Here is a 57,671-nt window from a genome sequence, read left to right as displayed (position 1 = left end):
AACTCAGCCCAGAGTTCAGGCGTTCTGTTTAAATCAACATAGTGAATTTGAATATCCTGACGTGTCGTAATATGTAAACGACCACGAGAATACTCATCAGACACTTCCGAAATTCTTCGTAATTGATTACTTTTAACTTTTCCGTAAGGCAATTTAATACGGATCATTTGCACACCTTCTTGACGCTGTCCGTAAACACCTCTTGCTAAACGAAGACTTCTAAATTTTTCTTCATCTATTTTACCGTTATGAAAAAGCTCAATTTTATTAGCTAATTCTATAATGTCATTTTCGACAATCGGATTTTCTATTTCTGTTCTAAAACTTTGCATGAGCCCCACCCGACCTCCCCAAAAGGAAGGAGCTTTTTACGAGTCCTTTTTAGTTAAACTTTTCTTTTTCTTAATGATATTATTTTCGACCTTCCCCTTTCGGAGGCTAGGAGGCTTTTACTGGATAAAACCAGCTCCAACCGTATTATTCGTTTGCGGATCGATTAAAATAAATGATCCATTTGTTCTGTGATTTTTAAATTGGTCGTAAAAAATTGGCTTATTTAATTTGAAAGTTATCGAAGCAATATCGTTAACTCCTAACCCAAATACTTCTGTATCTATTCCTGAATAATCTGGATGTATTTTATGATGAATTGTATCTACTTTTGCTAACACTTTATTGATACCATGCTGCACTATATATTTAGAACCAGCTGTTAATTGGTTTGAATCCATCCAACAAACATTAGCAGTAAATTGTTTATCTATAGTTGGTAAATCGCCATCTTTCACGATCATATCTCCTCTACTCACATTGATATCATTTTCTAAAGTGATAGTTACTGATGAACGTCTTGAAGCCGTTTCATACTTTTCATCATAGAAATAGATATCTTTTATTTTAGATTTTGTTTGCGATGGTAATACCACAATATCATCTCCAACAGTCAAATTCCCACCATATACTTTCCCTGCGTAACCTCTAAAATCGTGAAAATCTTCAGTTTTTGGACGTACTACATATTGTACTGGAAATCTTGGAGTTCCGATATTAAAAATATCAGCTTTATCTATTTCCTCTAAATGTTCTAATAAAGTCTGACCTTCATACCAAGACATCTTATCCGTTTTATTTACAACGTTATCTCCTTTTAAAGCACTCACAGGAATAAAGGTTATTTTTTGACCCTGATAATCTCTTTTGCTCATCAGGTCTTCAAAATCTGCTTTAATTTTATTGTAGATTTCTTCTGAATAATCAACCAAATCCATTTTATTAATGGCTACAACGACATCTTTAATTCTCAATAAATTATTAATAAAAAAGTGGCGATTCGTTTGCTCGATCACCCCTTTTCTAGCATCAATTAAAATAATAGATGCTTGAGATGTTGAAGCCCCGGTTACCATATTACGCGTGTATTCCACATGACCAGGTGTATCTGCTATAATGTAACTCTTCTTAGCTGTTGAAAAGTAAATATGAGCCACATCTATGGTAATCCCTTGCTCTCTCTCTGCCACCAAACCATCTGTTGCTAAAGAAAAATCTAAATAATCGTAGCCTCTTTGTTTACTTGTTTTCTCAATAGCCTCTAACTTATCTGTAGTTAATGATTTTGTATCATATAGAATACGTCCTATTAAGGTACTTTTCCCATCATCTACACTTCCTGCTGTTGCAATTTTTAATACTTCCATAGCCTCTCCCCAACCCTCTCCGAAGGAGAGGGCGTTTGTTCGGGTTATATTTTAAAATTTGTTTTTATTCTTTTATTCTTTTACACCTACAAGGTTTTTAAGGTCTTGCAGGATTATACTAGCAAACTTGCTAGTCCCCCTTTTGGGGGTTAGGGGGCTAAAAATACCCCTGTTGTTTACGTTTTTCCATGGCTGCCTCAGAGCGTTTATCATCTATACGCGCACCACGTTCTGAAATAGTACTTTCTCTAATTTCTTTTACTACTTTAGAAATAGATACGGCGTCAGACAATACAGCCGCTGTACAACTCATATCTCCTACGGTTCTAAAACGCACCAATTCTTCTACAACTTCTTCACTATCATCTCTATAAACAACACCATCTTCTGCAGACCAGATCAAACCATCTCTTAAAAATACTTTACGTTTATGTGCAAAATATATGGATGGTATTTCGATGTCCTCTCTTTCTATATAAGACCAAACATCTAATTCTGTCCAGTTTGATATTGGGAATACACGCACATTTTGTCCATGCTCAATATTTCCATTCAACATATCGAATAACTCCGGACGTTGGTTTTTCTCATCCCATTGCCCAAAATCGTCACGTACAGAAAAAATACGTTCTTTAGCTCTTGCTTTTTCTTCATCACGACGCGCACCACCAATACATGCATCAAACTTAAATTCTTCTATAGCATCTAAAAGCGTTGTTGTTTGAAGTTGATTTCTGCTTGAATATCTACCTGTTTCCTCCTTTACTTTTCCTTGATCGATAGAATCTTGTACATGTCGAACAATGAGTTCTAACCCTAATTCTTTAACCAATCGATCTCTAAATTCTATAGTTTCAGGAAAGTTATGCCCTGTATCAATATGCATTAAAGGAAATGGGATTTTAGCTGGGTAAAACGCCTTTACTGCCAATCTCACTAAAGTGATAGAATCTTTTCCTCCTGAAAATAACAACACCGGTTTTTCAAATTGTGCTGCTACTTCTCTCATAATATATATCGCTTCATTTTCTAACGAGTTGATATGTGATGTGTCTTTGTTCATAATCTCTTTTATATTGTTGTTGGTTGTTCGTTTTTGGTTGTTGGTTTTTAAAACGCCCGCTAACAACTTTTACTTTTTTAATTCTAATAACAAATATTTACTTACTGCCAACTGTTTACTATTTTAAGCATGTAAACCACACTCTCTATTCTCTAATGCTTTTGTTGGGTCGAAATATTTAAACTCGTTTGTTAAATTATTGTCTTCTAAATAGCTGTCTAATTTTTCATCAGACCAATAATAAAATGGGCTTACTTTTAAGACACCATCTTTACTCAAACTAAAAATCCCAATACTATTTCTAAATGCTGTTTGTCCTTGGCGTAGGTTTGTAAACCAAACGTTAGGTTTATGTTCATCCATGGCTCTTCTAAAAGGCTCTAATTTTACTTGTTCTGTAAACAAAGCGTGTTCCGGAGCATCTATACTTGGAATTCCCATAACAACATCACGATGTGATGATGTTTGCTTTGGCACATATAAAAAGACATTTAAATCTAAATCTTTAATTACCTGCTCTGCATGTTTGTATGTTTGAGGTGTATTATATCCTGTATCGCACCAAACCACCGGTACTTTTACTTCAACCGAACTTACCGCATGTAAAATAGCTGCTTCATAAGGTCTGAAATTAGTGGTTACTACCGTTTTATTATTAAGCTCAAAAGCTTTTTTAATAATTTCTATTGGTGATGCATCTTTAAATGCCTCATTCAATTCTTGTATTTGATTTTCTGTAAACATCTTCTTTCTAATTATTTTCCCCATTTAATCTTATTCCAAACTCTCTCATGGAAAAAGTATAACACCATTTTAGTTAAAAAATCTACAGACGCTATAAGCGAGGCTACTGTTATTTCTTGAGTTAACACATAAGAAACAATTAATGTATCTAGAGTCCCTATAACCCTCCAACTTAAAGCTTTAGCTATACTTCTGATAGGTTTCTCACCAGTACTATCAACTTTATAAGTAGATTTTTCTTTATTTTTTAATAACATCTGTGCTATCATTTGTCACTGTATTATATTAATCCTATCGATTTAATAGGAATTACAAAAATAGAACTTTTTCTTAAGTGACAAAAATTATTAACTATTTATTTGGAATAATGGAATATTTTAAGGTTAATAAACCAAATTTTAAGAGAAAATCGATTTATTTTATGAAGTTTTCATCACTTTAAGATCCAGACAGATCTTCTAAGGTATTATTCCTTAGTACTTTTAAGGTATTATCACGTACTTGAATCATAAGTTTATGAACACTACACTCATGCTCATCCGGACAGTCATCACATTTCTCATAAAAATTCAAACTCACACAAGGCACCATGGCAATGGGACCTTCTAAAACACGCATAACATCAGACATTTTAATTTGAGCTGGTTCTTTTATAAGATAATACCCTCCGTGTTTTCCTTTTTTTGAACCTAAAAAACCCGATTTTCTAAGCGTAAGCATAATACTTTCCAAAAATTTCTGTGGAATATTTTCACTCTTTGAAATCTCACTTATTTGCACAGGATTATCCCCTTCGCTTTTGGCTATATAGGTTAGTGCTTTTAAGCCGTATTTAGTCTTTTTGGATAGCATGCTGCTAATATACTCAATTTAAGGTTTGTTACAAATGTTACATAATGGCATTCGTCATTCTTTTAGTTTTTAAAATCAATTTTTTTATTAATATCTGCGAAGCTCTTTTTGGTTAAAGTACTTCTAAATTATAATTAAAAGCAATGAATTCTTCTTGATTTTTCTATTTCCTAAAACCTATCGAACGGCACGAACGGCTATAATTCGTCCATATTTCGTTGCTTTTTTATGCTTAGTGATACTATCCTTTCAAAAGGATCTCATCTGAACAAATTTTATCTCATTTTCGGTTAAAAACAAAAAATCAGGGTGAGTTCAATCTAAAAAAAGCTAAAAGGTGTCATTCTGAGATTAGAGGCAAAAAAATTACCATGTATATATGACGTAATGCCTGGTCGAGATCTTTTTGAAAACCTCTTGATATGGCACTAATAAATAATAGCGCTAGTGGGGACACGGAAATAGAACAAGATCTCAAATAAAAACCCGCAAGTAATGATTGAGATTCACATAAAAACATTTATTCATTTGAAGCATTATTTTTTAAAATAATGCTTTTCACTTCGTTTAAATAGCTTCTCCCAATGGTATATCTTATACCTTCTATCTCAAGACTATTACCTTCAACAGTTTCTACTTTTTCAATCGGAATGGTATAAGAACGATGTATTCTTATAAATCTGTCAGAAGGCAACTCATCAGTAAAACTCCCTAAAGTTTGGTGTACAATATACCTATTTGTATGTGTCGTTATTTTTATATAATCTTTTAAACTTTCTACAGATAAGATTTCATCTAAATAAACTTTTGCCATTTTCTTTTTATCTACTTTAACAAAGATAAAAGCCCTATCATTATGCGCAACAGCTACACCCTTAGTCTGATTATGTGCTTTAAACGCTTTGTTTATGGCCATAATAAACCTATGAAAAGGGATCGGCTTGACTAAATAATCCAAAACTTCCAATTCATAACTTTCTACCGCAAACTCTTCATGAGCAGTCGTTATAATAGTCAGCGGTTTCTTATCTAAACTTTTTAAAAGATTCAAACCGTCTAATAAAGGCATATTAATATCTAAAAAAAGCAAGTCGATAGTATGATCCCTTATATAATTAATACTTTCTACGGCATTGCTAAAAGTGTTCAGCAACTCCAACCCTGTGGTTTCCTCTATATAACTTTTAATAACATTGATCGCCAATGGTTCATCATCTACAATAACACATTTCAAACTCATCATACTTTAATTTTAAGATTCACAACGTATTCTTTACCATCATTATTGATATCAAGGTAATATTCACCTTCATTATAACCTAATTCTAATCTTTTTTTAACATTCCCAATACCAATTCCCCCCGTCGTCGTTTTTACAATATTATTATTTTTTTCAGTCGGAATAGGATTTGAAATTCTAAAGTGAAGAAAATCTTCAATAACATTAAAATCTATATTTATATTTACCTCTCCAACATTTTTATTAGCTCCATGTTTAAAAGAGTTTTCTATAAAAGATAACAAGAGCATTGGGGCTATTTCTTTACCTCCTATTTCTCCAGAAATATTTATATTTATTTTTAACTGATCCCCGTATCGAATACGTTCCAAATCCAGATAACTTTGAAGACACATTATTTCTTTAGTTAAGCTCTGCCTTCTTTGTTTTGTTTCATACAAAAGATACCTCATTAATTCCGATAATTTAAGAATGATTTTTGGGGCTTTATCAGATTTCTCAATCGTTAGTGCATAAATATTATTTAAAGTATTAAAGAAAAAATGTGGTGAAATCTGGGTTCTTAATAATCGTAACTCCGTTTCTAGTTGCCGTTTTTCCATATCCAGAAGCCTTTTATGCTCTCTAATCCAATCAAATGTTACTTTTATAGCTGTTACAAAAGTTACAACATACAACTCTCCTAACATCATTTCAATAACATAATTTAAAGTCAATGTAGAAGTTGTTCCAGGACCTTCCGGCCACACATTACTACTAACTAAAAAGTATGTTAAATTGAATTTTAATATGACCATAAAAAACAAAGCAGCAACTAGGGCTATACCATAGATAAAGTATCTACGTGTATAAATAAACTTAGGCATTAAGTAGTAAACGTTAAAATAACATAATGTCATATGAATAGAAAACCCTAAAATCGTTGTTTTAAAAGCATATTCATAGTCATTAAAATAACTCCCCCATCTAAATGTGGTAAACAAAAAATAGACCAACCAAAATATAACATGATGCTTAAACGTAATATTAAAATTATTGCTATCATTTATATTAATAATATCCTTAATTTTTTGAAACATAATACTATTCGGTTTTTAGGGCGTTTAGCTTTCTACACTTGTTATTGGTCTAAAAATATTTGCGCAATAAATAAAATTATAAATATTTAATATCATTAATGAATGCACTAAAAAATTATTAAGTAGATAGGTAGTTTTTAAAAGTGTATTGACGACAAATATAAGTAGAACAAATATAGAAAAAAAGTACGCTATCATCTCTTGTTTTTTCTTTTTACAGATCACACAGAACTTGTAATCAATTACTTGTATTACATGTAGCTGTTTATGTTTTGAATAGTAGTAGAAAGTAAACATATTGAATGTTTTTAAATCAGATGACATATAAGTTCTTAAACATTTTTATAAAATCACAAAACCATGGGGTTTTAGATACCGATTATTAAAAAAACTCAAAAAACGGGTCCAAATTTTGTTCCAAACAAATCATATAAAAATGGATCTATTTAATTCCCTTATAGGAATTTTTGGTAAATGGTCTTTGTTTTATTTCCAATATATTTAATCATCAAAGAATACAATAGTTTGTATATTGTTATTGGAATTATGGTGATAACATCGTTTATTTTAAAACGAATCTGGTATAATAAATTAAACTCCAAAAGCAAAAATATTAATATAATAAAAGCTATAACAAATAATGAAACTAAAACTACCCTGGCAAGAGAGACCACAAAAGTGTCATGAAGTCGTATGGAGATATAATGAAAATCCAATAATTAAGAGAGACGCCATACCTACATCAAATAGTGTTTTTAATAGTGCCGTAGTACCTTTTAAAGATGGCTATGCAGGTGTTTTTAGGTGTGACAATAAAGCCGTGCAAATGAATATTTTTGCAGGTTTTAGCAAAGATGGAATCAATTGGGACATAGACCATCAACCTATCGACTTTAAAGCAGGCGACATAGACAAAGTTCAAGGAGATTATAAATACGACCCAAGAGTTGTTTTTATAGAAGATCGTTATTGGATTACTTGGTGCGAAGGACATAACGGTCCTACAATTGGAGTCGGTTACACATTCGATTTTATAGATTTTTTTCAGTGTGAAAATGCTTTTCTCCCTTTTAATAGAAATGGGGTATTGTTTCCAGAAAAGATTAATGGAAAGTATGCGATGATGAGTAGACCAAGCGATAATGGTCATACACCATTTGGTGATATCTATTTAAGCTATAGTCCAGATATGAAATATTGGGGAGAACATCGACATATGATGTCTCCAACACCTTTTAAGGACAGTGCCTGGCAGTGCACAAAAATAGGTGCAGGGTCGGTTCCTTTTTTAACAGATGAAGGCTGGCTTATGTTTTACCATGGCGTTATTACTACATGCAGTGGTTTTAGATATGCTATGGGATCAGCTATTTTAGATAAAGAAAACCCAAATATTGTAAAATATAGAACCCAGCCTTATCTCTTAACGCCTTCAAAATTATATGAACAAGTCGGAGATGTACCTAATGTTATTTTTCCATGTGCCACATTACAAGATTTAGAAGCAGATAAAGTTGCAATCTATTATGGTGCAGCAGACACTGTGGTTGGTTTAGCTTTTGGTTACATAAGTGAGATTATTGAATTTACAAAACAAAATTCTTTATAGCTTATGTATAAATTAAATGCGACATATTTTTGGGTTAAAACTATAAACTTTCTTTTCGTATTTATAATTTCTATTTTAGCCAATGATGAAATAAACGCCCAAAGTAAAACACAAGAAAATATTCTCAATATATATATAAACAATCATACAAAAGAAAATATAAAGGTTAAACCTGCTACTTATGTTGATAGTGCATTGAACAATCCCAATGACATAGATAAAAAATGGCGTACAGAAATAGCCATTCCATTAGCCCCTTTCAAAACATCTTTTTCTCAAAAAAAAGCTCTCAAAGATGATTTTTGGCCTATGAATTTTTCTAGGGTTCATTGGGAATTTCAATTAGAAAAAGGAAAATATCAACGTAAAACGAATTATGTTCGGTATTCTTAAAAACGCATATATAAAGTGGCTTCTATATAAGCTCTACAACCTATTAAAAAATAAAAACGGTGTATGAAAAATCTATGCGTTTATCTTTTTATTATTGTTTCTCTATTCGCTTGTAAAAAAGAAGCACAGCGCACAGCTAACACAAAAATGTTAGTCGATTTTGTAAACCCCTTTATTGGTACCGATGGTCCGGGAAACACATATCCTGGAGCTACAGTACCTTTCGGAATGGTACAATTGAGTCCTGATATAGGAATTCCCGGTTGGGATAGAATAGCGGGCTATTTTTACCAAGATTCAATCATTACAGGGTTTTCTCATACACATCTCACAGGAACGGGAGCAGGCGATTTATACGATATCTTGGTCATGCCAATCAATAGTAGATCCAATAAAAGGATACAAGCCAATAATTTTAAACCATTTTCATCTTTTTCACATAACCAGGAAAAAGCATCTCCAGGTTATTATACTGTAGATTTATTAGATTATGGTATAAAAGCCGAGCTAACAGCAACAGATAGAGTTGGAATACATCGTTATACATTTCCAAAAGATGAAAATACAGAAATACATGTCGACTTAGGTTACTCTTTAAATTGGGATAAACCAACCCATACTTACATTGAAAAAGTAAATGACTCTACCATTCAAGGCTATCGTATGTCAACAGGCTGGGCTAGAAATCAAAAAGTGTATTTTCAGATGCAGTTTTCTAAACCATTTTCTTCTCTCAGCTACTATAAAGAAGGTGAGGTGAGTGTTTCCCCTACTAAAGGCAACACTAAAGTTGTACTTAAATATCATATTGAAGATGATGCTAAAATAATCGTCAAAACGGGTTTATCTACTACAAGTTGCAAAGCGGCAGCCCATGCCATAAAGGCAGAAACGACAGGCTTTGATTTTGATTTTCATCGAAAAAAAGCCCTATTGGTTTGGGAACAAGAGCTTCAAAAAGTTAAAATACAATCTCCGGATGAAGACAAAAAAAGCATCTTCTATACCATGATGTATCAATCCATGTTAGCGCCCACATTATTGAGTGACAGAGATGGCGGTTACAAAGCTGCTAATGATGAAAATGGAAAGTATAAGAAAGGCATGGATACGATTTCAAAGGCTGAGGGGTTTCAACGTTACGACACCTTTTCACTGTGGGATACCTTTAGAGCGGCCCATCCTTTATATACTATTACGCAGCCAGAGCGCGTTCCAGATATGATAAAATCACTCTTAGCTCATTATAAAGAAACAGATGAACTTCCTGTTTGGTCCATGCAAGGAAGTGAAACCAATATGATGATTGGCTATCATGCCGTTCCCGTTATTGTAGATGCCTATTTTAAGGGGTTTGATTTTGATTCAGAACTCGCATTTAAAGCTTGTAAAGCCAGTGCGATGGTTAACGATCGGCAAATAGATATATATAAAGAGTTAGGATATATTCCAGTAGATGATCAACATGAAAACTGGTCGGTTTCAAAAACTATGGAGTATGCCTATGATGATTGGTGTATTGCCATGTTTGCTAAAGATTTGGGCAAACAAAAGGATTATGAATATTTCTTGAAACGTTCAGAAAATTGGAAAAACCTATATAATGAGAATAACTCATGGATGCAACCAAAAGACACCAAAGGACATTTTATTAAGCCTTTTATTCCTAAAGAATACTCGCCTTATTTCTGTGAAAGTAATGCGTGGCAATATTACTGGTTTGTGCCACACAATATTGATGAATTAATTAATAAAACAGGTGGAAAAGAACGTTTTGAACAAAAAATAGATTCCATGTTTTCTTATTATCCGGAAGCTCATGATAAACTACCACTATTTAGTACGGGTATGGTTGGGCAATACGCTCATGGAAATGAACCCAGTCATCATGTAGCTTATTTATATAATTATTTAGGAAAATCATCAAAAACACAAAAGTTAGTTCGTCAAATTTTAGAAGAACAATATAAAAATGAACCTGATGGGCATTGTGGAAATGAAGATTGCGGACAAATGTCATCATGGTATATTTTTAATTCATTAGGCTTTTACCCTGTTAATCCAGCACAAGGTATTTATCATATAGGGATCCCTTTATTTGAAGAATCATCAATTCATTTACCTAATCATAAGACATTTAAAATAACAACAACTAACTTCTCTGATCAAAACAAATTTGTGAAAAAAGTTTCTTTAAATGGAAAACCTTTAAAAAGGGTTTATATAACACATAAGGAAATTGTTAATGGCGGTGTTTTGGAGTTTATAATGTCAGATACTCCCAATGATGATTTTTTCAAGAAAGTAGAAATACCCGAACCAAATAAAGTATATAACTAATGAAAAAAACAATTGCAAGCCTGTTTGTATTAGTAGCAATGTTTTTAATTGTTCTTAATTACCAAAATAAAATAATTAGTCTGAGCATCGTTAAACCTGTTGTAATTTCTACATGGAATCATGGCATCGCTGCTAACAATGAAGCCTGGAAAATCTTGGCTAATGGAGGTCATGCTTTGGATGCTGTAGAGCTAGGTGTGAAAACAGCTGAAGCAAATCCAAATGTTCAAACCGTTGGATTAGGAGGTTTTCCGGATAGAGAAGGCTATGTCACTTTAGATGCTTGCATTATGGATCAATATAACAATTGTGGTTCGGTAGCATTTTTACAAAACATAAAACACCCTGTTTCTGTGGCGAGAAAAGTTATGGAAAAAACACCACATGTTATGTTAGTGGGCGAAGGTGCTTTGCAGTTTGCATTAGAAGAAGGTTTCGAAAAAGAAGATTTATTAACCGAAAAATCAAAGAAAGCTTACGAAGCATGGCTATTGAAATCGGAATATAAACCTGTAATTAATATCGAAAACCACGATACTATTAGCATGCTGGCCCTGGATGAAAATAGAAATCTTTCTGGAGCTTGTACCACCAGTGGGGCTTCATGGAAAATGCATGGACGTGTTGGAGATTCGCCGATTATCGGTGCCGGGTTATTTTTAGATAACGAGATTGGCGCAGCGGCAGCTACAGGAATGGGAGAAGCCATGATGAAAACAGCTGGTAGTGCGATGGTAGTCGAATTAATGCGTCATGGAAAATCACCCTACGAAGCGTGTAAAGAAGTTGTTGAACGCATATACAAGATTTATAAAGGGCACCCTGATTTAGAATGGTTGCAAGTTGGTTTTATAGCTTTAAATAAACAAGGAGAACACGGGGCTTATTGCTTGCGTTCAGGTTTTAATTATGCCATTCAAACCAAGAAAATTAAAAACAAATTGATTAATGCAGATTTTAAAATACAATAAAAACAAACTCATGAAACATCCATAACTAAAACCTGATACTCAAGGGAATGATTAAATGGATGTCGCATGTGACAGATAAAAGACAATAAATACAAACACATGAAAATACATATAGGATTTATAACGGCTTGTTTTTTAATACTTTCATGTCATGAAGGTAAAAAACAAAATGAAGTACTTACTCAAGTTGATTTAATAGATTATGTAAATCCACTTATGGGTACCGATTCTGATTTTAGTCTTTCTAACGGCAATACATATCCAGCCATCGCAACACCTTGGGGAATGAATTTTTGGACGCCAATGACTTCCAAGATGGGTGACGGATGGACTTATAAATACCACGATAAAAAAATAAGAGGCATCAAACAGACGCATCAACCGAGTCCTTGGATAAATGATTACGCGGCATTTTCTCTTATGGCTATTACAGGTGATCTAAAATTTAAAGAAGACGAGCGAGAATCTTATTTTTCACATAAAGCAGAAACGGTTCGTCCAGATTATTATAGTGTCTATTTAGCAGATTATGATATTGTTGCAGAGGTAGCACCTACCGAACGAGCTGCTCAGTTTCAATTTACTTTTCCTGAGACCGACAAAGCTTACATCATGCTAGATGCCTTTTTTAAGGGCTCCATGGTGAAAATTATCCCTGAAGAGCGAAAAATCATTGGATATTGTAGAAATAATAGTGGTGGTGTTCCTGATAATTTTCATAATTACTTCGTGGCAGAATTTGATAAAGATTTTGAACTAAATCATACTTGGGGTAATGATTGGACATTAGTAGAGAACAGCACAAATAATGAAGGTGAACATGTTGGTGCTATCATTGGTTTTAAAACCAAACGCGGCGAACAAATTCATGTAAAAGTAGCATCTTCTTTTATTAGCCCAGAACAAGCACAATTGAATTTGAACAGAGAAATAGGGAGTAAAACGTTTGATGAAGTAAAAGCAGAAGCCACCAAGGCTTGGGAAAAAGAATTGGGTCGTATTGAAGCGTTCTCTTCAAATAAAGAACAACTAAAAACATTCTATTCTTGTTTGTATAGAGTACTGTTGTTTCCTAGAAAATTCTATGAATTTAATGCTAATAACGATGTTGTGCATTACAGTCCATACAACGGAAAGGTACTACCGGGTTATATGTTTACGGATAATGGGTTTTGGGATACCTTTAGAGCGGTATTTCCATTCTTTAATATGATGTATCCCGAACTAAATGGTCAGATCATGGAAGGTTTGGCAAACACTTATAAAGAATCGGGTTGGCTTCCCGAATGGGCCAGTCCGGGCCATAGAGATTGTATGATTGGTTCAAATTCGGCGCCTATAATTGCAGATGCACATTTAACAGGCGTTGATGGTTTTGATAAAGAATTACTATTCGAAGCAATCATAAAAAATGCAACCGTGGCCGATGGTCGTCCAGTAAATAGTGTTGGTCGTGCAGGTATTGATTATTATAATGAGTTAGGTTATGTACCCTACGATGTTGGTATTCATGAAAATGCAGCAAGAACCTTAGAGTATGCCTATGCTGATTTCACAATAGCACAAATGGCAAAATCACTTGGTAAAAACGATGTCGCTAAAAAGTATTATGAGAAATCTTTGAATTATAAAAATCTTTTTGATCCATCAAATAATTTAATGCGGGGAAAAAATAAAGACGGAAGTTTCCAGTCGCCTTTTAATCCTTTAAAATGGGGAGATGCCTTTACCGAAGGAAATAGTCTGCATTATACCTGGAGCGTTTTTCATGATGTGCAGGGGTTAATCGATTTAATGGGAGGCGATGAAAAATTTGTGGCAGCTTTAGATGGTGTTTTTAATATGCCTCCAGATTTTGATGCTTCGTATTACGGATTTACTATTCATGAAATTCGCGAAATGCAGATTGTGAATATGGGTAATTATGCACACGGAAACCAGCCCATACAACATATGGTATATCTGTATAATTATGCCAAACAACCTTGGAAAACACAAGCTAAAGTTCGTGGCATTATGAATAAATTATATACGCCCACTCCAGACGGGTATTGTGGTGATGAAGATAACGGACAAACATCTGCCTGGTATGTTTTTAGTGCTTTAGGGTTTTATCCTGTAGCACCGGCAACGAATCAATATGTTATGGGAAGTCCACTTTTTGACAAGGTAAAATTACATCTTCAAAATGGAAACACATTCACAATTTCTGCTAAAGGAAATAAAAAGAATAGTCATTTTATTCAAAACGCAAGCCTAAATGGAAAAGCGTTTAATCAAACTTGGGTGACAACTCAAACCATTCAAGATGGTGGAAGTTTGAATTTAGAAATGGGAATACAACCAAATATGAGTTGGGGAATTTCTAAAGAGGCTGTTCCCTATTCATTGAGTCATACCAAATAAAAAAGTATTTATGACCCTATCTTTTTATACAAAATACACCTGTTACCTTACTGTTTTTTTGTTTTGGTCTCAGGTTCCTCTTTGATTATATTAAAGGACAGGAACATAGAACCAGTAGAAAAGTAAGCGAATTATTGAAAAAATATATTAAAGACATTCAAATTAATGGAAAGCCACATGAAGGCTATTTTATTTCACATAAAGCATTAGTAAATGGGAGTACTAAAGATTAACTTGAAATAAATTATCATGTATAGCATAGAACAGCGACAAACCTATGTAAGAATATCAAAACAATTGGTAAGAGACACATACAACAAAAACTGAACTTGCAACAAAAAAGTGGATCATATATAGGGATTTTCGGTTAAACTAATTAATCGCCATTTACGAATTCAGCACATCTACCCAATAAAACTTAGCGTTTTAACAATTTAAAATCAACTTATTTGTTTATTCTTCAATTCAGCAATCTATAATAGATAAACATCCTAGGTCTTTTTAGAATTGTCATTTGTCGAAATAGTTTAGGTTTTTACTTCCTTTTTAATTACTTTAGTTTTTTAACTAAAAAAACTAAAAATTATGATCCACAAAGCAACTAAGCTACTGTTTTTACTTTTTTTATTCTGACTTTTAGAGTGTTGAAGCTAAAACTACGGTAACAGAAACTATCCCAGATGTTTATACTGAAATTCTTCTAACAAGGAACTAATATTATTGTGAAGAAAGTCAAGACTGATGCATCATTAGATTTTTAAAATCATTCTAGTATTAATTTTTAACATTGATACTTTTGCTTTGATTACTAACCAATAGAAATCGTTGTTAGATACAAGACATAGTGGCCATCATCCCTTTGATGGAAAGTAGTATATTCTGTACAAAAAATTGAAAAAACAATTCTCTCACTTGGGATAATCAACTCTTAATTGTTGTGAACCTGTCAAATTTTAGGGTTATTTCTAAGTATATTTTAAAACCAGAGCATTAAAGCTCTTTCGATTTTTTAGGAATATTATAATAACTTTGAATTTCACCAATCGATGTCCGAATATAATTGATTGTAACTATAATATTTCTCGGTAAAATAATACAAAAATAAACAAACGTACTTAGCCAAGTGATTATAAAGATTGTAAATATCCATCAGGTTCCTTGCTTAATTTCACGAAATTAGCGTTTAGCTTATAATCTTTGAAATATAAAATGAAAATCACTGTTTTTTTATATTTATATTTGAAAAAACAGAAGTACTTTAAAAATATTACGATTCTAGTTGAGAGGGATAGAATTATTTGAAATGTTAATTTAAATTATTTAATCTTTAGAAGATCTTGTTAAAAAAAACGAATCAACTAAATAGAAAAGAATATAAAGCATTATTTAATGCATATTACACCTCGTTGTGTTTATTCTCAAATAAATACATGAATGACGTTGAGCTTTCCAAAGATGTTGTTCAGGATGTATTTATTAATATTTGGCAAAAAAAAACAATTCCTAAAGAGAAACTTGCTACAAAAGCCTATCTGTATACCGCTGTTAAAAATAAATCCTTAGATTATCTTAAAAGTAAATATCAAAGGGTAAAAAGTGACCAAACTTTAGACGATATAAAAAAATCTGAGAAAGATTCTTTCTTTTTAAGAGAGGTTGTTGTTGTAGAAGCTTCAGAAATTATAGAAAAGGCTGTAAACACTTTGCCTATTAAGTGTAAAAGAATTATAAACTTAAGCCTTAAGGGCCTATCAAACAAGCAAATAGCAGAAGAGTTATCAATATCTACTAGTACAATAAAAACGCAAAAAAAAATCGCATATCAAAAAATGCGCCCTTTATTAAAAGATTATTTTTTACTATTATTAAGTCCTCTTTTTTTATAAAAGTAAAAAAAAAAAAATCTTTTTTAGTCCTTTACTCCTTTTCCATCGTTTATATAATATAGACCTATTATTATAGTTTTAACAGATGGATAAATTTGTGAAAAAAATTATTGAAATATTAGAATTGTCGAAAAGGATTAGTAATTCTATTCTAAATAAAGATAATCCAGACAATAAGGATATTGCGCGTTTTTTTGAAAAGGAAGATCGAGAATACATCATAAATAACTTAGTTGATAAAGAAAAACTAAGAGAGCAATATCTGTTGAGAAAAAAGATCGAAAAATCAAAAAGCGAAAATTGGAAAAAGTTAGAGAAAGGTAAAAAAACTAATATTCGTTATTTGGTTTTTTTGGGGAGGGTAGCTGCTATTTTTATAGGACTCTTTACAACTATTTATTTCATACAAATAAAAAAAGCTCCTAGTAATGAAATTCAAATCTCAGAAGAAGTAATTAAACTAAAGGTTGGAAAAGATAACATAAAAGTTATTAGACAAGGGGAAACCAGAGAAATAGTTGCTGTGTCAGGAGAAGTTCTTGGCATTCAAAATGGCAACAAAATTATATATCATACAAATCCTGAGATAAAAGAATTAGTATATAACGAATTAGAGGTACCATATGGCAAAATTTTTGACATAGAATTATCAGACGGTACAATAGTCCATTTAAACTCAGGTACTTCAATAAAGTATCCCGTTAATTTCTTAAAAGGTAAAAAAAGAGAGGTTTTTATTGACGGTGAAGCCTACTTTGATGTAGCTAAAGATATTAATCACCCCTTTATTGTTAATGCAGATTCGGTAGCTGTAGAAGTATTAGGAACATCATTCAATATATCTTCATATAAAGAAGATACAGAAATAAAAACGGTATTGGTCGAAGGAAAGGTCAATATGTATAATACACATTCTCCTAATAATAAGATTATTCTTAAGCCTGGCTATAAAGGAGCTTGGAATAAATCGGAGAAGCATACTTATGTAGAAGAAGTTGATACAGGTCTCTACATAGGTTGGATAAGCGGTGAACTCATTTTCAGAGGATCTACATTCAATAATATGGTTCGAAAATTAGAGCGCAGATATAATGTTTCTATTAGTAATAATAATGTAGATCTTCAAAACAAAAAATTCAACGCTAGATTTAGTGTGAACGTTGAAAACATACAAGATGTTATGGAATCTATAAATAAGATATCTCCTTTTGATTATAAAATTATAGATAACCAAATAATAATATACTAACTAAAAAAAACAATAATGCCTATGATATAAAACAAACTTTACTAAAATTATACAATTTATAGAAAAATCGGAAAATGGTTCCAGCATTTCCCGATTCATAAAATGAATTAAACGATGTAACACTAATTAACCATTTAAAACATAACGAAAATATGAAAAATTTCATTAAAGAAAGGCGTTTAACAGGCTATTTCTTTCCTAAAATTGACTTAAAAATGAAGTTGACTACATTATTATTAATAGTTTCTTTATTTAAAATTGAAGCAAATACGTACTCTCAAAATACCAAACTTACATTAGATATGTATCAGGTAGATGTAGAAGCTGTTTTTGATAGGATAGAATCAATTTCAGAATTTAGATTTCTATTTGAAAGTGATAAGATTGACCTTAAGCGTAAAGTAAGTATAGATGTAAAAAAACAAAAGATTTCTGAAATATTGAAGTACTTGTTTAAATGGTCTGATATTGAGTATCAAATACGCGATCGTCAAATACTGTTGAGCAAAGCGAAAAAAGAACCTACAAAAGATAAGCCAATAATTTATGAGGATAAGATAAAGCAAACAACAACAGTAACAGGAACAATTACTGATGTAAATAGCGGAATCCCTCTTGCTGGAGTAAATATTATTGTAAAAGGAACATCAAACGGAGTGTCATCCGATTTTGATGGAAACTATTCTATTAATGTCAAAGATCAATCGGCAACTTTAGTGTTTTCTTTTGTTGGGTATACAACCAAAGAAATAGCAATTAATGGGCAATCAACTATTAATGTTACCATGCACGAGAGTACAGAAACCTTAGATCAAGTTGTGGTAACCGCATTTGGCATTAAACGTGACAAGAAATCGCTGGGATATGCCGTTAGTAGAATTGAGTCAAAAGATATTACGGTAGCGGGCGTATCTACAAATCCTGTTTCAAGTTTATATGGTAAAGCCTCAGGGGTTGGTATTACAACCAATGCGGCAGGACCAACGGGGGCTGTAGATATTAAAATACGTGGTGCTGCAGGTTTAGAATCATCTGCAAATACGAGACCTCTATTTGTAGTGGATGGTATGCCTATATATGATTCTGGATCTAGTATGGCAGCAAGAGGCTATGATCCTTTAAACTCATTTGATTATGGATCTGGTATCAACGACATTAACCCGGAAGATATTGCATCTATAGAGATATTAAAGGGAGCAAAAGCAACCGTACTTTATGGTGGTGAAGGTGCAAATGGCGTGGTATTAATTACAACTAAAAAAGGTTCTGGCACTAGAGGCCTAGGAGTGAATATTAATACGCAATACACTTATGAAATTCCAAGAACATTTATCGATTTTCAAAATGAATATGGTACAGGAACTAGCCAATATACTACACAATTTGAAACATTGCCCGGTGGAGGTCAAGGACCAAGACAAAATGTTTGGAGTCGATTTAATTGGGGACCTAAATTTGATGGCTCACCTGTTCAATTTTTAGATGGCTCAATAAGACCTTATCAAGCTTATCCTAATAACTATATTGATTTGTTTAGAAACGGAAGTAACGCTATCCATACAGTAGCCATATCTGGTGGGAATGAAATAGGTAATATGCGTGTATCTTATACAAATCAAGAGTATCAAGGATTACTTCCTAATAACTACCAAAAGAAACATGTTTTTAATGTTAGCGGAACTCTAAATGCTTCAGATTTTGCGAGTGTAGAAATAAACACCAACCTTTATAAGATAAAAACACATAACAGACAGCCTAATCTTCAGAACATTGTAGCTTGGGGAATTAACAGAGATTATGATTTTAATGCTATAAAGGACTTATATAAAAATGATGATGGTTCAAGGTTTAATGCTGAAGATACCGGATGGCCTGGTCAATTTGCTCCGACTTATTTAATGGACGCCCTTTGGGAACAATATGAGAATAGTGATTTGGATGATAAATTTCACTTAATAACTTCTCTTAAAACGACCTTAAATTTTACTGATAAATTGTCATTTATCGGCCAAATTGGATTGGATTATACCGATACTGATTTTACAACTAAAAATCCAATTACAAGATTTGAACCAGAAAACGCTGGTGGACGCTATTCTTATGGGCGTGATAATATTTCTGTAGAGAATTATCGAGGGATTTTAAATTATGACTTTAGCTTATTTGATGACCAATTAAAAATATTTTCATTTGTTGGAGGAGAATATAGAAAGGCTACTTTTAAAAGTATCAATGTAGCAACTTTTGGTGATTTAAGGTTTCCTGATTTTTGGTCACTTAACAACGAACAAGATTGGCCAGATGGAAGTAGTAGAGGACGTGTAAGAGGGCATACCTATGGATCCCAGGTTACGTATAGTGCTTTCGGATCGACAACACTTTCATGGAAAAATGATTTATATTTAGAACTTCAGGCTAGAAATGACTGGTCTTCTACTTTACCTCCAACAGATAATTCATTTTTCTATCCGGGCGTTGGTTTAAGTTGGAATTTTACGAATACCTTCGATATTCCTTTTATAGAATACGGTAAATTAAGAGCAAGTTGGGCAGATGTAGGTAGAGGTGCTCCGGGTGGTTTAACTAGCTACTTTGCTAACAGATCTTTTGGTGTTGGCGGTGTAAATAATACGGATGCACTTACAGTAAATTCTCCATCTTCCTTATTTGCCGGTAATTTAAAACCAGAGCGTAAAAGAGAATTTGAAATTGGTTTTGATGCGCGCTTTTTAAAAGGGAGCAGACTAGAAACTAGTTTTTCTTTTTACCATAATAACATCTATGATCAGATTATGGGTGTAGATTTATCCCCAACCACAGGAGCGGGAGATATTAAGATTAATGCAGGTAATGTTGCTAACTGGGGTTACGAATTATTGTTAAAGGGAACACCGTTATTAACCGATAAATTCCGATGGGATCTTACTTTTACTGCAGCTAAACAACAATCTGAAGTAAAAAAACTATATCCAGGGATTACACAAAAAATAACTGGAAGTGTTGGTAACAGCATTGTTCAAATAGCAGAAGAAGGCAAGCCTTTTGGAGAATTACATATGTTCGATTATCTAACGGATGGTCAAGGAAATAGAGTTGTTGATAATAATGGTTATTATGTCTTAGATCAATCAGAATTAAAGGCTGTGGCAAATACAACGCCTGACATTTTTGGAGGGTTTTTAAGTGATTTTTATTTCAAGGGCTTTAATTTTCACATAGGATTAGATTACAAGTATGGCTCTACGATATTCTCTCGTTCTAACTACTATTACTTAGGTATGGGTATTACTAAAGAAACTTTACAATATCGTGATGAAGCACATGGTGGTTTAGCATATTATATAGATCCTAGTGGAGAAAGAATACCGTGGCAACATAGTCAGCCTGCTCCAGCTGATGCTACAGATGGTAGAGTATATCATGATGGTGTTATTAACCCTGGGGTTGTTAATGTTGGTACAGCAGACAATCCTGTTTATCAGGAAAACGATAGAATTTTATCAGCATACGAGCGTAGCTTAATATATATAAACGATTTAGGGCAGAATTATGCGCCAGATGGCTTGCATAAAAATGATTACATTAAGCTACGGGAATTATCATTAAGTTACACATTACCTAAAGACTTAGTGAATAAAGTTGGTATGCAGAAAATGACAGTTTCTTTTCTAGCCAGAAACTTATTTTATTTATATAAGACCATACCTAATATAGATCCTGAATCTACTCTCGGAACAGATTCTTGGGTAGAAGATTCTGCTTACCCAACAGCAACTTCATTAGGAATGGGACTGAATATTAGTTTTTAAACAAAAAAAATATAAAAGACACATATTATGAAAAAAATAATCTTATTAATGCTTTCCATGATGATCTTTTGGTCTTGCCAAGACGTCTTGGAAGAAGAATTTCAAAACCCACAGCAGTACGAGCCAGAACCAGACCAATTAGCTTCTGGATTATTTACCAATGCCTTATTACAATATAAGTTTTTTATTAAAGATTATGGTGAATACTGGTGGCAATTAGGTGGTAATGGTATGCCAAGCTATGCACAAATATCGTCTCGTTATATCACACCAAGGTATTCATGGTTTATTGATTACGATGATGTAACTAATGGAAATGGTTTTAGTCAAAGCGGATTCAATTGGTTCAATGATTTTTATCTTAGAATGCGTAACTGGGGTATTATTCAAGATGTATTAGAAGGACTAAGTGGGCAAGAATATGATGATAGTGTCGTCTATTTTAAATTAATATCTATTGTAAAAGATTGGGCTGCACTTAGAAATGTAGATTTGTATAACTCTATCCCTTACCTACTTGCATTTAAAGGGTCTCAAGGTGAATTTTTTACCGAGTATGATGATCCTGAGGTGATCTATAAAACGATATTAGATGATTTAAAATCTATTGCGGATGAGTTACCTGGGATATATGCAAAAATGTCTCCCGATGGTATTGCAACATTGCAAACGCAAGATATTGCGTTACAAGGTGATATTGACAAATGGGTACAATATGCAAATGCTTTGCGTTTAAGATTTGCTGTAAAATTAGCGAGTGTAGATGCGTCATTTGCTAACGCTCATATTAGCGATGCGATTACCAATTTACCAACTCAGGATTTAACCTTTGATTTACCACACATTGATGCTGCAGCCGCACTTCCTGGAGGTGGTACGTGGCAGAGAGGTCTATACGAAAGACCATATGTGACCTTTATTCCTAATATAATAATGAACAGGATGAACTTTCATAATTTGGAATATGAAGAGGATATAGATGACCCAAGATTACCAGTTATAGCATTCCCAACAAAGTATAATGATTATAGAGGCGTATCTTTAGATGCTGATGGGCAAAATCAAGGCTATGTGGATGGTGATAGATATTATGCTTGGGCTGATGATTTGGAATCATCTTCTACAAATAATGCAAGATCTATGTACAGCCATGTTACATTAACTCATAATAATGTGCCTGCAGATATGATTACACTTGGAGAAATAGATTTGTTATTAGCAGAGGTAGCCGCAAAAGGATTAGTACCTACAGGAAAAAATGCTGAAGACCATGTGGAAGATGCCGTTATGCATTCTACAGATTTTTGGTATAACCTAAATTCTTTAAGTGGTTACGGAGCTGACTTTATAGGACCATGGGCAGATCTTATTCGTCCTGTAAAGCCTAGTAGTGCTATCATAAATTCTTACGCTGGAAAAGTAAAGAACGCCTTTAGCGCAGCAGGAAATATAGACAATCAAATGGAAATTATTATGCAGCAAAAATATATTCATATGAATTTATTGCGTCCAATTGAATTATGGAGTGAGTTGAGAAGAACAAGACATCCAAAATTAGAACCGATGACGTTTCAAGGGAAAGTTATGAAACCACAACCAGAGCGGTTAATGTATCCTGCTTCTGAATTATCTACAAATACTGACGCTTTCTTGAAAGTTATAGACCAAAATAACTGGACCTCTCCAATTTTCTGGAGAACCGATGCTAGTACATATTATCGTAATGATTATGTAACGTTTAAAACATCGTTATTACCAGATTTTAATTAGGTTAGGTATTAGTTTTTAGATTAATTTTAGAGGAGATTACATTAAGTGTAGTCTCCTCTTTTTTTAACGAATTCAACATCTACTCCCCCGAGATTACGTTTTTATCCTTGAGTCAATAACAAAGTAGGATACACAAGTTGAGTAGATTCGATTGTATCTTTTGTCACACGTGAATAAAATTTAACATCTTCCTGTCCATACCTTTTCATTGTTGTTAACGTTTCATTACTTGCAACAATTTCAGCATTCGTACCTGTAAACGCCACATTACCTAGCCAATGATCTGCATGACTATGCGAATTAATCACCCAGCGAACCGGTTGGTCAGTGACCGATTTAATGACTCTTTTAATTTTGTTACCGATTAATTCAGAGGACCCAGTATCAAAAAGCAATACCCCATTTCCAGTAACAACAAAGTGAATATTGGAATTCCAACCTTTGTTTTCAGGGGTAGGTAATCCGGTTGATGGAGAAACAATACTATAGCCATTTTCGGTAATGGTGGTTACCACAAAGTCAGAATTAACATGCGCTGCCCATGAGCTGTTAGCTATTAATACAATTAGGTAAGGGTGATTATAATTTTTTCAATTGACTCTTTAACTTTTTCTTTATTACTCATCGGTTTCGAGTGTTTTTTTATGTTGAGTAACAATAGAATATGTGTACCAGTACACATATATCTATCGTTATATTTTTCACAAATCTAGCGGATTTTTATTTCTTTATCAATCTAATTTATCCACCATAATTGCTTCCAATGTGCACCAGTATCATTTTGTTGATTAACACCAGGAGTGCTCCTTCCATTAGTAATTTGAAGTGTCAATAAACTCTTAAGTTCTTCTACAATCTCTGGAAAATCATTCTGTAAATTACGCGTTTCACTCGGATCCTCTTTCAAATTATACAGCTGAATTTCAGGAAGCGTATCAATCACCTTTTTATTATTAGGTCTGGGAAAACTCCATCCACCAGAACCTGGGCACATAATTAATTTAAAGTCCCCTTTTCTAATGGCAAAACTTCCATTGATAGAATGGTGAATGGTTCCTTTTCTGAAGGTATTTCCTTTAAAACTCTGAGTTAATAGAGGCATCATATCAAAACTATCTTCAGCCTCTTGATCATTCAAATTATAATTGGAAATTGAAGCGGCAGTGGCTGCAAAATCAGTTGTACAAATGGTTTGATTATTCACGGTTCCTGCCTTCACACTATTTGTCCATTTTACAATAAAAGGCACTCTATGCCCTGCTTCAAAAATATCAGCTTTATGCCCTCTATATTGCGCACTGGGATTGTGTCCTTTTTCTATCAACCTTTTAAAATTCGCTTGTGGAGAACAGCCGTTATCACTCGTAAAAACCACCAGGGTATTCTCTTCAATACCCGATTTTTTCAATTGTTCCAATAATTGTCCCATATAAGCATCTACCAACATCACAAAATCTCCATAAGGGTTGTCCAATCCACTTTTTCCCTGAAATGCTTCCGTTGGTAAAATGGGTGTATGTGGTGATGGTAAGGGCAAATACAAAAAGAACGGTTTATCTTCTTTCGCCTTTTCTTCAACATAAGAAATAGCTCTTCTAAAGAAATTAGGCGTCACATCTTCATGCACAAAATCATCAGCTGTCAAACCTTTTCTCCAAAACCCTTGCCCCTCATTCACCGTTGTCTTTGTTGGGATCATCGTAGGCATGCCGTTTTCGACATACACATAAGGTGCCATATCTAGCGACCCGCTATGACCATATGAGTATTCAAACCCAAGTTCTTTTGGACCATTGGTTATGGGTTTTGAAAAATCAATTTCTTTTACATCATCTTTTGGACTCCAGCCTTCCGACAACGTATCTTGGTCATTTTTTAATGCCCAATCCCAACCTAAATGCCATTTTCCAATATATGCAGTGGTATATCCTTGCTTTTTCAATAAAGATGCTATCGTAGTTCTAGAATTAGGAATCAACGCTTTAGATTTTCCACCAAGAACACTTGATTTCAATCTCGACCTCCAATTATAGCGACCGGTTAAAATTCCATATCTGGTAGGTGTGCATACCGAAGATGATGTATGCGCATCAGTGAATTTCATCCCTTCTGCTGCCATTTTATCAATATTTGGAGTTGAAATCTTACTGTCCTTATTAAAAGCAGTAATATCTCCATATCCCAAATCATCGGCTAATACATAAATAATATTTGGCTGTTTTTTAGCAGGGCTTACTTGCTTCACTTTTTGGTTCTTATTACAACCAATCATAAGCATAACCGCTAGTATTCCAATCCCAATTTTATTTACATTTCGGACTCTCATATATCTATTCCTTAAATTTATTTTTTCTTTTTATTTTTTCTTAACACCCCAATCATCGGTTCTAAAAGCCGCTGCCGGCAAACCATGACTGTTGTATAAGTTTGGCAATGCCGTTTCGGTAAAAGCAAAACGCACTGCTACTGGTTTTTTTACTTTTTTTGATTTTAACTCTACCCTATTTCCGTAAACTTTCACTTTGGCTGGATAGAATTTTTTATCAGCCCCTGCTATAAAAAATTCCTTCACTTCTTTTCCTTTTACTTCTAAACCTTTTCCTGTAAAATCAAATGTTACGATGGCCTTACTCTTTTCAATTTTTAATGACTTATATATGGGTCCACTGTAGGCTATATCTTTTACTCCATAGGTTTTCGCAAGCGCCCACAAAGCCAAACGTCTTCCTACTTCTTGTTTATTGGTAGGGTGAATATCTTTAAGGTTTCCAATATCATTGGTAACAGCCATTCCTGTATTCTCAACTGTCTGCATAGTTTTCAATTGTGCTTCACGCACATATGCAGCTTCCAAATTGGTTTCAGAATTATAATTATATGGTGCTATTTCCACAAAATAAAATGGAAACTCCTTTTTCCAATCTTTTCGCCAAGAATTTATCATCATTGAAAATGCTTGGTGATAATATTCCGCATTCACTCTATTTGATTCTCCTTGATACCAAATAGCACCTGCTACATCAAAATTAATCAATGGATGAATCATGGCATTATAAGCTAAAGCCTCATTTCTCGGTCGCCATACATTCTCAGGAATACGATCTATACTTTTTACAAGTTCTTTCTTCTGTTGTATGACTTCTTCTGGAATCCACACTTCCACATTAGTTCCACCCCAGCTTGAGTTAATTAATCCAACCGGAACATTTAAATCTTTATGTAATCTTCTACCAAAAAAATATCCAACAGAACTAAAATTCTTCATGGTTTCCGGAGCGCTCTCTACCCATTCTCCAAAGGAATCATCCTGGGGATACTTTGAAATGTGTTTTGGGACTGAAAAAAATCGAATATTTGAATACGTAGCATTTGCTATTTCCTTTTCAGCATTGTCCAATCCATGAAGCGGTGTCCATTCCATATTCGATTGCCCGGAACAAATCCATACTTCCCCTATTAGTACATTAGTTAAAATTATCTTTTCATGTCCTTCAATAGTTACGGTAAATGGTCCACCTGCTTTAGGCGTAGGTAATTTTAAAGACCAAGTACCTTGATAAGCTTCAACGGTTATTTTTATGTTATCCCAAGATCCTGTAACAGAAATTTTCTCATTTGCTCTTGTAGTCCAACCCCAGATTGTGGCTTCAGAATTTTGTTGTAAAACCATATTATCTGATAATACAGAAGGTAACCAAATTTTTGCCTGAGCATTCAAACAACATAAAAAGAACACATAGGCTAATACTATTTTTCTAAGAGGCTTGGTAGTACTGTTTACAACAAAATTCATAAGTCTGATATCTTTAATTATATATTACACCAATTAAACTTCAATAGGTTTATTTTTTTACATTAACGATTAAATCCATTGGTTTTTGGTTTCTAAAGATTTTAAAGTTAATCTTTCCTTTCCAATTATGCCCTTGGAATACTCGCATTAAATCTTGAATCTGATTTATTTCTTCGCCTTCCCCGGCAATAATGACATCCCCAGCTTTTAAAGTTGATGCTGCCAAAACGGTTTCTTTTGCAATTTTTAAAATCACAACTCCTGCCGTTTTATTTAAACCTGACGCTGATCTTTCTTCAATCGTTTCAATATTTTTAATCGTAGCACCTAACCAATTCATAGTGATTGATTCTTCTGATTTGTCATTTTCCACAGACCAAATCACTGGCAGTTCCGGCGTTTTGGCGATTGCTTTTAAACTTGGTTTTTGCACACCAAATTTATCCATCGGAATATTTTGAAAGCCAATTTTAAATGCCGGTGAATTTTTTGCAAGTGTATAATTCCCAACCTTCGGGTCTTCAAATAATGGGTTTCCAAATACACTATTAGCATCTGTTCCATTTTTTTGTGCCTTTTGTAGTGCTTTTTCATTTGGAAATAAATTAGAGTCTACATCTTTTCCCCAACCACTTAAACGAATATCTTTATAATCGGTCATCATCACATTTTTTCTAAATACATCGCCACTTTTTTCAAACCAAACATGAGGGTGAAAACTATTATTCACCATAATATTATTCTCAACCGTACGATAAAACCCTTCTCGTAGCTTAATTCCACCGTTTAAACATACATTATTCGAAACTATATAGTTTGAAGAGCCATCATCCAAATCAATATCCCAACCATGGTCACAACGAAACCTGTTAAATTTAATTTCAGTAGTATGAATGGCATCCCAATATGGCATTTCCGGATTATCGGTAGTTAATTTATTCATCACCGATCTATTCGGGTGCCAAAAACGATCTCTACCCCATGAATTAAACGCGCCATGATCAGAAGTTTCTAAAACCGTATTAAACACATCATTGTATTCAATAATATGCCCACCCCAAGTTCCTTCACTCACATTAATTCCCGCTCGCGGAATATCATAAATGCTATTAGAACGAATGGTAATATCCATGGCCATGGATATCTGTACTCCAGCCACCTGTTTTTCCACACGACCAATTCTATAAATCAAGTTATCGTCAACAATACAATCACTTGGATACAAATCGTTGGCTGGTCCTTTAATAGTATCCATTTCTGCCAAAGGCACATATTCTCCATACTGAAATGATGGTGATCTTACAGCACTAGCATCACCAACAAAACTTACCGCGGTGGCACCGCTATCGTGAATGTGATTCCCTTTAATTATGACTCCTCTATTGTATTTACTCACAAAAATTACGTTTCCTCCTAAATTGGTAAACTCACAATCTGTTATCGATATGTTTTCTGAATTTTCTATAAATACGGCGCCTCCTCTATAAATAGTCCAATCACTTCTTAACAAAGGTTCGTACGTTTCCATTAGTGTTCGTTGTGCATGCTCAAATTTAATTCCAGTGATCTCAATATTCTTAACAGGATTTTTTTCATCACCGACAATTGCAACTAAATGCTTTAAAGTTATCCCTTCTAATTTTGCCTTTTTTATAGACATAGTTTCCGTTGGCCAATAATATAAAAGTTGATTTTCCTTATCTAAATACCACTCGCCTGGACTATCCAATTCTTCAAATACATTTTCAACCATTCTATATTTATGATGCATTTCAGAAGGTCTATTATTCTGATGGCCTGCCGTTAACTCCAAAGTTCCATCTTCATTTGCTTTCGTCACTTCATAATGAAATCCACCCCATTCACCTCTATGCATCGCATGAATGACCGCTCCTTTAGGCTGCTTCCAAGTTTTAACACGTTCAGGATCTATAGCATCTGCTGCGTGCCCTTGCCAGTGCCCTCCTTTTTCGTCATAATTTGGATAACGCGCCAATATTTGTTGTTTACCATTCACAAAAAATTGGTCAAACTGAATCTGACTATTCACTTTAGCAACCAAAATTTGATCTTTGTATGCCTTCCATTCTAAGTCTAACTGCTGAGATCCTTTTACAACGACCTTATCAACTCCAGCACCAACAATTTTCACGCCACTTAAAGCAGCATTGAATTGAATCGATTTATCCAAACGATATTCACCCTCTGAAACATGAATGATAATTTGAGTTTGAGCATTCTCCTTTTTATAGGCCAATGCTTTGTCCAAAGCCTCCTGAATTGTAAATAGTGGTGAGTCCTGAAATCCCGTATTTTGAGAACTTCCCATGGGGCTCACATATATTTCCTGAATTGAGGTTTTAGAACAAGCATTAATGAGTAAAATCATTAATAAAGTAGATACAAGTATTGTTTTTTTCATTTTTTATAGTTGAGTTGTTCAATTAATTTTTATCTGTGACATAATAAGCACTCATAGACTTTATTTGAGGTTCTCTATCTGATTCCAGTACTTTTAATCTGATACGACTAATCTCAACATTTTCAAACTGTTCAATTCGTTTTTGTCCAATACTTTCTCCTTGAGACAATACTTTCCATTTTCCTTTAACAAATCCTTCTAACGAATAAACACGAACACGTTCTCCCAAACGAATATCCTCTTGAATAATGACATGATTAATTACAGTTGGGTTTTCTAATTTTAAGGTTACTTTTTTTCCTTTTCCAGAAGTAAAAGCAATGGGAGTTTCAAACCTTCTTTTAATTTCATCACCCCATTCTTTTAATCGAATCACATCTCCTTCTGGCATTAAACCATCTGGATTTGGGGTCAACCCTATAATTAGCGTAGAATTTCTTCCGATAGATTTATAATACATATTCATTAAATCCTCCAAAGGAAAAATATGTGCTTCATCACCAGGCTCCCAAAACCATTCATGGCGACCATTATAACCTCGCAATGGTGCATCAGACATCGCAGGTACCCAAAACGCTCCGTTTGGATCTCCTTGCTTTAATAACTTAAAATTGTCTTTTGCAATATTCTTTTTAGCACTTTCTCCCGCTCCTGTAACAGGATAAGGGAATGTTGCCCAGCTTGGGTAACTCACTATTCCTGATTCAGAACCGCCCCATCTTGCTTCTGCCAATTGCCCATTGTGATAAAACAAACAGTTTGGTTGATATTTTCTAACGATAGGTAAAACGTCTGGTGCTCCATTATCTGGATGATCTGCACCTCCATCAAACCATATTTCAAAAAGTTCTCCATATTTGGTACAAATCTCTTTGACCATGCCTTCAACCATTTGGTTGTAATACTTCTGACGATTTTCTTTAAAAGCACCTTCACCATTCACCTTAAAATCGTGAACTCCCATAAAAGAGTTCCAGCGAATCCCAAGATAAATTCCTGGTTTTATTCCGTACTTTCTACAAGATGCAACAAAGTCTGCTACAACATCACCTTTTCCACCCTTCCACTTTACTGCTTTTACGCTATAAGGGTTAACTTCCGACTGAAACAAAGCAAACCCTGTTTCATGGGTTGCTGTTAATATAGCAAATTTTGCACCGGCGTCTTTCGCTGCCTTCACCCATTGATCTGTATCTAAGTTTTTAGGATTGAATATTTGATAATCTGAAACAGGGTCAATTCTATTACCACCTTGCCCATATTTTATGCCATCAAACACATGTAAATCATAATGATACACGACTCCCAATTCAGCCTCTTGCCAAGCCAATTGTCGTTTATTAGGTTTGGGGAATTCCGGTTTTTCAATAGGAATAAAAACAGTGTAGGATTCATTTCCTTTTTTTATTGCCAAACTCAATACCGTGGGTTCTCCATTCTCAGTAAAAATAAAAGGGCGCTCCATACGCTCTGGCTTTAAAGTCGATCCATCTTCTAATTGAACCGATTTCAATTTCAGAATATGATCATTAGCCTTTTTCCAATTAATCCCATCTTTCGATGTCACCAAACCAATAAATTTATGTGCATGAAAAACGCCATAAAAACGCTCCCGTTTTTTATCATACCAAACCGACATATCTTCAGTATCCATATAATCAATTACCGGTTTCTCTTGAATTTCAAATGGTCCCGTAGGACTGTCTGAAATAGCAATGGCTTGATTTCTTACAAAACCTGTTACATCAGGTTTATCACCTTTTACAACCAAATGGTATGTCCCATTTTTATCTTTATCTATGGCGGGGTTTACGGTCAACGTTTTAATCGGTCCCGAAGGTTCTATTAGTGGTTGGTCCATTCTTTTCCAGGGACCATTTATTGAATTTGAAACAGCAACACCAGTTCGTTGATTTGGACGTAATACCTTCCAATTTGGATGGCTGTAACCGACCTTTGAAGTTTCTATCAACTCTTCTTCAGAAATTATTTTATCGCCCATATTAGTAGCGATATAATACAAATAGTATTTCCCCTCAAAATATTTAATCTTCGGATTATGGGCTGTGATGGCATCCCATCGATTTCCCCCCACTCCTTTTAAAGCAGTCTCTTTATATTTCCATGGACCTGCCGGACTTTTAGATGTAGCATGTGCCACTTCAGAATGTGTTAACCATCCATAAAAAGAATATTTCTTTTCCCATCGGGCATAGAACAAATGATATTTCCCATCATCTCCTTTAATAATGGAAGCACCCCAATTAAAATAGCCTTCTGTTTTAAAAATATTATCTGCAGAAATATCTGCAAAATCATTATACAAGCGTAAATCATCAGTACTTTCTTGAGAAAACCCAATAATTGTAATAAACAACATAAGTATTCTGGTAATAAATCTTTCCATTTATATTCTTTTCATGTTAATTATCAAGCAAAATGTCCTTATATATAAGGAATCGCTTTTAAAGCGAGGTGCATCTTCTAAAGATTTTTTTATTGGCTACAATTTATTTATTTATACCGACAATAACTTCCTAATTTTCTACCATCCTTGATACTATTTTGCTACATAAAAACCATAAAATACTATAATTGATTTTTATTAAAGTACAAATTGAAAAGCTTTAGCTTCACTATTAATTATCTGCCCATAACAAAATAGCAAAGCAAACAATATTTTCAGTCATTGACTTTTTTTTAAAATGACCTCAATCTTCACGCAACTATTTTAAGATTTCGACATCTACTTATTATATTAAATATTAAAACTAATTGAACATGAAAAACCCAAATGCACTACTAAGCAGCTTATTGGCAGTTGCCCTATTGACTATTAGCTGTAGCAATGATGATAATAATTGTACAGAAGACTTAACTGGAGCACTAAGCGATAAAGAAACCTCATTTGCCCATAAGTGGGTTTTATCAGCCATCGTTTCAGAGAAAGAAATAGATTTAACCGATGATAATGAAGATAACCCAAGCACCAACATATTTGATCAATACTCAGACTGCGAGAAAGATGCTTTCTATGATTTTAAAAATGATAGATCCTACCAGTTTAGTCAAGGACTAAACGCATCTAATTGCAACAATAAGCAAACATCAAGTGGAACCTGGAAGTTAACAGAGAATTCTTTAGCCCTAGTAAGTTTCTGTAATCTACGAATAATTAACATTGAATTTAATACAGATACTACTTCGTTCTCCGTTGATGACAATTTCATTTTTACTGACGTAAATGACAATCGTATCAATAGCAAAACCAAAATTACCTATACTAAGGTTGCTATTTAATATATAATAAAAAGGTATTAAATCTGAGATCCCGCTTCGTGTACTGAACTTATTTCAGCACACGAAGCGGGGTTAGCCTGTCACACAATGAGCGTGAACTAATAAATTTATTTAGAAACTTCTTTTAATATTTTTGTAACGTTTGTTCCAACTCTTGCATAATATCTTCAGCACCTTCCATGCGGCAGATCCTTACCAATATATCTCTTGTCGGCAAAGAGCTTTCTTAATATTTTATCTAAAACGGTTCTTTTTCCAAAGGACTTCTATCATCTTCGCTGGCCTGTTTTATAGTAAAATTCAGGATTTCTCCTTTGTCGTTGATGATCATGAAATTTGAAACCATGGAACCAGCCCATTGTGAATCTACCTATGCTCACACTTAAAAACCTTGTGAGGTGTGGAAATATTGGTTTTACAAACCCTAATTAGTGAGAGGTCTATAAATGAAATCCCTTATGCTTGTCTAAACAGTATGTTTTCAAAATAGGGATCGCATAAGGTTCTTCTACACGAGCACTACAAATCGATGATATGTCGTTTTTTCGATAATTCATTACATATTCCACATTTTTTTAACATAAAAATAGATAATACAAAATATTTGTGTAACTTTAAAGTAGATTATTTTAGATGGATCTTTAAATTAAAGATTAGAATTCAGTATTTTAATTTACTAAAAATCTATCTTTTTTACTGCTAAATTATACCTAAACCACCAATCAAACTTAGGTTAACCAGGTTTATAATAAAAATGTTATAGCCGTTCTACTGGTTACAGAGACAAAAATGAAATTGGTTTAATTTTTAAGGATGCTAATTAATCATGATCATCTTCTCTCCGATGATCCAAAAAAGATTGATTATGCAAAAATCACATGCTATACACTAACAACTATGTGAACTGAATACCATTTTTTAAAAGAAATAGGTAAGGGAAAGGTTAGAGCATATTATAAATATGCCTTGCCATTTAATCAAAAAAAACTTTAAAACAAACCAAAATGAAACACAAACACCTATTATTACCATTATTGTTGGTCATTTCCTTTATGGCACACACACAAGAAAATCAAAACAAAGCTTTTTATCATGGAAAGATATCATCTGTAGAGCATATTTCTTCTATGTTATCAAGACCCAATGATCTTATCCCCCCTGACAATTCAGTTAGAGAGGCAAAAGATAAAAGATCATTAGGAAATCAAGTTATTTCTGGTAAAGATCCCCAAACGACAAATGATTATTATGTAAGAAATAAGCATGAAAAGGAACAAAGTATGCAAAGAGCCCCTGCCAGTCTTGTTTTTGACACCTACTCATCAAATTCTCAACCTACAGATCCTTCCATGGCCGTAGGTCCTAATCATGTGATGGTGGTCTATAATACAGGGTTTATGATTTATGATAAATCTGGGAATCAATTGTTAGGTCAAACTGCTCCTAATCCGGCTATTTTCCCTTCGGGTGGATGTTGCGATCTTACAGTATCCTATGATAATGCAGCTGACAGATGGGTACTTTCGTTTCTGGGATCTGGAGCTCAGGTAGCAGTTTCAGATGGCCCTAACCCATTAACAGCTGGATGGTATATATACAATATCTCAGCTATAAACGATTATCAAAAACTATCTATCTGGAGTGATGGTTATTATATTACCGATAATACCGGAAGCTCTAATAAACTTTGGGCATTAGAAAGAGATGTTATGTTGGCAGGAGGTTCTGGAGCACAAATTATTGGATTTAACCTTCCAGGGATTGTAACCAGTGGCTTTTTTAGTCCGCAAGCATTAAATGTTACCGATGGTAATTTACCGGCTCCAGGAGGTGCTACTATAGTCTATCTACAGGACGATGCTTGGAGCGGGGTATCTCAAGATCATATTAAAGTTTGGACTGCTAACCTAAATTGGAGTAATCCAGGAAGCTCAACGATCTCAAACCCTCAGGAAATCAATACAACTCCTTTTATTAGTGTTTTTGACGGTGGAAGTTTTGTTAATTTAAGTCAACCTGGAGGAGGTTCTTCTATTGATGCATTGCAAGCAACTATTATGAATCAAGCTCAATTTAGAAAATTTGCAACTTATAATTCGGCGTTATTTAATTTTGTAGTTGACACAGATGCTGGTTCAGGTGAACTGGCAGGAGTACGTTGGTACGAGTTTAGACAGAGTGGGGATAACCAACCCTGGTCTTTATATCAGGAAGGCACCTATACTGCGCCAGATGGAAAACATGCCTGGAACGCGAGTCTTGCAATGGATGGACAGGGCAATATAGGAATGGGATACACGTCTATGTCGGGGCCTACAACTTCAACAACGGTTAGGGTTAGTTCTTATTTTACCGGCAGATTGAGTTCTGATCCATTAGGAACAATGACCAGTACAGAAGAACTTATCGCAAATGGAAATGGAAATTTTAGTGGCACTCGATATGGGGATTATAGCAAGATTGATGTAGATCCGTCGGATGATGCTTCGTTTTGGTTTATTACCGAGTATATCAACGGTAGTAGAAAAGGTGTTGTTGGAAAATTTCAAATTGAAGCTGGTACTCCTGATACTGAAGCACCGACAAACCCAACTAATTTGGTTGCCAGTAACATGACATCTAGTGGATCAACACTTAGTTGGACCGCATCCACAGATAATGTAGGCGTAGCTCGCTATAATATCTCTATAGGTGGTACTGCTGTTGGTACTTCTACAACGACGACTTTTAATGTTACAGGCCTTTCTCCTTTAACCGCATATGTTGCTTCTGTAACCGCTCAAGATGCTGCGGGGAATGTTTCAGGAAATGAAACTGTTTCGTTTACTACAATTGCTAACGATATTAATTATTGTGACTCTGCGAGTACAAATGTAAATGATGAATTTATTAGCAATGTTCAGTTAAATACTATCAACAATAGTTCTAATGCACAATTTTATTCAGATTTTACTTCAATTTCTACAAGTCTAAGCGAAGGTCAAACATATACTGTCACGGTTGTCCCGACTTGGACAGGAACCACATACTCTGAAGCGTATGCCGTTTGGATCGACTACAATAATAATGGGGGTTTTGATGATACAGGTGAATTAGTTTGGTCTAAAGCCGCTTCAACTGATGCTTCTAATAGTGGATCTTTTACAGTTCCTAATGGAACTTCTCAAACTTCGGTTAGAATGAGAGTTTCAATGAAATATAATGGCATTCCAACCTCTTGTGAAACTTTCACTTGGGGTGAAGTAGAAGACTACACAATTAATCTTGGAACTGGAAGCTCAGTTAATGCTAATGTAAAAGCATTGAGGTCATTCACTGAAACCTCAAACAAAAATATTAACATGTACCCTAATCCAACAAATTCAAGGTTAACTATTGATATTTTGGAGAATGATTTTGATGAAGTTACAATATTTGCACCTACGGGAGCGATCGTTAAAAAGGTAAACCCAAGTGCTGGTTCTCATACTATTAATGTGTCCCAATTTACGACAGGTATGTATTTTGTAAGGTTTGTTTCTAAAAGGTTGGCTATTACCAAAAGATTTATCAAGCAATAACAATCTTCTCATTATAATTATTAAGAGGTCTAAAAAGTAATTTATTTTGTCATTCAGAGCACTTCGACTTTAGTTCATGCTGAGCGCAGCCGAAGTACTCAGTACAGGCTATAGCGAAGAATCTTATTAAAAATTAAATCTAAAGATTAGAATTTAAAGAGATTCTTCAGTCGTTCCTCCTTCTGAATGACACTTTTTAGACCTCTTTTTGTAATTATTCTGAATGTATGTACTTCAAAAAATATAGACCCAAATATTCTGTTTATGATTACTAAAACAAAAAACGATTAACCCAAAGCCTGCTCTAAGTCTCCAATAATATCATCCACATGCTCCAAACCAACAGACACTCTAACTAAACCATCCGTGATGCTTACTTCCAGTCTATCTGCTTCAGATAATTTACTATGAGTTGTTGATGCTGGATGTGTTACAATACTTCTTGTATCTCCTAAATTAGCAGACAATGAACATAGTTTAATAGCATTTAAAAAGCTACGTCCGGCTTCAATACCACCTTTAACTTCAAAAGCAACAATATTACCACCTAGTTTCATTTGTTTTTTAGCCACTTCGTATTGCGGATGTGATTTTAAAAATGGATATTTTACCCAATTCACCTTTGGATGATTTTCTAAAAACTCAGCTACTTTTAAGGCATTTTCACAATGCTTATCCACTCTTACCGCAAGCGTTTCTAAACTTTTTGATAGCGTCCACGCATTAAATGGAGATAAGGCTGGTCCTGTATTTCTAGCAAACAAATAAATCTCTCGGATTAGATCAGCGTTACCTACTGCAACACCTCCTAAAACACGTCCCTGACCATCCATTAGTTTTGTTGCCGAATGAATCACCAAATGTGCTCCATACTTTATAGGCTGTTGTAAATAGGGTGTTGCAAAACAGTTATCAATAATTAAGATTAGGTTATGCTTTTTAGCAATATCTCCTAACAGCTCTAAATCAATAATATCAATTGCAGGATTTGTTGGTGATTCCGCATATAGAATTCTTGTTTTTGATGTAATACAGCTTTCAATAGTCTCTGGTTTATTGATATCGAAATATGTTGTTTCAATATGCCATTTAGGTAGATATTTTGTAAACAAGGTATGTGTAGATCCAAAAACAGAGCGCGCAGACACAATATGATCGCCACTGTCTAACAATGCCGCAAAGGTTGAAAATATCGCAGCCATTCCCGTTGAAAATGCATAACCGTCTTCTGCACCTTCCATACGACATACTTTCTCTACAAACTCTGTGGTGTTAGGGTTTGTAAAGCGACTGTATATATTACGCTCCTTTTCTTCAGTGAAAGACGCTCGCATATCCTCGGCATCTTCAAAAACAAAACTTGATGTTAAATATAGCGGACTTGTATGTTCTAGAAATTCGGTACGCTCCAATTGCGTACGAATGGCTTCTGTTTCAAACTGTTTTTTTTCTTTGCTCATATTTTTTATACTTCCTTAATTTGGAATCAAGATGCTAGACCGCTACGCTTCTAGAACTAAGACTTGATTTGAACCAGCTTCATGTCTATTCTCTAGTTGTCTATGTTCTAGACTCTTCATGCTTAATTCCAATATTTTTAATTAATATGCTTAGACAACCTTAAAATATCTCCAAAAACACCTCTTGCTGTTACTTCAGCTCCGGCTCCGGCTCCTTGAATAACGATGGGTTGCTCTCCATAAGACTCAGTGAAAATCTCAAAAATAGCATCCGATCCTTTTACATGACCTAATGTGCTGTCCTCTGGAATAGATACTAACTTCACTTCCAAATTCCCTTTATCTTGAGATAAATCTCCAAATAAATCACCTACATATCTTAGCACATGACCTGCTTTCTGTTCGTCTTTTATTTTTTGAAATGCTTCATCCAAAACATCCAGCTGTTTTAAAAATTCCTGAACTGAAATATTTTGATAGGCTTCTGGAATTAAATTCTGAACTCCAACATCTTCAAATTCGTTATGCAGATCTAACTCTCTTGCTAAAATTAATAGTTTCCTGGCAACATCATTTCCAGAAAAATCTTCTCTCGGGTCTGGTTCTGTAAAGCCTTTATCTATCGTCTCTTGAACAATAACACTAAACGGTTTATCCTGAACCGAAAAATTATTAAATAAATAGCTTAATGTTCCTGAAAAAACACCTCGTATTCTGGTAATATTTTCTCCAGATTCATGCAATAATTTAATTGTATCAATCAGTGGTAAACCTGCACCGACCGTAGTTTCATAAAGATATTCCTTATTGTGTTCTTTTAACTGGCCTCTTAAGCCTTTATAAAAATCATGAGAAACCGTATTGGCTACTTTATTAGAAGATACTAAATCAAAACCAGCTTCAACTAAGGGTATATAATTTTCATGAAATTCTGCACTCGCTGTATTATCAACAGCTATTAAATTTTCTAAATGATGAGCTTTAGCAAAGCTTATAATCTCTTCAATAGAACTTTCTTTCGATGCAGATTCTATATCGCTTTTCCAGCTTGAACTAACACCATTTTTGTCTAAAAGGAGTTTTCTGGAATTAGCAATGGCGAAAACATTTAAGTTAATGCCTTTACGATTTTCAATATCATCTTTAGATTTCAATATCTGGTTGATTAAGGCTCCACCGACACCTCCATGTCCAAAAATGGCAATATTTATCTTTTTTGAAATTCCGAAAACCTCTCCATGAATAACATTCATGGCTTTGTGTAATTGATTCTTTTTAACCACCAAGCTTACATTTCTACCTGTCACTGTATTATTAAACAATAAGGGGGTAATCTGGTTTTTAATCAATGCATTAAATGGTTTATGGAATGAACTTAATTCAATCCCTATAATTGAGATGACAGAAACGTCATCAATTATTTCAATTTTATTAACGTCTTGTGCATAAAAATCGTTTTCAAATTCACGCTCTAGTGCAATAACTGCTTGAGTTGCTAGTTCTGCATTTATAATCAATCCAATACCTCTCTCTGAAGATCCTTGGGAAATAATACTCACACTAATATCATGAATACTTAAGGCTTTAAAAATTCTGGCATCCACCCCAATCTTTCCTAATAAACCGCGTCCTTCTAAATTTAATAATGCTACATTATCTAAAACCGATAAGGATGTTACTTCTTTAGAACTTGGTTTTGCTGTAATTAAAGTCCCTGCATCATCTGAATTAAAGGTGTTTAAAATGCGAAGGTTAATATTCTTTTCTACTAAAGGAATAATGGTCTTCGCATGTAAAACATTTGTTCCGAAATTAGCTAATTCATTTGCTTCACTAAATGACAATTCTCTAATTTTTTGCGCATCGGCAACCAAATCTGGATTTGCCGTATAAATGCCATTTACATGTGTATAATTTTGCAGCTCTTCAGCATCCAAATAATTCGCTAATAAAGCGGCTGTATAATTACTTCCATTTCTACCTAAAGTAGTCGTTTCATTCTTCGAATTAGATGCTATAAACCCTGTGACAATATTAACGGTATCACCATTATTTTGTTTAAAATAATTTCTAACATTATCTTTAGTTAATTGCGAAATAGGCTGTGCATTACCAAAGGCATTATCCGTTTTAATTAATTGTCGCGCATCTGTAGCTTTTGCTTTAATACCGCGTTGAATAAGTAATTCTGAAAGCAATTTAACAGACAACAACTCACCTTGAGCCAAAATTTCATCTTTCGTTTTTTGACTGCAATCGCGTAATAAGCTAACCCCTTCAAAAAGTTTATCAAGGATTGAAAACTGCTCAGAAAAGTCTATTGTTTTTAAGGGTTCTTTTTGGTACGCCTTAAAGGCTTCTAATTCGTCTTGAAAAGCCTCTCCGTTTAAAGCTCTATTTAAAATTTCCTCTAGTGCATCTGTAGCGTTTCCTCTTGCAGATACAACAGCAGAAATTCTTTCACCATTATTAACTTTACTTTCTATAATGGAAATAACTTTATTCAAGCCATCACCGTTTGCTAAAGATTTTCCTCCAAATTTTAGTACTTTCATTTTTCTTTTTTTAGAATCTGGCACAAAAATGCCTTCTATGATTTTTTCTAATTGTTCATATTCCATTAAAAATGCATCGTGCCCATGGACTGAATGTATTTCGTTGTAGGTCACATTTGGATGTGTCAACGCCAATTGTTTATGAGTTTGCCTGTTTTCTTCTGCCGTAAAAAACAAATCAGAATCTACACCTACAATATGAATGTTAGCATCGATACGTTCCAAAACATTAAAATCGTTGGCTCTGTTTTTAGTAACATCGATCGTTTTTAATAATTGATTCATCAGTTTATATGCTGATAATTGAAAACGTTCTTGCAGTTTTTTGCCATGATGTAGTAACCAACTTTCTACATTAAAAATCTCTAAATCTTCATTTTTAGAACGTTGAAAACGTTCTTTAAATGATTCCGGAGTACGATAACATAACATGGCATGCATTCTGGCATCGTGTACCGGATTTCTTGAGTTTAATAGAAATTGCTCTTGTATTTGACAATTGGCAATTAACCAATCGGTCGATTTCCAATCGGTAGCCACAGGTATCAAATGGGCTGTAACATCTGGCTTTATAGCAGCCATTTCCCATGCAATACCTCCACCTAACGAGCCTCCTATAATAGCAAAAAGCTTATCAATCTTTAGTTTTTTAAGACCTGTTAAAAACAATTTTGCGACATCTCTGGCAACAAAATCTTTATAGTTATCAATGACAAACCCATCAAAACTATTTCCGGGAATATTAAAAGCTAAAACAGTATATAAATTAGTGTCTATGACTTTATCCTTACCAACCAAATCTTTCCACCAACCATCATCTCCGGCAACATGACTATTACCTGTTAAAGCATGATTTACCAAAACTACAGGTGCTGTACCCAAAGTTTTACCAAAAAGTTGATAACTCAGTTTAATTTCTGAGGTCATAACACCACTTTCGGTAGTATAGTTTGGAATTATGATATATGACAATACGTCTTTCATTCGTAATTATTTAGGACTTAAATTTCGCTAAAAGCAGTTTTTAAATCGGCTTTTAAATCTTCTACGTCTTCTATACCAACTGATAATCTAATTAAATCTTTTGTAGCACCGGCAGAGACTTGTTCTTCATCACTTAACTGTTGATGTGTTGTACTTGCTGGATGAATAATTAATGATTTTGTATCTCCAATATTTGCTAATAATGAAAATATTTTTGTTTTATCTGCTATAGTTTTAGCGGCATCATATCCTCCTTTAGCACCAAAAGTAACGATACCACTTTGCCCTTTGGGTAAGTATTTATCTGCCAAAGCTTTGTATTTGCTACTTTCTAAACCTGGATAATTTACCCAAGCAACTTCGTCTTGTTTTTCTAACCACTTTGCAAGTTCTAAAGCATTTTCACTATGTTGCTTAATTCTTACCGGTAGCGTTTCTAAGCCCTGAATGATTTGAAAGGCATTATATGGACTTAAAGCACCACCAAAATCTCTTAATCCTTCTAAAATCAATTTAAAGGTATAAGCAGCTGCACCTAGGGCTTCGCTATAAACTAAGCCATGATATCCAGCTGAAGGCTCTGTAAATTCAGGGAATTTTCCGTTTGTCCAATCAAAAGTACCACCATCAATAATAGCGCCCCCTAAAGAAGTTCCCTGACCACCAATGTATTTGGTAAGGGAATGAATGACAATGTTTGCGCCATGCTTTAATGGATTCAATAATGCTGGTGTGGCTACGGTATTATCAACAATAAAAGGCACACCCGCCGCTTTAGAATGCACAGCAATAGCTTCTAAATCTAAAACATCTAATTTCGGGTTTCCTAAAGATTCCACAAAAAATGCTTTTGTATTATCTTGTACAGCATCCTTAAAATTATCTGGATTGGAAGCATCTACAAAGGTCGTCGTAATCCCTAACCTAGGCAACGTTACACTTAATAGATTATAAGTTCCTCCGTATAAGCTACTAGATGCTACAATATGGTCTCCTGCTTTTAAGAGCGTTAATAATCCTGTTGAAATAGCTGCAGTCCCCGAAGCAAAAACAACGGCTCCAACACCACCTTCAACGGCAGCTAAACGCTCTTGTAGAATTTGATTCGTCGGGTTATTAAGTCTGGTATATATAAATCCTAATTCTTTTAATGAAAATAGGTTTGCTGCATGGTCTGAATCCTTAAAAACATACGATGTCGTTTGATAAATAGGCACGGCTCTTGTACCTCCGTTTGCTGTAAAGTCATGACCTGCGTGTAATGCATTTGTTGCTAATTTTTGTGTACTCATTTTTCTAATTTTTATTAATTGATTCTCGACTTATACGAGAATGACATTTTTAAAGGTTATCTAAATGAAAACATTTAGAAATTCTTTACGATTAAACCAAAAGTTAAATATGCTACGAGTAGCGTACTTATATAGAAAAATGTTAAAAAGAAAATTTAAAATTACTGAAAGTAATTTCGTTTGGTTATCTATCCGTGAATCCTGAAATAATTTCTGGATGGGGTAGAATTTAGCACCTTCTTTACGTATAAAGGGTTGCTAAGGCTTCATAGGGTCTAATCCCTCCGCCTTTCTCGATAACATTTCAATAAGTGATTGAACTTTGTGTATGCAAATATTCGTTCAGAAAAAGTTATAATCCAAATTTTTTCTGCTTTTTTTTTAAATTATTTTACTAACCGACCTTTTATACTATTTTAATATATTGATTTATATTCCTTGCAAAACATTCTAAAGTTAACAAAGGTATCATTCTGATCTTGTTTTAGAACCTCATATCACTAAATCAACCTTATAAATGAGACTCTGAAATGAATTCTGGGTAACGTGGCGACCGTGTAACTGAAAATAGATATGCCCTTAATTATGCCTATTTGGTGATTTTACAAAATTTGATTAGTTTAAGCCCTTGATTAAAAAGACTTAATTGGGAACCCTAAAACCTAAAGATAGTATTAGAATAACTTTTGAAAACCGAGAGATCTTTAACTCGGTTTTTATTGAAACCTATAAGCCTTTAGTCTTATTTGCCAATCAATATGTTAATTTCAATCAAGATATCTCTGAAGATATTGTACAAGAAGTTTTTATGCTTTTGCTTCAAAAAAAGTATGAATTTGATTCTTTAACCTCTCTAAAAGCCTTTTTATATAAATCTGTAAAAAATGCTTGTCTTAACTATAACAAGCACGAAAAGGTAAAACAGTTATACGCTAATGAAAAAAAGGCTGTCATGTTTGAAGATAATTTTCTTGATAAAATCTTTGAAGAAGAAGTTTATTTTCATTTAATAAAAGCTTTAAACCAACTACCGAAACGCTGTAAAGAAGTCTTTGAATTAAGTTTGAAAGGATTAAAAAACCCCGAAATTGCCGAACAGATGGAAATTTCTATTGAAACTGTTAAAGTTCAAAAAAAGCAAGGAAAAAAAATATTGTCTGAGCTTTTAAAGCCTGAAATAGTATCTATTTTGGCGTTACTTTTTAAAATATAATTATTTTTTATACCTCTTTTTTAGTTTTCAGTTGTTTTATAGTCAATTAAGCAATAATACTTTGGAAAACGAAAAAATTGAAAAACACTTAAAACGTGCAGAACTAATTACAAAAGCACTCTATAAGAACTTGTCTAAACAAGAAAAAACAGCTTTTGAATCATGGTTAAATGAGTCGCAAAAAAACAAAGATTTATTTCAAAAATTTCAAAATCAAAAATTACTTGAACAAAAAATAAGCGACTATTCTAAAATAGATGTGGTTGCAGCAAAAGCTTCTGTTCTTCAAAAACATAAAGCACGCACAAGAAAAATAAATCTTATTAAGTGGTATAAATATGCAGCTATTTTTATCGGCATTATTGGTTTAACAACATTTATCCATCTCCAACAATCTAATCTCTTAAACACCAAAAACACTGATAATCAATTAACTATCAAGAATGAATCTATAACACTTCAATTAGACAATGGAGATATTCAAGAAATAGATATTAATAAAGCTCAAAAGATTACAGATACTCAAGGAGTCATTTTAGGAATGCAACAAGGCTCAAAATTAGTGTATAATAATAAAACCATAAATCATGGGGATTTAACATATAATACACTTAAAATTCCTCATGGAAAAATGTTTCAAATTGTTTTATCAGATGGCACTAAAGTTCATTTAAATGCGGGATCTTCCCTTAGATATCCTACTCAATTTTTAAAAGGAATGAACAGGCAGGTATTTGTTACAGGTGAAGCTTTTTTAGATGTTGCTAAAAACCTTGATCATCCTTTTATTGTAAATGCTCAAGACGTTAACATAAAAGTATTAGGAACTCAATTTAATGTGTCTTCATACCCTGAAGACCAAAATATTAATACTGTTTTAGTAGAAGGTTCTGTAAAAATATTTAATAATGACATTCATGAAAATGCTATTTTATTAAAACCCAACCAAATGGCTTCTTGGAACAAAACATTAAAACAAACTTCTATTAACGAAGTAGATACAAATATTTATACAGAATGGATGAATGGTAAATTTAACTTTTACGATACTCCGTTTAAAAATATCTTAAAAAAATTAGAGCGCCATTATAATGTTCACTTTAAAAACCATTATAAAGACATAGAAAACAGACAGTTTACCTCCTCTTTTAATATTAAAGATAATATAGAAAAAGTATTAGATGTATTTAGCGAATATATGGAGTTTGAATACATGATACAGAACAATACCATAATAATTATTAACCCTTAAACTATAATATATGAAATGAAGCAAACAAAAAAATCGGAAAATGCTGAACCCACTTTCCGATTAAGTAAAATAATGATTTAAAAACAACCTAAGCATTTAAAAATCAAAACAAAAGTATGAAAAAAATCCTTACTCGGAAGTTGTTAGGAAACGACTTTCCCAACATCAGTTTAAAAATGAAATTAACGACACTTTTAGTTATAGTTTCTTTCTTTCAAATTCAGGCCAACACCTATTCTCAAAACACCAAGGTGACCTTAAATTTAGAAAATGTTACTATTGAAAATGTACTTAAGAAGATTGAATCACAGTCCGAATTTATCTTCTTTTATGAAAATAGCATTGTAAATCTTGATAAAAAAGTATCTATCTCAGTAAACAAAAAACGGATCTCTCATGTTCTGAAACATTTATTCTCAAAAAGTTATATTTCTTATGAAGTTTTAAATAAACATATCATGCTAAAACTTCATTCTGAAAAAACAAAAACACCTTTACTCAATAACGTAGTTATACAACAATCCGAAATTAAAGGCACTGTTACTGATCAAAGTAATGTCCCTCTTCCTGGAGTAAATATTATAATTCAAAATACATCAACAGGAACTCAGACAGACTTTGATGGTAATTACACACTAGAAGCTTCTAAAGGAGATGTCTTAATTTTTTCTTTTTTAGGTATGAAAACGCAAACGATTGAGGTAGGTGACAACACCATTCTAAATGTAACCATGCTGGAAGATGCTGCTAACTTAAATGAAGTTGTAGTAACTGCTCTTGGTATAAAACGTGAAAAAAAAGCTATTACCTATTCTGCTCAGAATGTTGGGGTTGATGAAGTTTCTGAAGCTCGATCGTTAAATGTTGCTAATTCGCTTTCTGGTAAAGTTGCTGGATTAAATTTTTCTACAGCTTCTAACGGTGTAGGTAGCTCTTCTAGAGTTACATTAAGAGGAAATAGATCTTTAACAGGAAATAATCAACCTTTATATGTTATAGATGGAATACCTATTGACAATTCAGCTTCTACACCTAATAGTGATACTGGCGGCTTTACAGGCTCTGATGGTATTTCAAATATAAACCCAGAGGATATCGAATCTATATCTGTATTAAAAGGACCATCTGCTGCTGCCCTGTATGGAACTAGAGCTAGTAATGGAGTTATTATCATTAATACAAAATCTGGTAAAGGGGCTTTTGGAACAAAAATATCTGTCTCTTCTAATATTACTTTCTCATCTGCCTATAATCTTTTGGATTTACAAAATGAATATGGTCAAGGCTCATTAGGAGCTTATCAGGCTACTTCCAGAAATAGCTGGGGAGCTAAATTAAATGGTCAAAGTGTAACGGCATGGCAGCCCTTACATAATCCTGATTATGCAGGTCCCGCTACTTATACTTATGTAGCACAACCAAACAATGTTATAGACTTTTTTGATACGGGTTATAATTTAGCTAATTCTATTTCGGTAACTGTTGGTAAAGAACAGATCCAAGGCTATTTTTCATACACTAATACAACTGCAGAAGGTATTGTAGGTGGTAATCGTTTGGACAGACATAACCTAAACCTTAGATTAACTAGTAACTTAACAGATAAGTTAACCTTAGATGCTAAAGCCAACTTTATACTTCAAGACCTTAACAACCCTCTAAAAACTGGAGAAACCTCTACCGGTGAAGCAGCATATACATTACCTCGAAGTCTTCCTTTTAGCCAATACAAAGACTTTGAATATATTGATGCCGCAGGGCAACTACAATATAATTTTGTTAGCAGAGATGATCTTGGAGCAGTTGGTGGTAATCCTTTTTGGTTTTCCAATCGACATAACAGACGTGATGAAAAAAGAAATAGATTTATAGGCTTTACCTCTCTTAAATACCAATTCGCAGAATCTTTAAGCCTTCAGGTAAGATCTGGGATAGACCAATATACAAATAACACCATTTCAAAATCTTATGGAGCAAGAGCTTTTGGAAATGATGATGGTAGCTATGGCGAAAGCAAACGTGAAGTACAGGAGATAAATACTGACTTTTTATTAGCTTACAATAAGACATTCGAAAATTTCTCCTTAGGCTTAAACTTTGGAGGCAATGCACTTAGCCAAAAAAGCAGTTCAGTAGGTGTAAATGACAGATTGAGTAGAAGAAACTTCTTTTCAATAAGTAACCTTCAAATCGGTCGTGCATCATCATCTATTTCAGAACGAAAAATAAATTCCTTGTATGGGTTTGCTCAAATTGGATATAAAAGTGCCCTATTCTTAGATGTAACGACCAGAAATGATTGGTCATCAACACTACCATCTAATAACAGATCTTTTTTCTATCCGTCAATAGGTATTTCTTCTATTTTATCTGAAATGATTCCTAATTTAAAAAGCGATAAATTAACTTATTTTAAAGTTAGGGCTTCTTACGCCCAAGTTGGTAATGATACTGCACCTTATCGCCTAAGTCCTACTTATATCTATAATGGAGCAAATGGAGGTATTATAACCAGAAATACATTAAAACCAAACGAAAACCTTAAACCAGAAATATCATCTTCCATTGAATTTGGAACCGATATTCGTTTATTTAAAAATCGCCTTGGATTAGATTTCACATGGTTTAAAACCAATACTACAGATCAAATATTTACCATTGATATTCCTGAGTCTTCAGGATTCTCCCAAAAAGTCATTAATGGTGGTGAGGTAGAAAACAAAGGAATAGAATTTGTTCTTAGTGCCAAACCTATAAAATTAAAAGACTTTTCTTGGGACATTACTGCTAATTTTGCCTCTTATAAAAGTAAAGTTATTAGTATAAATGGAGACAGAGAAACATTATCTATTGGAGGAGAAGGAAGAATAGCTAGAGTACAAGTAACCAAAGGGGGAGAATATGGAGATTTTTATATTAGAGGATTTAATCGTACAGATAACGGTGACATTCTTGTAGCCAGTAATGGTGTTCCTGAATTCACCTCTGGATTAGATATTAAAGGAGGTAATTTTAATCCAGACTGGACTGCTGGTTTGCAAAACAGATTTGCCTATAAGAATTTTTCTTTAAGCTTTTTGCTTGATTTTAGAATTGGAGGCGAAGTACTATCCTATACCCAAGCTAGGTTAGCAGGTATTGGTGCTAGCAAACTCACTTTAGCTAATAGAGATGGATTTGTAGTAGATGGAGTAGTTGCGACAAGAGATAACGATGGAAATATTACTTCAACAACACCTAACACCACAAATGTTACTGCTGAAACTTATTGGACAAATGTAGCACCAAGAAATGCTAGATCTGCCGAAGATTTTGTCTATGATGCGACCAACATACGTTTAAGAGAATTAGTATTTGGATACTCACTACCTAGTAAAACTTTAAAAAACTTACCATTTTCAAATGCAAGCATCTCACTAGTAGGTAGAAACCTGTTCTTTTTACTTAATAAAGCTGAGTTTTTCGACCCAGAACAGGGTGTTGGCATAGGTAACATACAAGGTATTGAATCTTTCAATCTCCCTACTACTAGAGATTTTGGAGTTAACATAAAACTAGAATTTTAAATAAAGAATAATTATGGAAAATATATTTAAAATTAACAACTTAATGGTTTTTGTTTTTCTGATAGTATTATCAGGATGTACAAAAAATTTTGATGAACTTAATACAGATCCTAATGCTATAAGTGCTGCTGAACTTGATGGTTCTTTTGCTGGACCTGCTTTTGCAAATGCTCTATATAAAGGCTTGCATCATGGATCAAATACTGGATCGTCAGATGACCATGGAACTTATGGCTTAATTACTATGTTACATTCTATGGTGTTTGTACATTTTCAATCTGTAACAGATGTTGGATGGCCTACAGAAAGAAATGGTGTTAATGATGGTTGGAGAGCAAGAGGTTGGACACGATTTTATAGTCTAGCAGTACCCTCATTGAATACAGCCTATAAAGCCTCTGAAGGAAATGCTGAAGCTATAGCCATATTAGATATATGGAAGGTATACATGTATCACAAAATGACTGATCATTTTGGACCAATCCCTTATTTTGAAGCTGGTAAAGGAGGCGAATCTGTGCCTTATGATTCACAAGAATCTATGTATAATGATTTCTTTACTCTCTTAGATAATGCAAATAATACATTAGGTACATCATCTGGTTCAGTTGGTATATTCCAAAGTTTTGATCGTGTTTTTGATGGCAATATTCAAAAGTGGAAAAAATTCGGAAATTCTTTAAGGTTACGATTGGCTTTAAGAATATCTGATATTGACCCATCTAATGCTAAAATACAGGCTGAATCTGCTGTTGCAGCTGGTGTTATGGAATCAAATGCCGATAATGCCTTATTTGCTGTAAGTGATGCTACAGATAATAATTTCAACAAAATAACTGGTCGTAGCGGTTGGGGTTTTGCCATGTCTGCATCTATGGAAAGTATCTTAAAAGGTTATAGTGACCCAAGACTCCCTGTCTGGTTTACACCATCGGTTAATGGAGGCTCTTTTACAGGTCAACCTAATGGAGGCGGAGCCGTAAGAAATTGGACAAGAGATGATGTAGCGTCAACTAATGATGCTATTTGGGGTAGTGATTTACGCACCAGTAAAGCTATAGAAATCATAACAACTGCTGAAATTTACTTTAACCGATCTGAAGGTGCTATAAATGGTTGGAATATGGGTGGAGACACTGCCAAAAGCTATTATGAACAAGGCATTCAAATGTCAATGGGACAATGGGGTATTGCAGATGCTACTGCCATTAGTAATTATATTTCTGGGGTATCTACTCCAGTTGTTCCTGATTTGGCAGCAGAATATACAGCAGTTGGATTAAGCACCACACCCCCTGTTAGCGTACCTGTATCTTGGGCTGCAACTATTAATGAGCAACGTACCCAAATTACAGTTCAAAAATACTTAGCGCTTTTTCCTGAAGGATCATGGGAAGCTTGGGCAGATTTGCGTAGAACAGATGCAGAAATCTTGTATCCTTTACTCAATACTGAAAACACCGATACTAACGTAGGCAGAGGACTCATGAAAAGAGTTCCGTATTTACCTAACGAATACAGCACTAATAATGCTGAAGTTTTAAAAGCAGTAAATACCATTGGTGGTCAAGACACTGGAGGTGCTAAACTATGGTGGGACGTAAATTAAAGTCATAAACTTTAAGCTAGTTAATCAGGAATGGTCATTAAATTATGACCGTTCCTGATTCTAAAAATAAAAAATCACAATCATAAAAACATAAAAGCCTATGACATAAAACCTTAAAAATCTAAAGGTGAAATTTAACAAAAACCTCTCACTCTTATGATTTATCGTACTCTCATTTAACTCATTAAGGTTAAATTCCAAGGAATTGAACTATAATCTACAGTTTATTAATTATCTAATCGTTTAGATAATCCTCATGTTTTGTATAGTAGCATGCCTTCTCAGACTAATGATATCAGACTAATATAAAGTATAATCATTAACAAATATTTTTATTATGAAAAAATATTATAATAGAGAACTTGTCAATATAAATAAACAACTCTACTTCATTCTTTTTTTACTATCAGCTTTATTCTTAGTACAACAAGAAGTTTTAGCCCAATCTGCCTTCAGATCAGATAGATTATTTATAAAACATGGTATTCAATACCAAGCATGGACATACACTGACACTAAATTTCCTGGACGACCTTCTAAATTGAATACCAATAACATCAATGCTCGTTATGTAAGACTACAACTACCTTATAATGGATCTCTTAATGTAGCAGAAATAGAAGTTTACGATGGCACTACAAATGTGGCGCAAGGTAAAACAGCCAATCAAAGCAGTACAAATGGAGCCCATATTGCATCAAGAGCCGTAGACGGAAATACAGCGGGGAGTTTAACTGATAATTCTCTAGCTCATACACTTGATGAAGTTTCCGCTTGGTGGGAAGTAGATTTGGGGAGTACTGTTGCAATCGATAGCATACGAATATGGAATCGTACAGATTGTTGTGGAGATCGATTGGGAGATTCGCATGTATTCGTATCCAACACTTCCTTTTCAGCAAACCAAACCATTGATCAACTCAAGGCCGATCCGAACGTAACTTTATTCTTGTTAACCACAGGAGGTGTGGACTTTCCACAAGGAACTGAATGGACCAACTTAAACCTTACAGCACCTACATGGTATGAGCGAGGTATGTTCAATCAAACTTTTTTTAACGAATTCCCCAATTCTCAATGGTCTTTAGAAAAGGCACCCTATGGCGACCATCTCGACAGAGCCCCTAACACCTCAGAAATAAACAATGGCTTTTTACGACCAGATCAGCTAAGTAAACTAAGTCAGTTGTCTACCATCGGATTTGGAGATGAAGAGCATTATAGCTCTACGGTCGTGAATAATACCAAAGCATGGTTTGATGTGTCCAAAGCTAAATACCCAGATGTGTTGGTGCACAACAATCAATATATTGGTCAATGGTCAGATGCGCAAATTAGAAGCTTCGTACAAATAGCTCAACCAGATTTTATTTCCTATGACTGGTACTATTATAATAGTACGACTGATAATGGACGATCTTTTCAGCCTATTCTTACTCATCTTGATAAATATCGAGGATTAGCATTTGAAGGTTCTAGTCCGATCAACTATGGGTTCTACCTACAGGGATTTAAGCACGGAAATTATGTCTTGTCAGAGACACAAATCAATGGACATGCATATCTACCACTGCTGATGGGAGCCAAATGGTTAAATATTTTCAGATATGTCAAGGACAACAATGGAACGTTTTACTTCCATAATTCAGACGGAACAACAAGTGACATCTATACTTTTTATGGCAATTTAGGAGGTGAAATTAAAAACCTTTCTCCACACCTTTCAAGATTAAAATCTACTAAAGTCACCGTCGCAGTTGGTCAGCATCAATCAGGAGGAAGCACTCTTAATAATGCAGTACCAGTAGGTTCAGTAGCATGGTCATTTTCCAGTTCTGACGATCCTTACGTTACTGGTATTACAGCTACAAACCTTGGTTCTACCAACAACAGCCTTAGCGGCGATACTTATATTGGGTATTTTACCCCTGTTACTGGTATTGATAATACATCCGGGGTTACCATGGCACCCGTTCATAATAAGGATGCAAAGTATTTCATGTTGATGAATGGCTTGAGTGCTGCCAATACCAACAATACTGTGTCTAATACCAGTGGAAGAGCCAGCACAACGCAGCAGCGCATTACCTTGTCCATTGATTTTGGTTCTAATCCTATAGATCAGTTAAAAAGAGTAAATAAAAGTACAGGAAATGTAGAAACAGTGGCATTGACTTCCGTTTCAGGAACGCAATACACCGTTGATATCACATTGGATGGAGGAAAAGGCGATTTGTTTTACTGGCAAAATGCCCATACAGCTACCCCTCCTGTTACACCAACCAATCTGGCATTAAGCAAAACAACTACTTCATCTGGTGATTCGCATGGAGGTGTGTCGGGCCGTGCCGTCGATGGAAATACGGATGGCAATTGGACAAATAACTCGGTCACCCACTCAGACGAAGACCATAGTGATGGCGTTGAAGAATGGTGGGAGGTAGACCTGGGACAGGTTGCTTCAATTACAGATATAAAAGTATATAACCGTACCGATTGTTGTGCCGATAGATTGTCCAACTACCATGTTTTTGTATCAGATGTAGCATTTACGTCTACCACAGTTTCAGGCAGCCAGGGGCAATCGGGGGTAAGCGATTTCAATCAGACCACCCAGGCAGGTACACCAACCACAATCTCCGTTAACCGCAATGGTCGTTATGTTCGAGTACAACTAAGCAGTTCTACGGGTACATTAAGTCTGGCGGAAGTGGAAGTACTCGGTACTCTAATCAATCCGCCTGTGAACCTCGCATTAAATAAAACCGCTACTCAATCCAGTACTTCTGGGTCGTACGTAGCAAGTAAATCAATAGATGGTAACACCTCTGGTATAATCTGGCCTGATGGTGAAGGGTCACATACTAATCAGGAATCGCAACCCTGGTGGCAGGTAGACCTTGGTGCTGTCTCCAATATAACCGATGTTAAAGTATACAATCGTACCGATTGCTGTGCCGACCGTTTAACCAACTATCATATTTTTGTCTCAGATGCTCCTTTCACTTCAACAACGATAGCAGGGTCACAAGGGCAATCTGGAGTAGGAGATTTCCATGAAACAGGTCAAACTGCAACACCTTCCTCAAGAGCGGTAAACAGAACAGGTAGATATATCAGGATACAACTTGAAAACACCAATGGTATTTTGCATATGGGAGAAGTACAAGTGTTTGGAACTGCCTCTTCTTCTAAAAAAACTTCATTAAAATCTAAAGAATTAGAAAATGACATTTCAGAAAAAGAATTATTGATTTATCCAAATCCAACTAAGTCTAAGTTTTCTTTAAGGTATCTTAGTCAATTAGGTCAAATAGGCTCATTTAAGCTATTTGACATACATGGCAGAGTAGTCATTCATAAAGAAATGAGACTAAATAAAGGTAGTAATCTAATCGAGTTTTCTGTAAAAAGTTTAACAAAAGGAATCTATATTCTTAAAGGGAATATTGGAACTAAACAAATTGTAAAAAAGTTATTGATTGATTAAATTAATAATCAATACAATATTTCTAAAGAGACTGTTAAAAAGACAGTCTCTTTTTATTTCCTTAACAAACTCGCTTCAAATTTATCTCTAATTATCAAGTCAATTGGTCTGTTTTCTATTTTAGATTCCAGCCATGAAATAATATCTAAATACAAGAAAGCACGACTTTGGTAAGGATCATCTTCGTATTGTTTTAATTTTTTATGAAGTTTGATAAACTCCCTTTTCACTTCATTTGGATAAATATCTCCTAGGCCTCTTAAAAATTTAATAAATTCCTTTTGTACTTCATATAAGTCTTCCATTTTAATTAAAAACTTATAAGTGCTTCTTATTAATACATCCAGATTATAATCCAGACCTGCTTCATAATGAGCCACAAGATTTAAAATTCTTGAAAAACACAATAAATCTTCACGCATTTGTAAAGATTTATTACTTATTATTTTTTCTAAAAAGTAAATACACTTTTTATTCTCTCCCGCACCAAAATACATACTCGCTATCTTATAATAGAATACCATAATGTGGTGCTCATCAATGCGATCTTTATAATTTATTAAACGTTCTAATATTTCGTCTATTAAAGGCAAACCTTCTTTAAAGCTCCCATCTATAAAGTGTAGATTAAACTTATTATTATAAATATATAAAAAAGCCAGTCCATCTACATTGTCATCTGCAGGAAACCATTTTTCTCTTGTAACCGCTTCTAAATTAAAAAGTGTTTCCTTAAATTTTTCATACTGCCTTAAATAAAATAATGCTTCAAGTAAATAGTGATTTCCCTTTAAAAAAAAGACAGGATTTAAAATAATCATATCCTTATTTCCATAAAATAAGCCCACCCATTTAGAAGCATATTTATAGCTCGCTAAAAAATCTGAGGTTAAAAAACTATACCACAAATAGGCTTTATACAGCCAAAGTTTCTCTCTAAAACCTAATTTATTTATATCATATTTTGGTAATCTATCATTAAAATAATTAGTGACTCTTTGATTTTCTTTATCGTTTTTTATATAGCCTGTTTTTAAAAACAAACCGTATAGCTGAAGCGATAAGTTGGACAATTTACTAGCTATGACATTTTGTTGACTTAGCTCTTTTGCTTGTACAGATAACTCGTCTGCTCTATTACTAAGACTTCTGGTAATATATTGAGATTCAATTATTTTTTCTAGTTCTACAATTTCATAAGCGATATTTTTTTCTTCATTGGCAATAGCTAAACTTTTGGCTTTGTCCAATATTTTCAAACTTTGCTTATAAAGTCCTTTATGATATAAAATGGTAGCAAAATCTAATTGCTCACGAATTTGAATTCTAACATTTTGATGCGAAGGGTTTAACCTTAAACTAATTAAAATTTGCTTATATAAATGCGCTTTTAAATTGGAAAGTTGTTGTTTTTTTACAATACCTTTTTTAAGAATAACGGCTTCGTCGTAAACAGAAAGTTTATCAAGAATATTAAAAAGTGTCAAAAACTTTGAGTCTTCATTGACACCTAAACGACCAACATAAAGCTTAAACTGTCTCTTTTCTGATTTGGACAGCGACTTAACCAATACAAACAAATTATCTTTTTGCTCTCTTGTCATAGTTACAAAAACAATATTAATATATTGATTATCAAATTATTAAACAGCACATCCATGAGTTAAACATCGTAGAAATGAAAGCTTTAATTCTGCTTTTAGGAAACCAAAGTATAAATTCGTAGTACAATAAGAAAATATATTTTAATAAATGTCGAATAATAACGTCCAAATTTTTGATACTACGCTTCGAGATGGCGAGCAAGTCCCGGGCTGTAAATTAAATACTGAGCAAAAATTAATCATTGCAGAACAGCTGGATACTTTAGGGGTTGATATTATTGAAGCTGGTTTTCCTGTATCAAGCCCTGGTGATTTTAAATCGGTTGAGGCTATTTCTAAAATTGTAAAACATGCAACTGTTTGTGGTTTAACACGATCTGTTGAAAATGATATAAAAGTAGCTGCTGAAGCATTAAAATATGCTAAAACACCAAGAATCCATACAGGTATTGGAACCTCTGACTCACATATAAAATTCAAATTTAAATCCACACAAGAAGACATCATAGAACGCGCTGTTAAGGCAGTTAGCTATTCAAAATCTTTTGTTGAAGATGTAGAATTTTATGCTGAAGATGCTGGTAGAACCGATAACGAATATTTAGCACGCGTTTGTGAAGCTGTTATTAAAGCAGGCGCTACAGTTTTAAACATTCCAGACACTACTGGTTACTGTTTACCACATGAATATGGTGCTAAAATTAAATACTTAAAAGAGAACGTAAAAGGTATTGACAAAGCTATTTTATCTTGTCATTGTCATAACGATCTAGGTTTGGCAACTGCCAATTCTATTGAAGGTGTTATTAACGGTGCAAGACAAATTGAATGTACCATTAATGGTATTGGAGAACGTGCCGGAAATACTGCTTTAGAGGAAGTGGTCATGATTTTAAAACAACACCCTTATTTAAATCTGGATACTGGAATACAAACCGAAATGCTTTACGGTATTAGTCAATTGGTTTCAGATAATATGGGTATTTACACACAACCGAACAAAGCTATTGTAGGAGCAAATGCATTTGCGCATAGCTCTGGAATTCATCAAGATGGTGTTATTAAAAACCGTGAAACTTACGAAATTATAGACCCTAAAGATGTTGGTGTAACAGAATCTGCTATTGTATTAACAGCAAGAAGTGGAAGAGCTGCTTTAGCATATAGAGCAAAAAATATTGGATACGAATTGACCAAACTTCAGTTGGATGAAATTTATGTGAATTTCTTAAATTTTGCCGACAAAAAGAAAGAAATTGATGATAATGATATCCATCAAATTATAGAAAAAAGCAAAGTATATAAGGAAATTGCTTCTGCTTAATAGATTTCCGCCTTTGCGGAATGAAAAAAAAGTTAAATAAAATGAAACTAAATATTGCCGTTTTACCAGGCGATGGTATAGGTCCAGAAGTCATAGTTCAAGCTGTCAAAGTTTTGAAAGCTATCGCTATGGAGTTTAACCATATATTTACTTTCGAAACCGGGTTAGTAGGTGCTTCAGCAATAGACAAAACAGGAGATCCTTTACCAGAAGAAACCATAAGCATTTGCGAAAACGCAGATGCTGTTTTGTTTGGAGCTATTGGTGATACAAAATACGATATAGACCCTAATGCTGAAATCCGGCCAGAACAAGGTCTTTTAGGACTTCGTAAAGTACTGGATTTATTTACTAATATAAGACCGGTTATAGCTTATGAAGATTTACTAAACAAATCTTCATTAAAGAAAAAACAAATTAAGGATACCGATATTCTTATTTACCGTGAACTTACAAGTGGTATTTATTTTGGTGAAAAAAAGATAAGCGAAGATGGTAATACAGCATCCGATGTTTGTAAATATACACGTTTTGAAATAGAACGTATTGCTCATTTAGCATTTAAGGCTGCTCAATCTAGAAAACGTAAATTAACATTGGTAGATAAAGCTAATGTTTTGGCAAGTTCTCGTCTATGGCGTAAAGTAGTTCAAGAATTAGCTCCGCAGTATTCCGATGTAAAATTAAATTATCTATATGTAGATAACGCTGCTATGGAACTTATCATTAACCCGAGACAGTTTGATGTTATTTTAACAGAAAATATGTTTGGGGATATTCTGTCTGAAGAAGCCAGTGTTATTGTAGGTTCTATAGGTTTATTAGCTTCGGCATCCATTGGCGACAAACATGCTATGTTCGAACCCATACACGGTGCTTATACAAAAGCAGCCAATAAGGGTATTGCAAACCCAATTGCATCCATTTTATCGGCAGCTATGTTATTGGATCATTTTGAATTACATGAAGAAGCCGATTTAATTAGAGAAGGTGTCGACAAATCGTTACAGCTTCATATAACTACACCTGATTTAAACACAAAATACGGTCATATAACCACCACTAAAGTTGGTGATTTTATAGAAGATTTTATAAACAATCCAGAAGAAACTAATTTAAATTTTACAAACATACATCTA

At 33.9% G+C, this 57,671-nt stretch carries 35 protein-coding genes, 1 pseudogene and 1 riboswitch (2 of these 37 running past the window's edge); of the genes and pseudogenes, 18 read left to right on the top strand and 18 right to left on the bottom strand.

All coding sequences use genetic code 11. The features are described from left to right. The 8 genes from Q4Q47_RS11885 to Q4Q47_RS11850 all read right to left on the bottom strand — a co-directional run. On the bottom strand, nt 1–332 hold the 5' end (the start) of the coding sequence (locus Q4Q47_RS11885; protein WP_303306874.1) for a HEPN domain-containing protein. Its footprint begins 1,786 nt before the window's first position; 332 of the gene's 2,118 nt are visible here — the first part of the coding sequence; it begins with the start codon at nt 330–332; its stop codon lies beyond the left edge, outside the window. A 117-nt stretch (nt 333–449) separates the two neighbouring features. Then, the gene (locus Q4Q47_RS11880) at nt 450–1,697 is read right to left on the bottom strand and encodes a sulfate adenylyltransferase subunit 1 (protein ID WP_303306873.1); all 1,248 of its coding nucleotides are present in this window, start codon (nt 1,695–1,697) and stop codon (nt 450–452) included. A gap of 157 nt (nt 1,698–1,854) precedes the next feature. Then, nucleotides 1,855–2,772, bottom strand: coding sequence for a sulfate adenylyltransferase subunit CysD (cysD, locus tag Q4Q47_RS11875; protein ID WP_303308467.1), 918 nt, complete (start codon nt 2,770–2,772; stop codon nt 1,855–1,857). Nucleotides 2,773–2,883: 111 nt separating this feature from the next. Continuing rightward, nucleotides 2,884–3,528 (bottom strand): phosphoadenosine phosphosulfate reductase domain-containing protein, encoded by a 645-nt coding sequence (locus tag Q4Q47_RS11870; protein WP_303306872.1) that lies wholly within the window; start codon nt 3,526–3,528, stop codon nt 2,884–2,886. Then, on the bottom strand, nt 3,516–3,773 hold the full coding sequence (locus Q4Q47_RS11865; protein WP_303306871.1) for a DUF2061 domain-containing protein: 258 nt from the start codon (nt 3,771–3,773) through the stop codon (nt 3,516–3,518). Before Q4Q47_RS11865 ends, Q4Q47_RS11870 begins: the two co-directional genes overlap by 13 nt. A 169-nt stretch (nt 3,774–3,942) precedes the next feature. Continuing rightward, on the bottom strand, nt 3,943–4,356 hold the full coding sequence (locus Q4Q47_RS11860) for an RrF2 family transcriptional regulator (RefSeq protein WP_303306870.1): 414 nt from the start codon (nt 4,354–4,356) through the stop codon (nt 3,943–3,945). A 520-nt stretch (nt 4,357–4,876) separates the two neighbouring features. Beyond that, nucleotides 4,877–5,596, bottom strand: a complete 720-nt coding sequence (locus Q4Q47_RS11855) for a LytR/AlgR family response regulator transcription factor (protein ID WP_303308466.1) — start codon at nt 5,594–5,596, stop codon at nt 4,877–4,879. After that, a complete protein-coding gene (locus tag Q4Q47_RS11850) occupies nt 5,596–6,675 on the bottom strand; it encodes a sensor histidine kinase (protein WP_303306869.1) in 1,080 nt (359 codons plus the stop codon). The genes Q4Q47_RS11855 and Q4Q47_RS11850 overlap by 1 nt, the downstream gene beginning before the upstream one ends. 640 nt (nt 6,676–7,315) lie before the next feature. Here Q4Q47_RS11850 and Q4Q47_RS11845 point away from each other — a divergent pair. The 9 genes from Q4Q47_RS11845 (at nt 7,316) to Q4Q47_RS11805 (ending at nt 23,108) form a co-directional block, all read left to right on the top strand. Beyond that, nucleotides 7,316–8,284 (top strand): glycoside hydrolase family 130 protein, encoded by a 969-nt coding sequence (locus Q4Q47_RS11845; protein ID WP_303306868.1) that lies wholly within the window; start codon nt 7,316–7,318, stop codon nt 8,282–8,284. 3 nt (nt 8,285–8,287) lie between these two features. Continuing rightward, nucleotides 8,288–8,677 carry a DOMON domain-containing protein gene (locus Q4Q47_RS11840; RefSeq protein WP_303306867.1) on the top strand — a complete coding sequence of 130 codons (390 nt, stop codon included), beginning with the start codon at nt 8,288–8,290 and terminating at the stop codon, nt 8,675–8,677. A gap of 63 nt (nt 8,678–8,740) precedes the next feature. Next, nucleotides 8,741–11,017 carry a GH92 family glycosyl hydrolase gene (locus Q4Q47_RS11835; protein ID WP_303306866.1) on the top strand — a complete coding sequence of 759 codons (2,277 nt, stop codon included), beginning with the start codon at nt 8,741–8,743 and terminating at the stop codon, nt 11,015–11,017. A 38-nt stretch (nt 11,018–11,055) separates the two neighbouring features. Further along, nucleotides 11,056–11,988 (top strand): N(4)-(beta-N-acetylglucosaminyl)-L-asparaginase, encoded by a 933-nt coding sequence (locus tag Q4Q47_RS11830; RefSeq protein WP_303308465.1) that lies wholly within the window; start codon nt 11,056–11,058, stop codon nt 11,986–11,988. Nucleotides 11,989–12,087: 99 nt separating this feature from the next. Then, nucleotides 12,088–14,394: a GH92 family glycosyl hydrolase gene (locus Q4Q47_RS11825; RefSeq protein WP_303306865.1), complete on the top strand. Its 2,307-nt coding sequence runs from the start codon at nt 12,088–12,090 to the stop codon at nt 14,392–14,394. A 1,337-nt stretch (nt 14,395–15,731) separates the two neighbouring features. Beyond that, entirely contained in the window at nt 15,732–16,280 is a 549-nt protein-coding gene (locus Q4Q47_RS11820; RefSeq protein WP_303306864.1) for an RNA polymerase sigma-70 factor, read from the top strand. Between the two features lie 97 nt (nt 16,281–16,377). After that, nucleotides 16,378–17,529 (top strand): FecR family protein, encoded by a 1,152-nt coding sequence (locus tag Q4Q47_RS11815; RefSeq protein WP_303306863.1) that lies wholly within the window; start codon nt 16,378–16,380, stop codon nt 17,527–17,529. A gap of 152 nt (nt 17,530–17,681) precedes the next feature. Then, a complete protein-coding gene (locus tag Q4Q47_RS11810) occupies nt 17,682–21,338 on the top strand; it encodes a SusC/RagA family TonB-linked outer membrane protein (RefSeq protein WP_303306862.1) in 3,657 nt (1,218 codons plus the stop codon). A 27-nt stretch (nt 21,339–21,365) separates the two neighbouring features. After that, a complete protein-coding gene (locus tag Q4Q47_RS11805) occupies nt 21,366–23,108 on the top strand; it encodes a SusD/RagB family nutrient-binding outer membrane lipoprotein (protein ID WP_303306861.1) in 1,743 nt (580 codons plus the stop codon). Between the two features lie 101 nt (nt 23,109–23,209). Here the strand turns inward: Q4Q47_RS11805 and Q4Q47_RS11800 are convergent, their stop codons facing one another. The 5 genes from Q4Q47_RS11800 to Q4Q47_RS11780 all read right to left on the bottom strand — a co-directional run bounded on the left by Q4Q47_RS11800 (nt 23,210) and on the right by Q4Q47_RS11780 (nt 31,730). Then, on the bottom strand, nt 23,210–23,623 hold the full coding sequence (locus Q4Q47_RS11800) for an MBL fold metallo-hydrolase (protein ID WP_303306860.1): 414 nt from the start codon (nt 23,621–23,623) through the stop codon (nt 23,210–23,212). A 221-nt stretch (nt 23,624–23,844) separates the two neighbouring features. After that, nucleotides 23,845–25,434: a sulfatase family protein gene (locus Q4Q47_RS11795; protein WP_303306859.1), complete on the bottom strand. Its 1,590-nt coding sequence runs from the start codon at nt 25,432–25,434 to the stop codon at nt 23,845–23,847. A 30-nt stretch (nt 25,435–25,464) separates the two neighbouring features. Beyond that, nucleotides 25,465–26,901, bottom strand: a complete 1,437-nt coding sequence (locus Q4Q47_RS11790) for a sialate O-acetylesterase (RefSeq protein ID WP_303306858.1) — start codon at nt 26,899–26,901, stop codon at nt 25,465–25,467. Between the two features lie 49 nt (nt 26,902–26,950). After that, nucleotides 26,951–29,323 carry a right-handed parallel beta-helix repeat-containing protein gene (locus Q4Q47_RS11785; RefSeq protein WP_303306857.1) on the bottom strand — a complete coding sequence of 791 codons (2,373 nt, stop codon included), beginning with the start codon at nt 29,321–29,323 and terminating at the stop codon, nt 26,951–26,953. Nucleotides 29,324–29,345: 22 nt separating this feature from the next. Next, nucleotides 29,346–31,730 (bottom strand): alpha-L-fucosidase, encoded by a 2,385-nt coding sequence (locus Q4Q47_RS11780; RefSeq protein ID WP_303306856.1) that lies wholly within the window; start codon nt 31,728–31,730, stop codon nt 29,346–29,348. Between the two features lie 374 nt (nt 31,731–32,104). On the opposite strand from Q4Q47_RS11780, the gene Q4Q47_RS11775 reads away from it, so the two are divergent. After that, entirely contained in the window at nt 32,105–32,623 is a 519-nt protein-coding gene (locus Q4Q47_RS11775; RefSeq protein ID WP_303306855.1) for a DUF5004 domain-containing protein, read from the top strand. 185 nt (nt 32,624–32,808) lie between these two features. Here Q4Q47_RS11775 and Q4Q47_RS23920 read toward each other — a convergent pair. Beyond that, nucleotides 32,809–33,079 (bottom strand): annotated as a pseudogene (locus tag Q4Q47_RS23920) (transposase); the annotation flags it as partial. A gap of 548 nt (nt 33,080–33,627) precedes the next feature. Here Q4Q47_RS23920 and Q4Q47_RS11770 point away from each other — a divergent pair. Continuing rightward, nucleotides 33,628–36,183, top strand: a complete 2,556-nt coding sequence (locus Q4Q47_RS11770; protein WP_303306854.1) for a T9SS type A sorting domain-containing protein — start codon at nt 33,628–33,630, stop codon at nt 36,181–36,183. 287 nt (nt 36,184–36,470) lie between these two features. Here the strand turns inward: Q4Q47_RS11770 and Q4Q47_RS11765 are convergent, their stop codons facing one another. From Q4Q47_RS11765 to Q4Q47_RS11755, 3 genes are all read right to left on the bottom strand, one after another. Next, nucleotides 36,471–37,643 (bottom strand): trans-sulfuration enzyme family protein, encoded by a 1,173-nt coding sequence (locus Q4Q47_RS11765; protein WP_303306853.1) that lies wholly within the window; start codon nt 37,641–37,643, stop codon nt 36,471–36,473. Between the two features lie 137 nt (nt 37,644–37,780). After that, nucleotides 37,781–41,182: a bifunctional aspartate kinase/homoserine dehydrogenase I gene (gene thrA / locus Q4Q47_RS11760; protein WP_303306852.1), complete on the bottom strand. Its 3,402-nt coding sequence runs from the start codon at nt 41,180–41,182 to the stop codon at nt 37,781–37,783. A gap of 17 nt (nt 41,183–41,199) precedes the next feature. Continuing rightward, nucleotides 41,200–42,474: an O-acetylhomoserine aminocarboxypropyltransferase/cysteine synthase family protein gene (locus Q4Q47_RS11755; RefSeq protein WP_303306851.1), complete on the bottom strand. Its 1,275-nt coding sequence runs from the start codon at nt 42,472–42,474 to the stop codon at nt 41,200–41,202. Nucleotides 42,475–42,655: 181 nt separating this feature from the next. Continuing rightward, nucleotides 42,656–42,777, bottom strand: a riboswitch (SAM riboswitch). Nucleotides 42,778–43,120: 343 nt separating this feature from the next. Here Q4Q47_RS11755 and Q4Q47_RS11750 point away from each other — a divergent pair. The 5 genes from Q4Q47_RS11750 (at nt 43,121) to Q4Q47_RS11730 (ending at nt 53,604) form a co-directional block, all read left to right on the top strand. After that, a complete protein-coding gene (locus Q4Q47_RS11750; RefSeq protein ID WP_303306850.1) occupies nt 43,121–43,687 on the top strand; it encodes an RNA polymerase sigma-70 factor in 567 nt (188 codons plus the stop codon). A 61-nt stretch (nt 43,688–43,748) separates the two neighbouring features. Then, nucleotides 43,749–44,939: a FecR family protein gene (locus Q4Q47_RS11745; RefSeq protein WP_303306849.1), complete on the top strand. Its 1,191-nt coding sequence runs from the start codon at nt 43,749–43,751 to the stop codon at nt 44,937–44,939. Nucleotides 44,940–45,055: 116 nt separating this feature from the next. Beyond that, the gene (locus Q4Q47_RS11740) at nt 45,056–48,505 is read left to right on the top strand and encodes a SusC/RagA family TonB-linked outer membrane protein (RefSeq protein ID WP_303306848.1); all 3,450 of its coding nucleotides are present in this window, start codon (nt 45,056–45,058) and stop codon (nt 48,503–48,505) included. 13 nt (nt 48,506–48,518) lie between these two features. After that, a complete protein-coding gene (locus Q4Q47_RS11735) occupies nt 48,519–50,114 on the top strand; it encodes a SusD/RagB family nutrient-binding outer membrane lipoprotein (protein WP_303306847.1) in 1,596 nt (531 codons plus the stop codon). A 337-nt stretch (nt 50,115–50,451) separates the two neighbouring features. Next, nucleotides 50,452–53,604, top strand: a complete 3,153-nt coding sequence (locus Q4Q47_RS11730) for a galactose-binding domain-containing protein (RefSeq protein ID WP_303306846.1) — start codon at nt 50,452–50,454, stop codon at nt 53,602–53,604. 53 nt (nt 53,605–53,657) lie between these two features. On the opposite strand, the gene Q4Q47_RS11725 is transcribed toward Q4Q47_RS11730, so the two are convergent. Next, on the bottom strand, nt 53,658–55,208 hold the full coding sequence (locus tag Q4Q47_RS11725; protein WP_303306845.1) for a hypothetical protein: 1,551 nt from the start codon (nt 55,206–55,208) through the stop codon (nt 53,658–53,660). 148 nt (nt 55,209–55,356) lie between these two features. Between Q4Q47_RS11725 and Q4Q47_RS11720 the strand changes: the two genes are divergently transcribed. Continuing rightward, nucleotides 55,357–56,532: a 2-isopropylmalate synthase gene (locus tag Q4Q47_RS11720; protein ID WP_303306844.1), complete on the top strand. Its 1,176-nt coding sequence runs from the start codon at nt 55,357–55,359 to the stop codon at nt 56,530–56,532. A 41-nt stretch (nt 56,533–56,573) separates the two neighbouring features. Next, nucleotides 56,574–57,671, top strand: the 5' portion of a protein-coding gene (leuB, locus tag Q4Q47_RS11715) for a 3-isopropylmalate dehydrogenase (protein ID WP_303306843.1). 21 nt of this gene lie beyond the right edge of the window; the window shows 1,098 of its 1,119 coding nt (coding positions 1–1,098); its start codon is at nt 56,574–56,576; its stop codon lies beyond the right edge, outside the window.

Origin of the sequence: Flavivirga spongiicola, assembly GCF_030540825.1 — a bacterium.
GTDB classification, from domain to species: Bacteria; Bacteroidota; Bacteroidia; order Flavobacteriales; family Flavobacteriaceae; genus Flavivirga; species Flavivirga spongiicola.
Note: the sequence above shows the minus strand (reverse complement) of the source record. Positions and strands in the feature narration are given on the sequence as shown.

Bases quoted from the DNA above. Each gene is read 5' to 3' on its own strand.
- Q4Q47_RS11880 (WP_303306873.1), bottom strand. From the start codon at position 1,697: ATGGAAGTATTAAAAATTGCAACAGCAGGAAGTGTAGATGATGGGAAA.
- Q4Q47_RS11870 (WP_303306872.1), bottom strand. From the start codon at position 3,528: ATGGGGAAAATAATTAGAAAGAAGATGTTTACAGAAAATCAAATACAA.
- Q4Q47_RS11865 (WP_303306871.1), bottom strand. From the start codon at position 3,773: ATGATAGCACAGATGTTATTAAAAAATAAAGAAAAATCTACTTATAAA.
- Q4Q47_RS11860 (WP_303306870.1), bottom strand. From the start codon at position 4,356: ATGCTATCCAAAAAGACTAAATACGGCTTAAAAGCACTAACCTATATA.
- Q4Q47_RS11855 (WP_303308466.1), bottom strand. From the start codon at position 5,596: ATGAGTTTGAAATGTGTTATTGTAGATGATGAACCATTGGCGATCAAT.
- Q4Q47_RS11850 (WP_303306869.1), bottom strand. From the start codon at position 6,675: ATGTTTCAAAAAATTAAGGATATTATTAATATAAATGATAGCAATAAT.
- Q4Q47_RS11845 (WP_303306868.1), top strand. From the start codon at position 7,316: ATGAAACTAAAACTACCCTGGCAAGAGAGACCACAAAAGTGTCATGAA.
- Q4Q47_RS11840 (WP_303306867.1), top strand. From the start codon at position 8,288: ATGTATAAATTAAATGCGACATATTTTTGGGTTAAAACTATAAACTTT.
- Q4Q47_RS11835 (WP_303306866.1), top strand. From the start codon at position 8,741: ATGAAAAATCTATGCGTTTATCTTTTTATTATTGTTTCTCTATTCGCT.
- Q4Q47_RS11830 (WP_303308465.1), top strand. From the start codon at position 11,056: ATGTTTTTAATTGTTCTTAATTACCAAAATAAAATAATTAGTCTGAGC.
- Q4Q47_RS11825 (WP_303306865.1), top strand. From the start codon at position 12,088: ATGAAAATACATATAGGATTTATAACGGCTTGTTTTTTAATACTTTCA.
- Q4Q47_RS11810 (WP_303306862.1), top strand. From the start codon at position 17,682: ATGAAAAATTTCATTAAAGAAAGGCGTTTAACAGGCTATTTCTTTCCT.
- Q4Q47_RS11805 (WP_303306861.1), top strand. From the start codon at position 21,366: ATGAAAAAAATAATCTTATTAATGCTTTCCATGATGATCTTTTGGTCT.
- Q4Q47_RS11795 (WP_303306859.1), bottom strand. From the start codon at position 25,434: ATGAGAGTCCGAAATGTAAATAAAATTGGGATTGGAATACTAGCGGTT.
- Q4Q47_RS11790 (WP_303306858.1), bottom strand. From the start codon at position 26,901: ATGAATTTTGTTGTAAACAGTACTACCAAGCCTCTTAGAAAAATAGTA.
- Q4Q47_RS11785 (WP_303306857.1), bottom strand. From the start codon at position 29,323: ATGAAAAAAACAATACTTGTATCTACTTTATTAATGATTTTACTCATT.
- Q4Q47_RS11780 (WP_303306856.1), bottom strand. From the start codon at position 31,730: ATGGAAAGATTTATTACCAGAATACTTATGTTGTTTATTACAATTATT.
- Q4Q47_RS11775 (WP_303306855.1), top strand. From the start codon at position 32,105: ATGAAAAACCCAAATGCACTACTAAGCAGCTTATTGGCAGTTGCCCTA.
- Q4Q47_RS11770 (WP_303306854.1), top strand. From the start codon at position 33,628: ATGAAACACAAACACCTATTATTACCATTATTGTTGGTCATTTCCTTT.
- Q4Q47_RS11765 (WP_303306853.1), bottom strand. From the start codon at position 37,643: ATGAGCAAAGAAAAAAAACAGTTTGAAACAGAAGCCATTCGTACGCAA.
- thrA (WP_303306852.1), bottom strand. From the start codon at position 41,182: ATGAAAGACGTATTGTCATATATCATAATTCCAAACTATACTACCGAA.
- Q4Q47_RS11755 (WP_303306851.1), bottom strand. From the start codon at position 42,474: ATGAGTACACAAAAATTAGCAACAAATGCATTACACGCAGGTCATGAC.
- Q4Q47_RS11740 (WP_303306848.1), top strand. From the start codon at position 45,056: ATGAAAAAAATCCTTACTCGGAAGTTGTTAGGAAACGACTTTCCCAAC.
- Q4Q47_RS11735 (WP_303306847.1), top strand. From the start codon at position 48,519: ATGGAAAATATATTTAAAATTAACAACTTAATGGTTTTTGTTTTTCTG.
- Q4Q47_RS11730 (WP_303306846.1), top strand. From the start codon at position 50,452: ATGAAAAAATATTATAATAGAGAACTTGTCAATATAAATAAACAACTC.
- Q4Q47_RS11725 (WP_303306845.1), bottom strand. From the start codon at position 55,208: ATGACAAGAGAGCAAAAAGATAATTTGTTTGTATTGGTTAAGTCGCTG.
- Q4Q47_RS11720 (WP_303306844.1), top strand. From the start codon at position 55,357: ATGTCGAATAATAACGTCCAAATTTTTGATACTACGCTTCGAGATGGC.